Genomic DNA, 55,720 nt, shown 5'->3' on the forward strand with positions numbered 1-55,720 from the left:
GCGGTGGCGGACTGGCGGGCGATCTTCTGGGTGAACTTCGCCATCGGCGCGGCGCTGTTCGTGGGGACGGCGGCCGGGCGCGGCCGGGGTCCCGACACCGGCGCCGACGCCGAGTCCGTCCGCCGCGCCGGGCGGTTCGACGTCATCGGCCTGGTGCTCGGGCTGGGCGCGCTGGCCTGCGCCGGCGTCGCCGTCACCCGCCCGTCGTCGCTGGAGCAGAGCGTCCGGTGGGGCGAGCTGCTGGTGCCGCGCTCCGACGGCCGGGACTGGACGACGCCGCTGGCGCTGGCCGCGTTCGTGCTGCTCGTGGGGTTCGTCGCGCGGGAGCTGACGGCGCGCCGGCCGCTGCTGCCGCTGCGCCGCGCCCCCGCCGTCCTGCGGGCGGCCGACCTCCCCGGCGCGCTGCTGCTCGGCGTCGCGCTCGGCGGGATCGTACTGACGTTCGCCGTCGCCGACCCCGCGGTCGAGCTGATGGCGCCGTCCGGGCCGTGGCTGCTGGCCGGGTCGGCGGTCGCGCTGGCGGCGTTCGCCTGGCGGCAGCGCCGGGCCGCCGCGCCGCTCGTCCCGCCGTCCGCCGTCCGGGCCCGGCCCGCGTGGGGCGCGCTGGTCGTGAGCCTGTTCGTCGGCGCGGCGCTGGTCTCCGTCGTCGTCGACGTCCCGATCCTGGCCCGCACCGTCCTCGACGGCGCCGACCAGCTGGACGCGGCGCTGGTGCTGCTGCGGTTCCTGGTGGCGCTGCCGATCGGCGCGCTGGCCGGCGGCTGGCTGCTGCGCCGGTACGGCCCGGCGCTGCTGGCCGGGTCCGGGATGGCGCTGGGCACGGCCGGGCTGGCCGTGATGGCGACGTGGGGCGTCGGTTCGCTGGACGGCGTGCTGGACGACGCGGTGCTGGTGGTGGCCGGGCTCGGGTTCGGGCTGGCCATCGCGCCGGTGAACGCGGCGCTGCTGGCGGCGACCCCGCGCGAGACGCACGGCGTGGCGAGCGCGCTGCTCGTCGTCGCGCGGATGATCGGCATGCTGGCCGGGCTGTCCGCGCTGACCGCGATCGGGCTGCGGCGGCTGTACTCCGTCCAGGCGGGCATCGAGTCACCGGCCGTCCTGTGCCCCGACTCCCCCACCGACTGCGACCCGTACGACGACGCCGTCCGGCACGCGATCGTCGAGCAGTTGCAGGCGACGTTCACCGGCGCGGCCGTGTGCGCGGCGGCGGCCGCGCTGGGTGCCATGCTGCTGCTACGCCACCGGGCCCGTACCGTGGAGTCGTGACCCTCTGCTCGGACCTCGGCCGTGAGCTGGCCGAGCCGCTGGCCGGAACGGCGCCCGTCGCGTCCTGGTGGCTGGTCGTCGAGCAGCCCGGGCCGTGGGGCGCGAAGGCGCTGACGCAGTCGCACCTCGACCCCGCGGTGGGTGCGGCGCTGGACGCGGCGGCCGGCGCCCACGGCGGGCGGGTCGCGCTGGTCCGGCGGCCGCGGCGGCACCCCGACACCCGCTATCCCGCCGCGCACCGCGTCTGGCTGGCCGGGACGACGCCGGGCGCGACGTTCCTGCTCGGCGGCTGGCTGCCCGACCCGTCCGTCCTGCTCTCCCTGGACTTCGCGGCGCTGGGGTCGGGTGCGCCCGCCGGCCTGCCCGGCTTCCGGCCGGAAGCGGAACCGCTGCTGCTGGTCTGCACGAACGGCCGCCGCGACCTGTGCTGCGCGGTCAAGGGCCGGGCGCTGGTCGCCGGCCTGCGCGACGACGTGCTCGGCCGGGTCTGGGAGACGACGCACCTCGGCGGGCACCGCTTCGCGCCGACGGCGGTGCTGCTGCCGCACGGCGTCGCGTACGGGCGGCTGGACGACAAGCAGGCGCTGCTGCTCGTCGAGTCCGCGCGCGACGGCCGGTTCCTCCCTGACGGCTACCGCGGGCGGAGCACGTTCTCCCGGCCCGGCCAGGCCGCCGAGGCCGCCGTCCGCCGTCAGCTCGGCGACACCGGCCTGGACGACCTGCTCGTCCCGGCGGTGACGCCGGTCGGCGACGGCGCCTGGCACACCGTCGTCGCGCACGGGGACGGGCGGAGCTGGACGGTCGCCGTCCGGGCCGAGGAGCAGCAGCCGCCCCGCCCGGAGTCGTGCGGCAAGCCGCCCGGCACCCCCATCGCGTACCGTGCCGATGTCCCCGTCCCGCAGTGAGAGGAGCCCGATGCAGTCCGAGGAGTTCGCCGACGTCCTGGCCGGCAACGACGACTACGCGGCCCGGTTCGCCCTGGCCGGCCTCGAGCCGGTCGCCGCGCGCGGGCTGGCCGTCGTCACGTGCATGGACTCCCGCATCGAGCCGCTGGACATGCTCGGGCTGAAGCCCGGCGACGCCAAGATCATGCGCAACGCCGGCGCCCGCGTCACGACGGACGTGCTGCGCACCCTCGCGCTGGCGACGCACCTGCTGGGCGTCACGCGGATCATGGTGGTGGCGCACACGAGGTGCAAGATGGCCAGCGCGACGGCCGGCGAGGTGGTCGCGGCCATCGAGCAGTCGTCCGGCATCGACGTCCGCAGCCTCGACTTCCACCTGATCGCCGACCAGAAGGCGACCCTCGGCGAGGACGTGCAGCGCATCCGGTCCTGGCCCTTCCTCCCGCCGCACGTCCCCGTCGGCGGCTTCCTCTACGACGTCGACACCGGGCGCCTCACGCAGCACGCCTAGTCGCCGGTCGGCGCGGCGTCGTCCTCTACCCTCGAACCGTGCCGCACACCTTCCGCGCCCCAGCCGCCACCGACGAGGCCGCCCTGCTGCGGCTGAACAACGACCACGCGCTCGAGCTGTCCGAGCTGACCGCCGACGAGTTCCGCGAGCTGCTGAAGGTGGCCTGGCGGGTCCGCGTCACCGGCGACCTCGACGCCATGGTCGTCGCGTTCGACCAGGACACCGTCCGGTCCAGCCAGAACTTCGACTGGTTCAAGGCCCGCCATCCGCGCTTCGCCTACATCGACCGGGTCGTGGTGGCACCGGCCGCCCGCGGCCAGGGGCTGGCCAGGGCGCTCTACGAGGACGTCATCGCGGCGGCCCGCGCCGAGGGCCAGTCGCTGCTGTGCGCCGAGGTCAACCTCGACCCGCCGAACCCGGCCTCCGACGCGCTGCACACGTCCATGGGGTTCACGCCGGTCGGCTCCGCCGCGCTGGTCGACCGGGACAAGTCGGTGCGCTACTACTCCCGTCCGCTCTGATCCCCCGAGCCCGACTCCGCCTCCAGCGCCGGCGTCAGCTCGTCGACGAGCAGGGTGTCGCGACGGACGGCGCCGCGCCGGTAGGCGGCCCGGCCGACCATGTGCGCCGCCACCGGGGCGGTCATCAGCTGGAACATCGCGACGGCCAGCAGCATGCCGACCTCGCTCCAGTCGCGCAGCCGCAGCCCGACGCCGACGAGGATCAGCAGCAGGCCGAGCACCTGCGGCTTCGTGCCGGCGTGCATGCGGCTGAGCAGGTCCGGGAACCGGATCAGGCCGATCGCGGCGACCAGCGAGAGCACGCACCCCGCCAGCAGACAGACCGCGGACACGACGTCGAACCAGGTCACGAGCCCTCCCCCTTGTCGTCGTGGGCGGCGAAGCGGGCGACGCTGACCGAGCCGACGAAGCCGACCAGCGACAGCACGACCAGGATCGGCAGCGTGGTGGCGTGCCGGTTCAGCGCCGCCTCCAGGCCGAGGCCGGCCACGACGATCGCGATCAGCACGTCCATCGCGACCACCCGGTTGAGCATGGTCGGGCCGACGGCCATCCGCGTCAGCACCAGGACGGCGGCGACGCTCAGCATGGCGGCACACACCCAGATCACGACGGTCATCGGCTCGCCTCCACGTCGGCCCGGTACGCGGCCAGTTCCTCGTCGGACGCCAGCGCCAGCATGACCCGCTCCTCCTGCCGCAGCGCCCGCCGCCGCGCCACCTCGACGTCGTCCGCGTCACGCACGCCGAGGACGTGCAGGAACAGCGTCGACGTCGACCGGCGGGCCTCGACCACCAGGCTGCCGGGGACGAGCGACAGCAGCTCGGCGGTGAGCGTCAGGTAGAGGTCGGAGTGGCTGCGCAGGTCGACCTCGATGACGGCGTTCAGCGGCTGCTTCCCGGGCCGCAGCGCCTGCGCCACGACCTGCGCGCTGGCCACGAACAGCTCGACCACGAACCAGCCGATCAGCACGACCAGCCCGCGCACCCGCAGCTTCCCGCCGAACACGATCGGCGGCAGCGGGAACACCAGGGTGACGATGACGGCGACGACCAGCCCGGACAGCACGTTCGTCACCGTCAGGCCGCCCCACAGCAGCACCCAGACGGCGGTCAGCCCGATCAGCATCGGCCACTGCACGCCGGTGCGCCGCGACGGCACGTCGCCGGGCAGGTCGTCGGACGCTTCGCTGGTCACGGTGCACCTCCCGGCAGTACGGCCTCGATGTACGGGGTGCGTTCACGCAGGTCGGCGGCGGCGCGGTCGGTGAGGCCGAACAGCGGCCCGGCGAACACCGTCAGCGCGACGCCGACGACGAGCAGGACGGCGGCCGGCCCGGCCATCCCGGCCCGCATGGCGACCTTGGCCACCTTGCCGGAGACCCGCCGCGTGTCGGTCCGCACCGGCTTGCCGTGCAGGTCCGTCGTCGCCCCGCTGGCGACGGCCTCCGCCTCCTCGTCCGTCTCCGGCAACGGCGGCTGCCAGAACGCCCGGTTCCACGCCTTCGCCATGGCGTACAGCGTCAGCAGGCTGGTGACGACGCTGCCGGCAACCAGCGCGTACGCCAGCCAGCTGCCGTTGTCGACGCCGGCCTGCATGAGCCCCAGCTTGCCGAGGAACCCGGAGAACGGCGGGATGCCGGCCAGGTTCATCGCCGGGACGAAGAACAGCAGCGCCAGCACCGGCGACAGCCGCGCCAGCCCGCCGAGCCGTTCCAGCGACGTGCTGCCGCCGCGCCGCTCGATCAGCCCGGCGACGAGGAACAGGTTGGTCTGGATGACGATGTGGTGCACGACGTAGTAGATGGCGCCGGACAGGCCGTCGTCGCTGGCCAGGGCCACTCCGAAGACCATGTAGCCGATATGGCTGACCAGCGTGAACGACAGCATCCGTTTGAGGTCGTCCTGCGCGACGGCGCCGAGGATGCCGATCACCATGGTCAGCAGCGCCGCCCACAGCAGCAGGTCCGACAGCGGGCTATCGGGGAACAGCAACGTCTGCGTCCGGATGATCGCGTAGACGCCGACCTTCGTCAGCAGCCCGGCGAACACCGCGGTGACGGGCGCCGGCGCGGTCGGGTAGCTGTCCGGCAGCCACGCCGACAGCGGGAACACCGCCGCCTTGATGGCGAACGCCGTCAGCAGCATCAGCTGCAGCATCAACGCCACCCCGGACGGCAACTCGTCCAGCCGCACGGCCAGCTGGGCCAGGCTGACGGTGCCGGTGGCGGCGTACACGAGCGCCAGCGCCGTCAGGAACACGATCGACGAGGCGAGGCTGACGACGACGTAGGTGCTGCCGGCCCGGATCCGGTCGGCCGTGCCGCCCAGCGTGAGCAGCACGTACGACGCGGCCAGCAGGATCTCGAAGCCGACGTACAGGTTGAACAGGTCGCCGGACAGGAACGCGTTGGACACGCCCGCGACCAGGATCAGGAAGGTCGGATGGTAGATCGACAGGGGCGTGTCGGGCCCGTACTCCACCAGGCCCTGGCTCAGCGAGTACAGCATGACGCACAGCGCCACGACCACCGACACCAGCAGCATCAGCGCGGACAGCCGGTCGGCGACCAGCGAGATCCCGATCGGGGCGGGCCAGCCGCCCACGTGCATGACCTGCGGGCCGTCGGCGTCGGCGCGGGCCAGCAGGACGGCCGCGATGCCCACTACGAGGGTGAGGACGACGACGCTGACCACGCGCTGCGCCCGGGCCGAACGGCCCAGCGCGAGCGCCAGCCCGGCGCCGAACAGCGGCAGCACGACGGGCAGCGGAACCAGTGCGGAGGCGTCCATCAGCGCTCCCCCTCCGGTCCGACGCCGGCCGGCTCGCCCTCGGCGGACGGGTCATCGGCGCCTTCCTCGTCCATCGTGCCGCCGGCGCTGTCGTCGTAACTGGACGACACCTCGTCACGATCGGCGCGGCGGCGGATCGAGGCGTCCTCGACGTCGTCCTGGACCTCGTCGTTGCCGTTGAGCTGCCAGGCCCGGTAGGCCATGGCCAGCAGGAACGCCGTCACCCCGAGGGTGATGACGATGGCGGTGAGCACCAGCGCCTGAGGCAACGGGTCGCTCATGTCGTCGACGTCGTTGAGGCCGACGATCGGGGCTCGCCCGGCCGGCCCGGACGCCACCAGGAACAGCGTGTTGACGCCGTTGCCGATGAGGATGACGCCGACCAGCACGCGGGTCAGGCTGCGCTCGAGCAGCAGGTACACGCCGGCGGCGAACAGCACGCCGACCACGACGATCAGGACCAGGTTCGGGCTCATCGCACCCCCTCCGCGGACTCGATGGACTCGCCGGCGTCGGCGTCGTCGCCGGCCTGCTTGTCGATGCCGCCGCCGAGGCTGCGCAGTACGTCGAGCATCAGCCCGACGACGACGAGGTAGACGCCGATGTCGAAGAACAGCGACGTCACGAAGTGCACCTCACCCACCAGCGGCAGCGAGAAGTCGACGATGGCGCTCTGCAGCACGTCGCCGCCGAAGGCCAGCGGCACCAGCCCGCTGCCGGTGGCGATGAACAGCCCGATGCCCAGCACCAGGCCGGCGTCGACCGGCGCGGCCTCGTTCAGCTCGTGCCGGCCGCCGGCGAGGTAGCGCACCATCAGCGCCAGCCCGGCCACCAGGCCGCCGGCGAACCCGCCGCCGGGCGAGTTGTGCCCGACGAACAGCAGGTAGATGGAGAACACGATGACGACGTGGAAGGCCAGCCGGGTGACCACCTCGAACAGGATCGAGCGGCCCTCGGGCGCCACGGTGCGCCCGGCCCGCAGCCACAGGTTGCGGTGCGGACGGCGATCGGTCGGGGGCGTCGGCGCGCTGGCGATCGCGTCGTCGGGGCGCCACCGCCCGGTGCGGCCGGTGATGAGGAAGATCAGGCTGGCCACACCGGTCGCGGCGACGACAAGGACGGAGATCTCGCCCATCGTGTCCCACGCCCGGATGTCGACCAGCGTGACGTTGACGATGTTGTAGCCGCCGCCGTACGACACGGCCGGCTCGGCGAACCCCTCGGACACCGGCTCGGCCGTCCGCGCGCCGGACGCGGCCAGCGCCAGCCCGGCCATCACCACGCCGACGGCGACGCCGAGCCCGACCCGCCACCAGCGCGACTTCGTCAGCGGCCGGTCGGAGAAGTACGGCGGCAGCCGGCGCAGCACCAGCACGAAGATCACCAGCGTGACGGTCTCGACCAGCACCTGGGTGAGCGCGAGGTCGGGCGCGCCGTGCAGGATGAACAGCATCGCCATGCCATAGCCGGTGCCGCCGGCCAGCAGCACCGCCTTCAGCCGGCGCCGCGACCGCGCGGCGATGATCGCCGACGTGATCATGATCGCGCCCACGACGGCCTGCCCGACGCTGTCCCACGCCCGCACGCCGGGGACGTCCGCCCACAGCTGCTGCGCCATCAGCACGCCGCCCGGCACCACGACCACCACCAGGAAGATGACGGCGAGGTAGCTGGGCAGCGAACCGCGCTGGGTGGCGCCGGTGACCTCGACGGCGAGCCGGTCGACGCCGCGCATGATCGTCCGGTACGACGCCTCGGCGTCGGTGCGCGGCGCCAGCGCCGCCTCGACCCGGTCGACCCGGTCGCGCCAGCGGAACAACAGGATGCCCACCAGCACCGACGCGATCGACAGCAGCAGCGCGGCGTTGACGCCGTGCCACAGCGCCAGTTCCGGCTCGTGCGCGCCCTCCGGGAACAGCGCGGCGTACGGCTCCAGCAGCTCGGTCTCGGCCGGGCCGAAGAAGCCCAGCGCCAGCCCGCCGAACGCGAGGACGACCGGCGCGGCGGAGAACGCCGCGGTCGGGAACCGGCAGGCGGACGACTCGATCGGCGCGACGCCCGGCTTCACGGCGAACGCACCCCAGACGAACCTGATGCTGTAGGCCGCGGTCAGTGCCGAGCCGACGGCCAGCCCGGCGACCAGCGCCCAGCCGGCGAACGTCCCGATGCCGGTGCCGTCGCCGGTCTCGGCGATGTCGAGGGCGGCGGCGTACGCGGTCTCCTTCGCGACGAACCCGGCCAGCGGCGGGATGGCCGCCATCGACGCGGCCGCCAGGATCGACGTCACCAGGAGCAGCGGCAGCCGGCGGCCCAGCCCGGACAGCTCGCGCAGGTCACGGGTGCCGGTGGCGCGGTCGACCAGGCCGACGACCAGGAACAGGGTCGCCTTGAACAGCGCGTGCGCCACCAGCATCGCGACGCCGCCCATCGCCGCCGACCGGGTTCCGGCGCCGACCAGCACGATCAGGAAGCCGAGCTGGCTCACCGTCCCGTACGCCAGCAGCAGCTTGAGGTCGGTCTGCCGCAGCGCCCGCAACCCGCCCAGCAGCATCGTCAGCACGCCCAGGGTCAGCAGCAGCGGCCGCCACGGCATCAGCCCGGCGAACGCCGGCGCGAACAGCGCGACCAGGTACACGCCGGCCTTCACCATCGCGGCCGCGTGCAGGTAGGCGCTGACGGGGGTGGGTGCGGCCATGGCGCCGGGCAGCCAGAAGTGGAACGGGATCAGCGCCGACTTCGACACCGCCCCGATCAGCACCAGCACGACGGCGACGGTGACGGCGTCGCCGCCGGGCGGGTTCGCCAGCACCTCCGAGATCTGGTAACTCCCGGCCGCCTGCCCGATGACGATGACGCCGACCAGCATCGCCAGCCCGCCGAACGTCGTCACCATGAGCGCCTGCATGGCCGCGCGCCGGTTCGCCTTACGCTCCGGGTTGTGCCCGATGAGCAGGTACGACAGGACCGTCGTCAGCTCCCAGAACACGTACAGCACCAGCAGGTCATCGGCCAGCACCAGGCCGAGCATGGCCGCCGCGAACGCCGTCAGCAGCCCCGCGAACCGCGGCAGGCCGGCGTCGTCACGGCGGAAGTAGGACGCGCAGTACGCCAGCACCAGCGCACCCACGCCGGTGACCAGCAGCGTCATCACCCAGGTGAGGGTGGTGAGCCGGAACGACAGCTCCAGCCCCAGCGACTCGACCCAGCGCACCCGCTGCTCGACGGCGCCGCCGTGCCGGACCTCGCCGGTCATCGCGACGGCCCAGACGAACCCGGCGGCGGGTACGGCGGCCAGCACCAGCAGCGCCTTGCGGCGCAGCCAGGCCACCAGGGCAGGCGCCAGCGCCGCGGCGACGAAATGCGCGGCGATCAGGGCCAGCATCATGAGCGGCTCTCACGGTCGGACACGGGAAACCCTTCGATGGTGCCGCCTGCGGAGCGTCGCAGGGGCACATTCGCACGGACGGGACGGTCAGGCGGCGACGGGTTCGGGAGGGGCGCGGCCGTCTGCCGTGCCGGCGGGGGCCGGCGCGGCGGGCCGCGCGGTGGTGTCGCGGACCGTGTCCGCCGTGGTGGGCGCCTGGCCGGCGGGTGCGTCGTCGAGGACGACGACGGCGGAGTCGGGGCCGGCGTGGTCGCCGGTGGGTGCGTGGCCGTCGTCGACGGTCTGCCGGGTGGCGTCGTCGAGCAACTGCTGATCGCCGTCGATGCGCGGCAGCGAGTTGGGGGTGATCTCGGCGGCCGGGTGGATGGCCGGGCCGATGCCGCGGACGGTGTCGGTGCCCGCGCTGACCATGGCCGCCGCCAGCACGACGAGACCGGCGGCGAGGAGGGCGGCGACGACATCCCGGAGCACGGTTCGGGAGGCGGTGACCATGTGTCCCACCTCCCCCTGGCTGCTCGTTCGTGCCCACCTTACCGGTGCGGAGGCCCGCCTCCGGACCGCGCGAAGCACTGGATGCGCCCGTCACCAGGGCGGCTGGACACTATTCCGATCAGAAGGGTGAGGAATCTCCCAGCGGTCAGGCGTCGATGCGGGCGCGGTCGAGCTCGGCGGCGCCGGCGATGATGAACTCCTTGCGCGGCGCGACGTCGTTGCCCATCAGCAACTCGAACACCCGCTCGGACTGCTCGGCGTCCTTGGCGTTGATGCGCCGCAGCCGGCGGTGCCGGGGGTCCATCGTCGTCTCGGCCAGCTGCTCGGGGTCCATCTCGCCGAGACCCTTGTAGCGCTGCGGGGTCTCCTTGACCCGGACGCCCTTGCGGGCGAGCTCGCGCAGGGTGCGGTCGAGGTCGGCGTCGGTGTACGTGTAGACGTACTTCTCCTGGCCCTTCTTCGGGTTGGACAGCTCGATGCGGTGCAGCGGCGGCATGGCGGCGAACAGCCGGCCGGCCTCGACGAACGGGCGCATGTACCGGTAGAAGAGCGTGATGAGCAGGGTGCGGATGTGCGCGCCGTCGACGTCGGCGTCGGTCATCAGGATGACCCGGCCGTAGCGGGACTGGTCGAGGTCGAACGAGCGGCCACTGCCGGCGCCGAGCACCTGGATGATGGCGGCGCACTCGGCGTTCTTCAGCATGTCGGCGACGGACGCCTTCTGCACGTTGAGGATCTTGCCGCGGATGGGCAGCAGCGCCTGGTACTCGGCGTCGCGGGCCGACCGGCCGGTGCCCAGCGCGGAGTCGCCCTCGACGATGAACAGCTCGGACCGCTCCAGGCTGTTGGACCGGCAGTCGACCAGCTTCGTCGGCAGCGAGCTGGTCTCGAGTGCGTTCTTGCGACGGACCGTCTCCTTGTGCAGCCGGGCCGCCACCCGGGCCTTCGCCGCCGCGACGACCTTCTCCAGCAGCGCCGCGGCCTGCGCCTTGTCGCCACGCTTGGTGGACGTCAGCAGGGCCTTCAGCTCGCGCTCGACGACGGTGGAGACGATGGAGCGCACCGCCGCGGTGCCGAGCACCTCCTTGGTCTGGCCCTCGAACTGCGGTTCGTCGAGGCGGACGGTGACCACCGAGGTGAGCCCCTCGAGGACGTCGTCCTTGTCGATCTTGTCGTTGCCGGCCTTGAGCCGGCGCGCGTTGACCTTGATCTGGTCGCGCAGCGCCTTCAGCAGGCCCTGCTCGAAACCGGTGACGTGGGAGCCGCCCTTCGGCGTGGCCACGACGTTGACGAACGAACGGCCGACGGTGTCGTAGCCGGTGTCCCAGCGCAGCGCGACGTCGACCTCGCAGACCCGCTCGGTGTCCTTGCTGACCAGCTGGCCGTCGTCGTCGAGGACGGGGACGGTCTCGCGGAAGGTCTGCTCGCCGGTGAGCCGGAGCACGTCGGTGACCGCCGCGCCCGGGCTGAGGAACTCGACGAACTCGCTGATGCCGCCGTCGTGCCGGAACGTCTCCTCGACGACGTCGTCGGCCCGCTCGTCGCGGACCACCAGCTGCAGCCCCGGCACCAGGTACGACGTCTGGCGGGCGCGGGAGATGAGGTCGTCCCACGAGTAGGTGGCGTCGGCCAGGAAGATCTGGCGGTCGGCGTAGAAGCGGACCCGGGTGCCGGTGACCCGCTTGGCGACCCGGCCGGTGATGCGCAGCTCGGAGTGGTCGGTGAACGGCGCGAACGACCCCTTGGGGCCGTCGCCGTCCCACACCCCGGGCTCGCCGCGCCGGAACGACATGGCGTGCGTGCGGCCGCTGCGGTCGACCTCGACGTCGACCCGCACCGACAGGGCGTTCACGACGCTGGCGCCGACGCCGTGCAGGCCGCCGGTGGCCGCGTAGGAGCCGCCGCCGAACTTCCCGCCGGCGTGCAGCTTGGTGTAGACGACCTCGACGCCGGACAGGCCCGACTTCGCATGGGTGTCGACCGGGATGCCGCGGCCGTTGTCGCTGACCGAGGCCGAGCCGTCGGCGTGCAGGACGACCTCGACGCGGTCGCAGAACCCGCCGAGCGCTTCGTCGACGGCGTTGTCGATGATCTCCCAGAGGCAGTGCATGAGGCCGCGGGAGTCGGTCGAGCCGATGTACATGCCGGGCCGCTTGCGCACGGCCTCCAGCCCTTCGAGCACCGAGAGGTGGCGGGCGGTGTAGTCGCCACCTGCGGTCGGGGCCTCGGCGCGCTGGACGGTCACGTGTCGGTTCCTCCTTGCGGTGAGCACATGCGCTGCCAGCGTATGCCCTGCCACCGACGGAACCCGCGCAGGCGCGCTGGCGGGACCTCGTCCGAACGTGTTGACGACTCGATCAGGTGACCAGTGTCACAGCCGCGTCGATTACGCGCAGAGCGAACCATCGACCGCTCGAGATGCGGGAACGTCTGGGGGTGGTTACATGTTGGTACGGATGCACGACACCACCGGTTCCATTCGGTGGACCAACGATCAGGAAGGCAGGCGACGTGACTACTACGGCTCTCGCTACCAGCCCTCTCAAGGCCACTGACCGCTGCGACAGCTGCGGCGCCCAGGCGTACATCCGCGTCGTCCTCAAGGAGGGTGACCTCCTCTTCTGCGGTCACCACGGCCGCCGGCACGAGGCGAAGCTCCGCCCCGTCGCGCTCGAATGGCACGACGAGACCGACCGCCTCACGCCGCAGCCCACCCCCGTCACCGACTGACTTTCTCACTTTGCAGGCCCGGCGGCCGCCTCGTTCGCGAGGCGGCCGAGCATTATCCGCCAGCCGTCGGTGGTCTCGCCGCGCAGCGTCGCCGGCAGACCATCGTGGCGGAGGTCCACGATGGTGCCGGTCCCGTCCGGCCGGAGCCTGATCTCCACCCGCGAGCCGCCGGGCGCGACGTCGGGCACGCCGGGCGCCGGCTCCCAGCCGAACGTGAACACCAGCCGCTCGTACGGCGCCAGCTCCACGAACTCGCCGCGCATCACCGGGTCCGGCCCGCCGTCCATCGCGACGCGCAGCAGGCCGCCGGGGCGTGGATCCGCCTCGGCGCTGCCCCACCAGCGCTGGAGAAGTTCCGAGTCGGTGAAGAAGGCCCAGACCCGCTCCGGCGGCGCGTCGATGCGGATGCTCTGCTCGATCACTCGTTCTCCACTCATCGTCGGGGACTGGCGTCAGCCTCGCGGTCGGCTTCGACCACACCCTTGAGCCGGCGCAGCTGCGCCGACCACATGCGTTCGATGAACCCCGCCGCGTCGTCCAGGCCCTCGGGACGCAGCGCGTAGAGCCGGCGGTTGCCGTCGCGGCGCACGTCCACCAGACCGGCGTCGGCGAGCACCCGCAGATGCTGCGACACCGCCGGCCGGCTCATCGCCGGGAACCGCGTCGCGATGTCGCCGGCGCTGCGCTCGCCGTCGCGGACCAACTCCATGATCGCCCGCCGGGTGGGGTCGGCGACCGCCCGCAGTGCGTCGTCCACGTCCCCTCCCCGTTAGGCTGTGTAAGAAGTTGCTTACACAGCCTAGCTTGGGAGAGACCATGAAGGAACTGGACGCGCTGGTCGGCGCCTGGCGGTCGAGCGGCGAGACCGTCGGCGACCCCGTGCTGCGGATCGAGGGCAGCGACGTGTACGAGTGGCTGCCCGGCGGGCACTTCCTGCTGCACCACGTCGACGTCACCCTCGACGGGCGGCGGTACCAGGCGCTGGAGGTGTTCGAGGGCGACGTCGCGCGCTCCTACGACAGCGACGGCGCCACCGGCACGATGACCGTCGGGCTGGAGTCGCCCGGGGTGGTGCTGCTGGCCGGGCCCGACACGCGGGCGCGGCTCGTCGTCGGCGCGGACCGGATGGACGCGCGCTGGGAGCGCCTGGACGACGGTCAGTGGCGGCACTGGATGGACATGCGGTTCACGCGGGACTCTTCGCCGCGCTCCCCCGCAGCAGCCACGCCATGAGGACGCCGGCCAGGGCGCCGAACAGGTGGCCCTGCCACGAGATGCCGGGCTGGCCGGGCAGCACGCCGACCACGATGCCGCCGTACATCAGCACCACGATGACCGCGACGACCACGGCAAGCGCCCGGCGACTAAACACGCCCCACGCCACCAGGAACGCGGCGTAGCCGTAGACCAGCCCGCTGGCGCCGATGTGCACGCTGTTCGGCGACGCCGCCAGCCAGGTGGCGAACCCGCCGACCAGTGCGACGCCGATCGTCACCGGCCAGAACCGGCCCGTCGTCATGGCGATGAGGCAGCCCAGCACCAGGAACGCGCCGGTGTTGGCGATCAGGTGGCCGAACCCGCCGTGCAGGAACGGCGCCGTGACGATGCCGACCAGACCCTCGGCGTCGTGCGGGCGGATGCCGTACTGGTCGAGGTCGACGCCCGGCAGCGAGTCGACGATCTCCTCGGCCCACATGAGCAGCACGAGGACGAAGACCGGCAGGGTGGCCGCGAGGGCCGGCGGCACGGATCGACGCGGCGTCAGCTGGCCCGAGGACGACATGCCGCCAAGTGTATGCGGGGGTCTAGAACGGCAGGGCGGCTCGCACCCGCGCGGCCGCGCCGTGCCCGTCGTGCCAGGTGCAACCGAGGCCGACTGCGGCGACCCGCAGCTCGACACCGCCCTGGCAGAGCACGACGGCGAGCTCTACACCGAGGTCGACGAGACCAACGACGGGTCGAACGCGTTGTTCGCGGGGTTCGGCGCCCGCCGGATCAGCGGCAACATCGAGATCGTCCACCGCCGGTCGGCCTAGCTTGGCACGCCTGGCCACGCTCTTGGCAAGGCTGACCGTCACTCCAGTGCCCGATTCGTCCCGATCTCCCGCATGGCCAGGCGTGCCAAGGTGCCCGCACCCACGCCCTCGTGCTCAGAACGGCAGTGCGGCGCGGACCCGCGCGGCCGCGCCGTGCCCGTCGTGCCAGGTGCAACCGAGGCCGATGGCGGCCACCCGTCCGGTGCCGAGGACGCGGCGCACCGCCTGGCCCACGTCGCTGGCCGACGGCCCGCCGGGGGCGGGGAACAGCAGGCCCGGCAGCAGGTCACCGTCGACGACGTCGAGGTCGAGGTGCAGGTAGACGGGGCCGGGCGGCACAGCGTCCGCGTCGAGCTCGGCGGTGAAGACCTGCCGGACCTCCGACGCGGTCAGGTAGTCGCGCTCCGGCGGGTCGAGGTCGCGCCCGTCGACCAGGACGATGCGGTCCTCGGGCACCGGCGTCATCCCGAGCCCGTCGGCGAGCAGCTCCGGCCGGTAGCCGGCCAGCATGCGCAGCGGCATCCCGCCCAGATATCCCGACGCCGTCGTCTCCAGCGTCTGCACGTCGCCGTGCGCGTCGAACCACACGACCGACGGCGGCGCACCGGTCGCCCGCTGCACGCCCGCGACGATCGCCTGCGAGACCATGCAGTCGCCGGACATCACCAGCGGCGCCTCGTCGTCGCGCACCGCTCCCGCCACGAGCTCGGCGACCTCCCCGTACAGCCCGGCCAGCCGCGCCCAGACGTCGTCACCGGCCAGTTCCCGCGTCACCGTCACGTCCGGCTCATACGGCACGTCGAGGCCCGGCCGGTGCTCGTCGAGGTGGTACGGCACGAGAATGCGCGTCATCGGCCGATTGTGTCACCAGCACACGAGAACGGCCCCGGCCCGGGGGTCCGGGCGGGGCCGTCGATGCGTGGAGGATCAGTCCAGGTAGTCGCGCAGTACCTGGGACCGGGACGGGTGGCGCAGCTTGGACATGGTCTTCGACTCGATCTGGCGGATCCGCTCACGGGTGACCCCGTAGACCTTGCCGATCTCGTCGAGGGTCTTCGGCTGGCCGTCCGTCAGGCCGAAGCGCATGGACACGACGCCGGCCTCGCGCTCGGACAGGGTGTCGAGGACCGCGTGCAGCTGCTCCTGCAGCAGCGTGAACGAGACCGCCTCGGCCGGGACGATGGCCTCGGAGTCCTCGATGAGGTCGCCGAACTCGCTGTCGCCGTCCTCGCCGAGCGGGGTGTGCAGCGAGATGGGCTCGCGGCCGTACTTCTGGACCTCGACGACCTTCTCGGGCGTCATGTCCAGCTCGGTGGCCAGCTCCTCCGGGGTGGGCTCGCGGCCGAGGTCCTGCAGCATCTGCCGCTGCACCCGGGCCAGCTTGTTGATGACCTCGACCATGTGCACCGGGATGCGGATGGTGCGGGCCTGGTCGGCCATGGCGCGGGTGATGGCCTGCCGGATCCACCAGGTGGCGTAGGTGGAGAACTTGAAGCCCTTGGTGTAGTCGAACTTCTCGACGGCGCGGATGAGGCCGAGGTTGCCCTCCTGGATGAGGTCCAGGAACAGCATGCCGCGGCCGGTGTAGCGCTTCGCCAGCGAGACGACGAGGCGGAGGTTGGCCTCGAGCAGGTGGTTCTTGGCGCGACGGCCGTCTTCGGCGATCCACTCCAGCTCGTTGCGGAGCTTCGCCGGCATGGTGTCGCCCTGCTCGGCGAGCTTCTCCTCGGCGAACAGGCCGGCCTCGATGCGCTTGGCGAGCTCGACCTCCTCGCCCGCGTTCAGCAGCGGGACCTTGCCGATCTGCTTGAGGTAGTCCTTGACCGGGTCGGCGGTGGCGCCGGCGACGGCGACCTGCTGCTCCGGCTCGTCGGTGTCGTCGTCCTCGGAGAGGATGAAGCCCTCGTCCTCGATCTTGGCTTCCTCGGCGGCCAGCTCACCGGCGTCGGGCTCACCCTCCGTACCGGTGCCGCCCTCCTTCGCCGGCGTGTCGGCCGTCTTCGCGGCCTTCTTGCGGCCACGGCCCTTCGGCGCCGCCGCGGCGGGCTCCTCAGCAAGGCCGGCCTCAGCCGTGTCGTGGACGTCGGCTTTCGCCTTCTTCACCGCCGTTTTCACAGATCCCTCGCCTTTCCTGGCCGCCGGCTCGGACGTCTTGGCTGCCGCGGTCGCCACCGCTGTGGGACGGGTGGACGTTGCCGCGGCAACACGCTTGCGCGGACTCCGCGAGTCCGCCGCCGCTACCTCGACGGTAATACCGGTCGACTTCAAATGCTCGACAACGAACCGGCTCTCTTTCATCGCCAGGTTGGCCGTACCGCACGCGACCCGGACGTCCTCGGCGGTGACCGAGCCCGACTTCCGTCCCTGGGTGACGAGCGCCTGGACCGACGGCAGCTCCAGGATCCGGGCGTTCTTGGTGCTGGGCGAGCTCGACGACACGTACGACCTCTCGATGTCTTGGTTTAGGGGCAGCGCAGTACGCGAGGTGGCGATGGCAACACATCATTGTGGCACAGGGCACGGGTCCCCTTCATCCCGAAAGGCCGCCGTCCACGCCGATGTCTCACCGCCCGGCCCACCGTAGCGCGAGAATCGTCTGATCGTCGGCGGCGCCGTCGATCTGCATGCACCGGACGACCGCGTCGAGCAGTTCCTCGAGCGGCACCCCGCGCTGTTCTTCGAGGCAGCGCAGCAGCTGGGCGAAACCCTCCTCCAGCGAGCGCAGCCGGCTCTCGATCAGCCCGTCGGTGAACGCGATCAGCACGTCGCCGGGCCACAGCCGCACCGACTGCGTCGACCGCGGCTCGGTGACGCCGATCGGGGTGGTGCCGGCGCCGGCGTCGACCAGTTCGACGGCGCCCACCTCGGGGATGCGGATCAGCGGCAGGTGCCCGGCGTCGCCGACGCGGACGGTCCCGTTGATGGGGTCGACCAGCGCATACACGACGGTGACCATCTCGACGGCGTCGTCGCGCTCCACCAGGCGGTCGAGTCCGCCGAGCACCGCCGCGGGGTCGGGGTCGGTGAGCGCCAGCGCCCGCAGCGCCGCCCGCATCTCGCCCATCGCGCTGGCCGCCGTGACGCCGTGCCCCATGACGTCGCCGACCACCAGGCCCAGCTCGCCGTCGGGCATCACCAGGGCGTCGTACCAGTCGCCGCCGACGGAGTGCTCGCCCACGTCGGTGCGGCTGCGCGCGGCCAGCTCCACCCCGGCCACCGTCGGCAGCCGCCGCGGCAGCAGCCCCTGGCTGAGCGACGCGGCCGCCGTCCGCTCCCGCTCGAACAGCCGGGCCCGGGCGAACGCGAGCGAGCACTGCTGGGCGACGGCGCGCAGGAACCGGCACTGGTCGGAGTCGAACGCCTGCTCGGTGGCGAAGGAGAACCGGACGGCGCCGACGCAGCCGTCCTCGCCGGCCAGCGGCAGCACCGCCCAGGCGCGTTCGTCGGTGTGGTCGAGGAACTCGCCGAAGACGGGGTCGCCGGGCGCGGCGGCGCGGGCGCGGTCACGGCTGCCGAGGAACATCGGCCAGCCGCTGCGCAGCACCTCGTCGGTGGGCGTGACGGCCTGGTGCGGCCAGGCGGGAACGGCGTCACCCTCGGCGAGTCCGGTGGTGACGGGGTACGGGCGGGCGTTGCCGCCGATCAGCGTGACGGCGGTGCGCAGCGCCTGCACGTTGCGCCGGCCGATGGCGGCGGCGCCGTCGGCGACCTCGCGCACCGTCACCGCCCGCGACAGCACGTCGGACACCTCCAGCAGCCGCGCGTTGCGGGCCCGGCTGCGGCGCAGCGACGAGATGGCGCGCTGGTGCGAGGTGTCGTCGACGACGAACATGGCCACCTCGCGGCCGCGGCCCTCGTCGACCAGGTACCAGGACGAGTGCAAGTGGTAGGTGTCGGTGCGCCCGGAGACGGCGGGCTCCTCGGTCTCGACGGACTCGCCGGTGCGCAGGACCCGCTCGATCATCTCGTCGGTGTGCGCGGCCAGCTCCGGCGGCAGCACGTCGACCGGCATCCGCCCGAGGTGGTCGGCGATGCCCTTGCCGGAGCGTTCCGCGAGGGCGGCGTTGATGGCGAGGAAGCGGTGCTCCTCGTCGAAGACCGCGAACCCCACGGGTGCGTCGACGCCGGCCAGCGCCCCGAGCAGGCGCTGGGCGTCAGCCGGTCGCATCGCTGCTAGGGGGTGTCGGACGGATATTGGTGGATGCGGGCGGCGTCCAGGCGTCGTCCAGCAAGGCGGAGGAGGAGGTCGATGCGGAGCCATCGGCCGACGACGACAACGCAGCTGGTCGGCGCCTGGGCGTCGATCCGTGCCGCCGAAGATCCGTCCGACACCCCCTAGGCCTTCGCCGCACGCTTGATCTCCCGCTTCGTGGCCCGGACCTGCAGCAGCGTCTCGGCATCGACGACGTCGGCCACCGACCGGGTGGCGCCCTCGGCGCCGTAGTCGCCGGCCGCCTCGCGCCAGCCGTCGGGCCGGACGCCGATCTGCTTGCCCAGCAGCGCGACCATGATCTTGGCCTTCTGCTCGCCGAACCCGGGCAGCGCCTTGAGCCGCTTCAGCAGCTCTTTGCCGGTGGCGGCGTCGGCCCAGATGTTCGTGGCGTCGTTGCCGTAGTGCTCGGCGACGTACGCGGCGACCTTCTGAACCCGTCCGGCCATCGACCCCGGAAAGCGGTGCACGGCGGGCGTGCGGGAGAAGATCTCGGCGAACGCTTCGGGGTCGTGCGCGGCGATGGCCGCGGGGTCGAGGTGGTCGGCGCCCATGCGCTCGGCGATGACGGCCGGGCCCGAGAACGCCTTCTCCATGGGCACCTGCTGGTCCAGCAGCATGCCGGTGAGGAGCGCGAACGGATCTCGGGCCAACAGCGCGTCGGCGTCGGGGGTGCCGGCCAGGTACAGGGTGGTCACGGTTGTCCTTATCAGTCCTCGTCCTCGGCCTTGACGGCCAGGACCGGGCATGGTGCATCCAAGAGGATACGCTGAGCGTTGCTTCCCAAGATCAACTTGCCGACCGGGCTGCGGCGGCGCAGGCCGATGACGATGAAGTCGGCCGCGTTCTCCTCCGCCACGGCGATGAGGTCCTCGGCCACGTCCATGCCGCGCACCAGCTGGCGCACCTCCGCCTCGATGCCGGCGTCCTTCAGCTGCTGGCTGACGGTGGCCAGCTCGGCGTCGGCGCGGATGGCGTCGTCGTCGTCGAAGTCGCGGCCGCCCCGGGCGGAGTTGACGACGATCAGCCGCGCACCGCGCAGCCGCGCCTCCTCGGCAGCCCGGCGCAGTGCCGCCCGGCCCTCGGACTTGGGGACGTAGCCCACGACGATCGCGGTCATCGGAACCTTCTCTCACTCCGGCGTGAACTCCGGTCGCGGCGCAACCGTACCGCAGCCATCGGCGTCGAACGTCGGTGCCGCGTGCGACGATCGGGGCATGCGCGTCCTCCATCTCGACCTGGACGCATTCTTCGCCTCGGTCGAGCAGCGCGACAAGCCGTCCCTTCGCGGCAAACCGGTCATCGTCGGCGGGCTGGGGCCGCGCGGAGTCGTGTCGACGGCGTCCTACGAGGCGCGCGTGTTCGGCGTCCGGTCGGCGATGTCGATGAGCGAGGCGCGCTCGCGCTGCCCGAACGCCGCCTACCTGTCCGGCCGGTTCGGCGTGTACCGGGCGGTCAGCACGGTCGTCATGGCCCGGCTGCGGGCGTTGTCGCCGGTGGTCGAGCCGCTGTCGCTGGACGAGGCGTTCGTCGACCTCGCCGGGAGCGCCGGCGGGGTGCCGTCGACGGCGGATGAGGCGCGGGCGCTGGCCCGCTCGCTGCGATCGACGATCGTCGATGACACCGGCGTGACGGCCTCCGTCGGCGTGGCGGCGTCCAAGCTGATGGCGAAGATCGCCTCCGAGCAGGCCAAACCCAACGGCCTGGTGGTCATCGAGCCGGGCACCGAGCTGGACGTGCTGCACCCGCTGCCGATCCGCGCCCTCCCCGGCGTCGGCCCGGCGACGGCGGCCCGGCTGGCCCGCTTCGGCGTCAAGACCGTCGGCGAGCTCGCCCGCATCACCGAGCCCGACCTCGTCGACCTCCTCGGCGACGCGCACGGCCGCTCCCTCCACCGCCTGTCGCTGGCCCGCGACGACCGGCCGGTCAGCGCCGACCGCGAGTCGAAGTCCGTCAGCGTCGAGGACACCTTCGACCGCGACCTCACCGACCCCGCCCTGCTCGCCGCCATCGTCGCCCGGCTGGCCGGTCGGGTGGCGGAGCGGCTGGCCAAGGCCGGGCTGTCGGGGCGGACGATCACGCTGAAGACGCGGCTGCACGACTTCACCACGCTGTCCCGGTCGGCCACCCTGCCCGCCCCGACCGACGACGTGCGCATGCTGTCGTGGGTGGCGACCCAGCTGCTGTCCGACCTCGACACCGCCGGCGGCGTCCGCCTCCTCGGCGTCGGCGTGTCGGGCCTGTCCGACTGGGTCCAGGACGACCTCTTCGTCTCCGACGCCGCGCCCGCTGTCGTCGCGGCCGACCCGGCCGACCCGGTGGACCAGGTCGAGGAGGTCCTGCACGAACGCCGCGGCTGGTCCCCCGGCATGGACGTCGTGCACGCGGCGCACGGCGCCGGCTGGGTGTGGGGGTCCGGACGCGGCCGGGTCACGGTCCGTTTCGAGACGGCGGCCACCCCGCCCGGCCCCGTCCGCACCTTCGCGGCGGACGATCCCGACCTGGCGCCCGCTCCCCCGCCGCCGCCGGGCGACGTGCTGGTTCCATGATCATCCAGGATCCGACCACGTATAGGGGGTCGGATCCTGGATCATCACGGAAGCCGGGCGGAGCGACGGTTCGCGGCGCGACGTTGTCGGTGCCCGCCCATAGGGTGGGCCCCACCCGGGCCGGGAGGGTCATGCCTACCACGACTCGCACGGCTCGACGCGGCGACGGCATGGAGCGGGAGGAGTCCGCTCCGACCGTGCGCGGCCGCCGATGGTTGGCGGATGACTGGCGCCCTGGGCCCACCAAACCGCCAACCACGAGCGGCCAGCGTCCCGGCCAACCAACAACAGCCTCAGATCCACCCATGACGCCGGGCGACGTGGACGGCCTCGTGCCGGTTCGCGGCGCCGAGCTTCGACGCGGCGGAGGAGAGGTAGTTCCGCACGGTCCCGGGGGTCAGCGCCGCCCGCCGAGCGATCTCCTCGACCGGCGCGCCCTCGGCCGCCAGTTCCAGCACGTCGGACTCTCGCGCCGTCAGCGGGCTGTCGCCGGCGCTGATGGCCTCGGCGGCCAGTTCCGGGTCGACGTAGCGGCCGCCGTCGTGGACGGTCCGGACGACCTGGGCCAGCACCGACGCCGACACGGTCTTGGGGAGGAAGCCGCCCACTCCCCCGGCGAGCGCCCGCTTGAGGTACCCGGGCCGGCCGTGGCTGGTGACGATCATCGTGCGGCACCCCGGCACGGCCACGTGCAGTTCGGCCGCCAGCGCGATGCCGTCGCGGTCGGGCAGCTGCAGGTCCAGCACGGCGACGTCGGGGGTGAAGGTGCGGGCCATGGCCAGGGCCTCGTCGGCGGTGGCGGCCTCGGCGACGACCTCGATGCCGTCCTCCAGCGACAGCAGCGCCCGCAGCGCGGACCGGATCAGGTTCTCGTCGTCGGCGAGCAGGACACGGATCACGACGCCACCTCCGACGGCACCCGGGCGGAGAGCCGGAACCGGTCGCCGTCGAGCCGGTCGGCCGTCAGCGAGCCGCCCAGCTCGGACAGCCGCTCCACCAGCCCGGACAGCCCGGACCCGGCGCCTCCCGCCGGTGAACGCGCGCCGTCGTTCTCCATGGTCAGCGTGACGCTCCCGGCGGACCGCGCGACGGTGATGAGGCAGGTCGACGCGGAGCTGTGCCGCAGCACGTTGGTGGTGCCCTCGCGGGCCACCCAGCCGAGCACCGCCTGCACGTCGGGCGGCAGCGGCGACACCTCGCCGACGACGCGGGTGGCGACGCCGGCCGAGCGCAGGACGGAGCGGGCGCCGGCCAGTTCGGTGGTGAGGTCGACCTCGCGGTAGCCGCGCACCACCTCGCGGACCTCGCGCAGCGACTCCTGGGCGATGTCGCGCACCGCCATCATCTCGTCGCCCGCGTCGTCGCGGCCGCGGCGCGACAGGGCGGCGGCCAGCTCGCTCTTGACGGCGATGACGGACAGGTTGCGGCCCAGGATGTCGTGCAGGTCGCGGGCGAACCGCAGCCGTTCCTCGGCGACGGCGAGGTCGGCCTGCACCTGCCGGGACCGGTCCAGCTCCCACACGATGCCGAGCATCCACACCGACGCCCGGAACGCCGACCAGCCGCCGAGGTAGGCGAACACGGCGGCCAGCCCGGTGCCGAGGGCGCTGGGCCGCGGCCAGTCGCTGACGTACGCGACGCCGGCGATCACGGCGCCGAACAGCAGCGCGAGCAGGGTCAGCCGCGGGCTGTCCAGTCGCGGCGTCAGCACCCCGACGGTGAAGCCGGACACCATGATGACGGCGAACTGCGTCGCGACGGCGCCGCTGACGACACCGGGCTCCGGCGGCGCCATCCAGCCGAACGCCGCCACCGCCGCGCCCGCCACGCACACCGTCGCCGCGAGCAGCGCCACCGTCCACCGGTACGGCCAGACGCCGCGGCCCAGGTACCAGGCCAGCCCGCCGCGCAGGACGACGACGCCGATGCCGGCGTGCGCGGCGGCGAGGGCGACGAAGACGCCGATCGCGGCGGCCGAGCCGAGGTCCTCGCTGGACGACGCGATCAGCAGCGCCACCAGCGGCTCGGCCGCCAGCATGGAGTACAGGGTGCCGCGGGTGTAGAGGTCGAAGCGCTGCGGCGCGCTCCGCTCCTCCCACCACCGGCTCACCATCGACACGGGCATCAGCTTGTCACGCGCGGCCTCAGCCTCGCGGCTCCCAGCGGAACCAGCGCCGCAGCGCCCACACGCCGATCGCGATCCAGGCCACGAGGATCGCGGCCGGGACGGCGGCCTCGGACCAGCTGGCGCCGAACCCGACGGTGTCGCCGTCGCGGGTCTGCCCGGTCAGGCCGAGCTGGACGAGGTCGACGACAGGGGTCAGCGGGATGAACCGGACGACCTCATTGACGCGCTCGGGCACGGACTCGGCCGGCATGACGACGCCGGAGAAGATCAGGCTGCCCATGCAGAGGAACAGCACCGGCAACGTGCTGACCTGCGCCATCTCGACGTTGCGGGTGATCGCGGTGGACGCGGCGGCGAGCAGCACGAACATCACCACGCCGGCGGCGACGGCCAGCAGCGCGAGCGGCACGTTCGGCGGCGTGTCCAGGCCGAACGCGACGGCCGAGACGGCCGCGGTCAGCACGACCTGCGCCACCGCCACGACGATCGACGGCAGCGCGGTGCCGGCCAGGATCTCGCCGTCGCGCAGTTCGCCGACCCGCAGCCGCTTGAGCACCAGCTCCTCGCGCCGGGCCACGTACGCCGACACCAGGTTGTAGTAGACGACGTACAGCAGCGCGAACCCGGTCAGCATCGTCACGACGACGGCGCCGAGCGGCAGGTCGGTCTCCTCGCCGAAGCCGATCGAGCTGAGCACCGCCACCGTGAGCACCGGCAGCGCCAGCGCCGTGAACATCGCCGTGCGGTTGCGCACCAGCAGCCGCAGCTCCGCCGCCGCCAGCGCGCGCACCCGGCGTGCCGACCCGGCCGTCAGGACGGCGCTCATGCCGCCACCTCCGCTCGCTCGGTCTCCACGCCGTCCGACGACGCCACCGCCAGGAACGCCTGTTCCAGCGACGCCGGCCGGGCGGACAGGTCGCGCAGTTCGACGTCGTGGTCGCGGGCCCACACCAGCAGCCCGGTCAGCGTCGCCTGCATGGTGCCGGTGTGCAGCTCGACCCGCCGCCCGTCATCGACGGCGAACGTGCCGGGCAGCTCGGGCAACCGGTCCCGCGGCACGGACGGCGGCAGCGTGAACGACACCGTCGCCGGCTGCGACGCGACGACCTCGGCGACCGTGCCGGTGCGGACGATGCGGCCCTGGTGCATGATCGCCAGCCGGTCGGCCAGCTCCTCGGCCTCGTCGAGGTAGTGGGTCGTGAGCAGCACCGTGACGCCGTCGTCGAGCAGCGTCCGCACCAGCCGCCAGGTGTTGCGCCGGCTCTCCGGGTCCAGCCCGGTGGTCGGCTCGTCCAGGAACAGCACCTCCGGGCGGGCCAGGACGGCCAGCGCGAGGTCGAGCCGGCGCCGCTCGCCGCCGGAGAGCTGCTTGACGGCGACGCCGGCGCGATGCGCGAGGTCGACCAGCTCCAGCGCCTCGGCGACCGGACGGGGCCGGGTCAGCGTCCCCGCCCACATCGTCGCCGTCTCCGCCGCCGTGAGGTCGGCCGGGAAGCCGCCCTGCTGCAGCATGACGCCGATGCGCGGCCGGACGGCGGCGCGGTCGGCGTAGGGGTCGCGGCCGAGCACGCGGACCCGGCCGCCGGCGGGCCGGGCCAGTCCCTCGACCACCTCGAGGGTGGACGTCTTGCCGGCGCCGTTCGTGCCGAGCAGCGCGAACAGCTCGCCCCGCGCGACGGAGAACGTCACGCCGCGCACCGCCTCGTAGTCGCCGTAGCTGCGGCGCACCCCGGAGACCTCGATGACCTCAGCCATGTCGCCCTCCTCGGGCCGCCTGGAATGGTTCGATGTTCGCCATGACCCCATCGTGGCCGGGGCACGCGGCCAGATCCGGTGGGCGATGTCACCGGCCTCGATGACCGATGCGGGGCCGGCCCATGACGAATGTCACCACTCCCCGGAGGATGCCCGTGGCGCGCCCGCCCCGCCGTACCCGCCTCGTCGCCGCGCTCGCCAGCGTCGTCGCCGTGGCCGCCGCCTCGACCGCCGCCGCCGCACCGGACCGGCCGCCCGCGCCCACGCCGCGCAGCCTCGCCGCCGGCCCCTACGTCGTCGTGCTGACGGGAGCGCCCGCGGCCAGCTACGAGGGCGGGGTGCGCGGCCTCGACGCGACGGCTCCGGGCGACGGCGAACGACTGCGGGCCGGCGACCGCGCGGTCCGCGCGTACCGCGAGCACCTGGACGAGCGGCAGCGCGAGGTCGCGGGCGAGGTCGGCGCCGAGCCGCACTACCAGTACACCGTCGCGGTGAACGGGTTCGCGGCCGAGCTGACCGCGGAGCAGGCCGCCGAGCTGACCGCCGACCCGCGGGTGCTCGCCGTCGTGCCGGACGTCCCGCGCGCCGCCGACACCGTCGCGTCGCCGGAGTTCCTCGGCCTGACCGGCGACGACGGCGTGTGGTCGTCGCTCGGCGGGGCGGCCGAGGCGGGCCGGGGCGTCGTCGTCGGGGTCATCGACACCGGCATCTGGCCCGAGAGCGCGTCGTTCGCCGGCCCGGAGCTGGCGGACGGGCCGACCGGCGAGACCGGCGTCGCCTACCGGACGTCGGACACCGGCACCGCGGTGCTCAAGGCGAACGGCGACACGTTCACCGGCGAGTGCGAGACCGGCGAGGACTGGACCGCCGACCTGTGCAACGGCAAGCTCGTGTCGGCCCGCTACTACGACGACGGCTTCGTCGCGAACGTGCCGCCGGAGCACCGCGACCCGGACGAGCACCTGTCCACCCGTGACGGCGACGGCCACGGCAGCCACACCGCGAGCACGGCGGCCGGGAACCACGGCGTGCCGATGGCGGTGAACGGCCGCGAGTTCGGCGCCGGGTCGGGCATGGCGCCGGGCGCGTCGATCGCGGCGTACAAGGTGTGCTGGCAGGACGATGACGAGAACACCGGCGGCTGCTACCCGTCCGACTCCGTCGCCGCCATCGATCAGGCCATCCTCGACGGCGTCGACGTCATCAACTACTCCATCTCCGGCGCCACCGACACGCTGGTCGACCCGGTCGAGCTGGCGTTCCTGTCCGCGGCGTCGGCGAACGTGTTCGTGTCGGCGTCGGCCGGAAACTCCGGACCGGGCGAGTCGACCGTCGCGCACAACAGCCCGTGGGTCACCACCGTCGCGGCCAGCACGCACCAGAACTACGAAGGCACCGTCGAGCTGGGCGACGGCCGGCGTTTCCGCGGCTCGATGATCAGCGACACCGGCCTGCCGGAGCAGACCCCACTGGTCGACGCCCGCGAGATCCCTGCCGCGGGCGTCGAGCCGGACGAGGCGGCGCTGTGCGGGCCGTCGTCGCTGGACGACGCGGCCGCCGCGGGCGCCGTCGTCATCTGCGACCGCGGCGTCTACGACCGCGTCGCGAAGTCGGCGGAGGTCCAGCGGGCCGGCGGCGTCGCCGTCGTGCTGGGCAACCTGGACCCGGCCGAGACGCTGAACGCCGACTTCCACCTGCTGCCGACGACGCACGTCGGGGCCGACGACGCCGCGGCGATCCGGGAGTACGCGGCCGGCGACGGCGCCACGGCGGCGCTGCTGCCCGGCGACCAGACCGACCTGCCGCCGACGCCGACGCCGGTGCTGGCCGGGTTCTCGTCCCGCGGTCCGGCCCTGGCCAACGGCGGCGACCTGCTCAAGCCGGACCTCTCCGCGCCGGGCGTCGACGTGCTCGCGGCGGTCGCGCCCGGCCCGCACGACGGCAACGACTTCGACTTCCTCTCCGGCACGTCGATGGCGGCGCCGCACGTCGCGGGGCTGGCCGCGCTGATCCGGGCCGAGCAGCCGGACTGGTCGGCCGCCGCGGTGAAGTCGGCGATGATGACGACGGCGTACGACCTCGTCGCCCCCTCCGGCCAGCCGGACCGCGACCGCTTCCACGCCGGCGCCGGGCACGTCGACCCGGCCCGGTTCCTGGCGCCCGGCCTGGTGTACGAGTCGGGCACCGCCGACTGGCTGGCGTTCCTGGAGGGCACCGGCGAGGACACCGGCGTCCCGGGCGTCGAGCCGATCGACCCGTCCGACCTCAACCAGCCGTCCATCGCCGTCGGCGCGCTGGCCGGGCGGCAGACCGTCACCCGCACCGTCACCGCCGTCACGCCGGGGCTGTACCGCGCGAGCGTCGACGTGCCCGGCTTCACCGCGCGAGTCACCCCGTCGGTCCTGTACTTCGGCCGGCCCGGGCAGAGCAAGACGTTCGAGGTCACCCTCACCCGCACCCGGGCGGCGCTGGACGAGTACGCGCACGGCACGCTGACCTGGAGCGGCGCCGGCACGACGGTGCGCAGCCCGATTGTGGCCCGCCCGGTCGCCGTCGCCGCGCCGGCCGAAGTCGCCGCGACCGCCGCCGACGGCTCGGCCACCTACGCGGTGACCACGTCCACCACCGGCGACGTCGACCTCACGCTGCGCGGCCTGGTGCCGGGCACCGTGACGGACGGGTCGCTCACGCCCGGCGAGGCGCCCGACCCGGCCGGCAACGGGTCGTCGCAGGTGGTGGAGTTCGAGGTGCCCGACGGCACGTCGCTGGCCCGCTTCGACCTCGTCGCGGCCCAGGAGTCGGCCGACTACGACCTCTACCTCTACGGTCCCGACGGCGCCGAGCTGCCGGTGAACGGCGCGACCGGCGCGGCCAGCGAGCGCGTCGACCTCACCTCGCCCGGGCCGGGGACGTACACCGCGCTGGTGCACCTGTTCTCCAGCCCGGACGGCGGCCCGGTCGACTTCTCGCTGCGCACCTTCGCCGTCGGGGCGGATGCGACCGGCACCGCGACCGTCGCGCCCGACCCGCTGCCCGCCCGGGCCGGCGACCCCGCCGAGGTGACGGTGACCTGGACCGGCCTCGACCCGGACCTCCCCTACCTCGGCCTGGTCGGCTACGCCGCCACCTCCAGCACGACGGTGATCGCCATCGACTAGAAGCGGATCGCGTCGATCACCTTCACGCGGACGGCGACGGTGGCGGGGACGATCCCGGCCAGGGCCCCGACCACCGTCGCCGCGACCAGGCCCTCGACCGCGGCCCGGACCGGGAACTCCGGCACGTCGGTGACGCTGCCGCCGATCAGCTCGTCGATCGGCACGTTCTTGACGATCGCGACCGCCAGCACCACCCCGGCGAGGCCGGCGACCGCCGTCGCGAACACGCTCTCCATCATCACCGAGAAGAACACCCGGCCGGAGGTCGCGCCGAAGCTGCGCCGGACACCGATCTCGCGGACCCGGTACCGGACCGTCACCAGCGCGATGTTCAGCAGCCCCAGCGCGCCCATGCCCAGCGCGATGACGCTGACGCCGCGGACGACCCACTGCAGCTGGCCGTCGATGACGTCGAAGTCGGTCGGGTCCAGCCGGTAGACCTCGATCTGCAGGTCCTGGCCGAGTAGGCCGGCGAGGTCGGCGCGGACCACCTCGGTGAACTCCTCCGCGTTCTCCGGCGGCACCCACAGCTCCAGCAGCGGCGCGCTGTCGTACATCCCTTGGATGCCCCACTGCTGCTGGTGCGCCTGGAGCAGGTACACCGACGGCATCTCGTCGCTGTACGCGTTCGGCGTCACCCCGATGACGGTGGCCCGGACCGGCCGCTCGCCGGCCAGCACCACCGTCGGGTTGGTGCGCAGGTCCGGCTCGCCCAGCCGCTGGTGGAACGCCTCGTTGACGACGATCGCGGGGGCGAACCGGCGCTCGTCGGCGGCGCTGAACCAGCGGCCGTGCGCCGGCTCGATGCGATGCATCTCGCCGTACGGCCGGTCGACGTAGCTCGCCCACACCGGCTCGGCGCCCTCGGTGAACTGAACCCGCAGCTCCGTGGTGCTCAGCAGCGACGAGTACTCGACCGCATGCCGCTCGACGACCTCGGCGTAGGCGCTGGTCAGCGTGTCCGCCGCCGGTTGCGTCCCGTCCATCGACCAAGCGTTGACCTGCAGCGTCGCGGCCCGGCCGCTGGTCCGCTCGGAATGTTCGGCGTTGGCCTGCCGGGCCATGTCGCCCAGGGCGGTGATCACCGTCATGGCGGCGACGGCGATCAGCACGCCGATCAGCGACACGATGACCCGGACCTTGTGGATGCGGACCTCGTCCCACGCCTCGACGAACGCCGCGACCAGTCCCGTCACGACGCGACCACCTGACGGGCCGGCGCCAGCGTGGCCGGGTCCAGCGGGCCGAGCAGGCCGGCGTCGAGGCGGTAGTGCCGGTGCGCCCGCGCGGCGACCATCGTGTCGTGCGTGATGGTGACCAGGGTGGCGCCGGACTCCCCCGCGATGGCGTCGAGCAGGTCCATGATCTCGGTGCCGGTCTGCACATCCAGCGCGCCGGTCGGCTCGTCGCAGAGGATCACCCGGGGCGAGCGGATCAGGCTGCGCGCGATGGCGACCCGCTGCTGCTCGCCGCCGGACAGCTTCTCCGGCATGGTGTCGGCCCGGTCGCCCAGGCCGACCCGCTCCAGCATGTCCGCGGCCAGCCGGTTCCGGCGCCAGAAGTCGCGGCCGCCGGAGTACAGCAGCGGCGCGGCGACGTTCTGCAGCGCCGTGCGGCCGGGCAGCAGGTTGAACTGCTGGAACACGAAGCCGAAGCCGGCGCCGCGGAGCCGGGCGCGCTGCCGCTGCGACAGCCCGCGGGTCGGCCGGCCCTCCAGCACGTACTCGCCGTCGGACGGGGTGTCGAGCAGGCCCATGAGGTTGAGCAGCGTCGACTTCCCCGACCCGGAGCGGCCGACGATCGACACGTGCTCGCCGGCCTCGATGGTCAGCGTGACGCCGCGCAGGATCTCCAGGCGGTCGCCGTCGGGCAGGAACACCGTCCGGCCGACGCCGTCCAGTTCGATGAGGCTCATCCGGCGTCGCCGACCATGCCGGGCTCGAGCATCTCCTCGTCCTCGGAACTGCCGCCGGGGACGAACTCGAGGACGGACTCGCCCTCGGCCAGGCCCTCGCGGATCTCGACCAGCTCGCCGTCGGTGAGGCCCAGCGTCACCGGCGTCTCCACCGGCTCGCCGTCCGGGCCGGCCTTCCACACGTTGCCCGCCTCGAACGAACCCTCGACCGCGGTGACCGGCACCACCACCACGTTCTCGGCCCGGCCCGCCTCGATCACCATCGTCGCGGCCAGCCCGTCGAACACCGTCACGTCGGGCGGGACCGTGCAGGAGATCGCGGTGCTGGAGCCGCCGCCGCTCTGGTCCGGCGCGATCGGGTCATCCGGCGCCGCGCCGGCCTCGTCGCCGCCGCCGCTCTCGCTGCCGCCGTCACCTCCGCCGCCCGCGGACCGGCCCGTGCGCAGGTCGGTGCAGGCGAACGGGGCGGGGCCGCCGCGGGCCTGCACCTCGGCCGACGTCGGGCCGCTGACCAGCCGGTACTGCTGCTCCGCGGACAGCGAGCCGGACACCGTGAAGCCCCCGGTCGAGATGGTGCCGACGGCGTCGCCGACCGCGACCGTCTCGCCCTTCAGCACGTCGAACTCGCCGACGGTGCCGGCGGCGGGCGCCTCGATGGTGCGGAACCGGCGGACCGGCTCGCCCGGCACCTCGACCTCGTTGCCCTCGTCGTCGGTCTCGGTGGTGGGCTCGCCCTCCTCCTCGAAGACCACTTCGAGCAGCGGGTCGCCCTCCTCGACGATGTCGCCGGGGTCGGCCAGGAACGTCGTCACCTCGCCGGCGTCGGTCGCGCGGACCGGCGTCGGCGCGTCGGCCGTGATGGTGCCCTCGACCTCGACGGTGTTGACCACGGTCCCGATGCTGGCCGGGACCTCGGGCTGGACGATCTGGACCGACGGCGTCGCCGGGTCGTCGTCGGCGGTGGACTCGTCGCCGCCGAAGGCGAGGCGGACCGCGGCCACCGCGATGACGGCCAGCAGCAGGATCTTGATCGTCGGCAGGACGATGCGGCGCGTGACGCCCACGAACGTGCTCCCCCTCGGGCTTCGGGTCTCTGTGGAGGGACAGCATGTATACCGAGTATGTGCATTGTCAATACCCCGGTCTACGATGGGCAGCATGACGACTGAGCCCGACCGTAGCCGCGTCCGCTTCCCCGACCTCAGCTCGCGCGCGTACGAGCACCCGGCCGACCGGGGCGCGCTGGTCGCCATGCGGTCGCTGCGCGGGTTCGACACCGTGCTGCGCAAGATGTCGGGCCTGTTCAACGAGCGCAGCCTGCGGCTGCACTACCTGTCCAGCGCCGTCCGGGTCGGCGAGACCCAGTTCCGCGCCGTCTACCAGGACGTCGTCGACGCCGCCCACATCCTCGACGTCGAGCGGCCCGAACTGTACGTCATCCAGGACCCGAACCCGCGGGCGATGGCCATCGGCACCGACCGGCCGTTCATCGTCGTCACCACCGGGCTGTTCGACCTCCTCGACGCCGAGGAGCGGCGCTTCGCCGTCGGCCACGAGGTCGGGCACATCCTGTCCGGGCACGCCGTCTACCGCACGCTGCTGCTCATGCTGACGCGGCTGGCGCTGCGGGTCGCGTGGATCCCGCTCGGCTACGTCGGGCTGCGCGCCATCGTGTTCGCGCTCGAAGAGTGGCAGCGCAAGTCCGAACTGTCCGCCGACCGCGCCGGCCTGCTGGCGTCGCAGGACCCCGACGCCGCGAAGCGCTCGCTGATGAAGATGGCCGGCGGCTCGCGGCTGGCCGAGATGGACATCGACGCGTTCCTGCAGCAGGCGCGCGAGTACGACGCCGGCGAAGACGCCCGCGACGGCGTCATCAAGCTGATGAGCCTGATGGGCCGCACGCACCCGCAGGCCGTCGTCCGGCTGGCCGAGCTGGACCGCTGGGCGGCCTCCGGCGAGTACAGCCGCATCCTGGCCGGCGACTACCCGCGCCGCTCCGGCGACCGCGACGCCTCCATCAACCAGGAGGTGCGCAACGCGGCGAAGTCGTACCAGGAGTCGTGGAGCCGCACGTCCGACCCGCTGATCAGCTCGCTGCGCGACATCGTCAACGGTGTGGGCGACGCCGGCGGCAAGCTGTTCGACAACATCACCAACCGCATGCGCCGCCCGTCGGACGGCGGCGAGTAGCCGCTACCGGTCGTCGTCCTCGCCGTCGCCGTCATCACCGGAGTCGTCGAGGTCGGCGAGGAACTGCTCGAGCTCGGCGCCGATCTCGTCGGCGCTGGGCACGGCCCGCTGCTCGGCGATGAGGCTGCCACGGGCGTCGCCGCCGGCGAACGCGTCGTACTGGTTCTCCAGCGCGTGGACGACCTTGGCGACCTGGTCGTTGCCCTCGACCTGCTCGCGGACCAACTCGTCGGTGCGGCGGGCGGCCTCGGCCAGTTCGCCGGACGGCAGCAGCAGGCCGGTGCTGGCGCTCAGCGCCCGCAGCAGCGTCAGCGACGACTGCGGGTACTCGGACTCGGCGAGGTAGTGCGGGACGCGGGCGACCAGCCCGATGGCGTCGTGGCCGGTCTGGCCGAGCCGGTACTCCAGCAGCGACGAGATGTTGCCCGGCACCCGCAGTTCGACGTCCACCAACGCGGAGTCGTCGAGCAGTCCCGGCCGGTTGGCGTGGGTGAGGACGCTCAGCGGACGGGTGTGCGGCACCGGGTTCGGGATGCCGTGCACGCCGATGGCCAACTTCACGCCCAGCCGTTCCACGAGGTCGGTGACGGCGGCCACGAACGCCTCCCACCGCACGTCCGGCTCAGGGCCCGACAGCAGCAGGAACGGCGCGCCGACGTCGTCGCGGACCAGCCGCAGCGTCAGCTCCGGCGCGTCGTACTCCTGGAACGCACCGTCGGCGAAGCGCATCTCCGGCCGCCGCGCCCGGTAATCGATCAGCGCGTCGACGTCGAACCGCGCTACGACCTCGGTGTCGAGGGTCGCGAGCAGATGGTCGACGAGCCCGCCGCCGGCCCGGCCCGCGTCCACGAAACCGTCGAACCAGTAGACCAGAACAGGCGACTCCAGCTCGGACGGCTCATCGACGAGCTCATACAGCTCGCTGCGGCTCGACATGGCGGCTCTCCCGACATCGGACAGACAGGACAACTGTCTTAACACTGCGGGCGCCCCAGGACTTCCCGGCTCACGACGGCGGCGCGGGCGGCGCGGGTGTGCCGGCGGCTCAGGCAGCGCCGCGCGGCCAACGCCTCAGGCAGCGCCGGGCGGCCGGCGGCTCAGGCGGCCCCGGGAACCGCGCGCTCAGGCAGCGCCGGACACCAGGGCGACCACCGGGCCGTCGAGCGGTTCCTGGTAGGGCAGCCCGAGCAGCACGCAGACCAGCCCGAGGAAGGAGTCGGCCTCGCGGAGGAGGTCGTCGGCTTCGCGGGGGGTGACCGCGCCGGGCAGGCCGGCCTGGGCGGCGGCCCGCTTGCCGGCGTTGGCGCCGAAGAAGGCGGCCCACTCGGCCAGCTCGGGCGCCACCCCGGGCAGCAGGTCCCACACGTTGCGCGGACCGTGCCCGCGCCGCCCGCGGCCCCGCCCGCTCTCGGCCGGCCGGGCCTTCGCCGCCAGCACGGCCGCCGCCGCCCGCAACGCGGCCAGGTGAGCCGCGGCGAACCGGTCGCCCGCGTGACCGGCCGACGCGGCCTCGGCGAGGCACAGGCGCGCGTGCTCGATGAGATCGAGCGCCGCGTGACCCATGGGCGGCCGGGCGCGCCGGGCCGGCAGGCCGTGGCCGCCCGCCACCCTGCTGTACTCCTGAATCTCCACAGTCATGGCCGCCTCCGCATCATGTTCGAACGACTGTTCGACCTACTGAGAAATGTACACCCCACCACCGACAAGGTCTCGGGCACGAACCGGGAGAGGGTAGGGTCGACCCCTGTGACCAGCAGTGACAAGGTTCTCAACCACCCGAATGTGCAGCGCGTCCGCGAGGCTCTCGCGGCGGCGGGCACGAGTCCCGAGATCGTCGCGCTCGGCGACTCCGCGCCGACGGCGGCCGCGGCGGCGCAGCAGCTCGGCTGCGAGGTCGGCGCCATCGCCAACTCGCTGATCTTCGACTGCGACGGCGCTCCCCTGCTCGTCCTCACCAGCGGCGCCCACCGCGCGGACGTCGCGGCCCTGGCCCGGGCGGCCGGCGCCACGAAGGTCGGTCGCGCCACCCCGGAATTCGTGCGCACCCACACCGGCCAGCCCATCGGCGGCGTCGCCCCGGTCGGGCACCCGGCGCCGGTGCGCACGCTGGTCGACGTCTGGCTGCAGAAGTACGACCGCGTCTGGGCCGCGGCCGGCCACCCGCACTCCGTCTTCCCGACGACGTTCGACGAGCTGGTCCGGGTCACCGGCGGCACCCCCGTCGACGTCACCGGCTGAGGCGTGGCGCGCGTCGTCGTCGTGGGGGCGGGCCTGGCCGGGCTCTGCTCCGCGCTCGCGCTCGCCGACTTCGGCCACGAGGTGACGGTGCTGGAGTCCGGCCCGGCGCCCGGCGGCCAGCTCGCGTTCGGACCGCAGCCGTTCACGCTGCCGGCGGTCCTGCGTGACCTGTTCCGCAAGACCGGCCGTCCGCTGGAGCGCGAGCTGGACGTCGTCCCGGTCGACCCCGCGGCGCGGTGGGTGTTCGCCGACGGCGCCGAGGTCGCGGTCCCGAACGCGAGCCCGTCCGGCACCCGGCGCGCCCTCGACGACGCGTTCGGCGCCGGGGCGGGCGCGCAGTGGGACGCCGTCGTCGCGCACGGGGACCGCGCCTGGCGCGAGCTGCGGCCGCTGGTCCTCGGCCACGCCGGCGCCAAGGTGTCCCGGCAGGCGCAGACGCTGCGCGACGTCGCGACATCGCTGCGCGAGCCACACCTGCGGGCCGCCCTGGTGTCGTACGCGACCCGCTACGGCGCCGACCCCGCGACGGCACCGGCCGCGCTGACCGTGCTGCCCTACCTGGAGCAGACGTTCGGCGTGTGGACGGCCGAGCTGCCGCGGCTGGTCGACGTGCTCGCCGGGCGGGCGGCCGAGCGCGGCGCGCGGTTCCGCTACGGCGCGACGGTGTCCGGCCCGGCGCTCGCGGGCAAGCGGGTCGACGGCATTCAACTGGCGGACGGGACGATCGGCGCCGACGCGGTCGTGTGGACGGCACCGCCGGGCGGCCTCGACGGCGAGCGCCGCGGCCTGTTCGGACGCCGCCGGGACGACGCGGCACCCACCACCGCAGTCCGGGCCGACCCCACCCGGGCGCCGGAGATCCGCTTCCCCGCCACCGGCGGCCCCGCGACCAGCTGGTACGACGCCGCCGGCGGCCACGTCCACGGCGCCGCCACCGGCCGCGTCACCGCGATCTTCCGCCGTCCCGCCAACGTCACCCGGATCCGCGGCCTCTACCTCGCCGGCGCGGGCGCCCACCCGGGCCCGGGCATCGCGCTGGTCGCGCAGTCGGCGGCGATCGTCACCGACCACATCGGACGCGCTTAGGACAGGGCGCCGACGCCGAGGTTCTGGTAGATCTCCCGCGTCGCCGTGGACTTGTTCAGCGTGATGAAGTGCAGGCCGGGGACGCCCTCGGTGAGCAGCCGCTCGCACAGCTCGGTCGCCACCTCGACGCCGATCGCCCGGACCGCCTCGGGGTCGTCCTCGACGGCCAGCAGCCGCTGCGCCAGCGGCTCCGGGAAGTCGGCCGCCGTCAGCTGGGCGAAGCGCTGGATCTGCCGCACGTTCGTCACCGGCATGATGCCCGGGATGATCGGCGCCGTTCCCCCGGACGCCGCCACGCGGTCGCGCAGCCGCAGGTAGTCGTCGGCGTGGAAGAACATCTGGGTGATGGCGTAGTCGGCGCCGGCCTGGAACTTGCGGGCCAGGAACCGGGCGTCGGTCTCGAGGTCGGGCGAACGCGGGTGCTTGTCGGGGAACGCCGCGACGCCGACGCAGAAGTCGCCGTGCGTGCGGATCAGCCGCACCAGATCTTCCGCGTACGCGAAGCCCTCCGGGTGCTGCACCCACTCGCCCTGCGGGTTGCCGGGCGGGTCGCCGCGCAGCGCGAGGAAGTTGCGCACGCCCGCGTCGGCGTACTGGCCGATGACGTTGCGTAGCTCGGCCACCGAGTGGGCGACGGCGGCGAGGTGCCCGACGACGGTGAGGGTGGTGTCGCGGGCGATGCCCTCGGTGAGCCGCACGGTGCCCTCACGGGTGGTGCCGCCCGCCCCGTACGTGACCGAGACGAACGTCGGCTGCAGCCGCTCGAGGTCGCGCATGGTCTGCCAGAAGGCGACCTCCGCGGCCTCCGACTTCGGGGCGAAGAACTCGAACGAGAACGATCTCCCGCCGGCGGCCAGCAGCTCCCGGATGGTGCGCGCACCCCCGGGCATCGTCGACGGAAGTCCCAATGCCATCGCCTCAGACTACCGGTGCGTCCGCCTTTCGGACAGATCGTCTCAGTGGTCGAACGATTGGCGATCTTCCTCGCAAGGTTTTAGGTTAGCTATACCTATGTTTGCCGCGACCGCCACCGAGCCTCTCGACGCCGCCGCGCGCCGGCTCGAGCGGCTGCATCCGTCCTTCGGGTTCGTCACGTCGGCCGGCGGCGACGGCTGGACGACGCTCGCCGACGCCGCGGCCGGCCCCGGAGTCGTCGCCGCCTGGCTGGACCGCCTCGACGACGACGCCGGCGGCCATCGCAACGTGGCCGCGTCGTACCTGGTGCTCCGCCTGACCGGCCGGATCACGACGGCGCTGCTGGCGAGCTACCTGGTCGACGGCCGCAGCCTCCCGCTGGAGCCGTCCACCACGCACGTGCACGTCGACGGCGCGCAGTTCGACCGGCTGGCGCTCACCGGCGGCGACGTCGACGACGACGTCAGCGCCGCCGAGGTGGCCCGGCGGCTGCACACGCTCCTCGCGCCCGTCATCGAGACGGCCGCCGGGCTGGCCCCGTACGGCGTGCGGACGATGTGGAGCTCCGTCGCCGACCGCCTCGGCGGCCCCGCCGTCCTCGCGGCCAACGCCGCCGGCCTCGACCCGGACGAGACCTGGCGGCGCACCCACGCCGTCGTCGACGAACTGGTCGCACTGGGCGCACCGGTGCGCCGCCGGCCCCGGCTGCTGCGGGTGCCGTGGTCCGGCGGCGTCGCGGCCGGCAGCGTCAAGGGCACCTGCTGCCTCAAGTACGTCGTCGACGACCTGCGCCCGCGAGACGCCCGGCAGCAGCCCGCGGCGTTCTGCGGCGGCTGCCCCTACGTCGACGACGAGGTCCGGGTCGCCAGGCGCCGGGCCGCCCTCGAACGCCGTCCGTCCTGAGCCCCCGGAGACCCCATGCGCCGCCGTCCCGCCGCCCTGACCCTGGCCGCCCTGCTCGCGCTCACCGCGTGCGGCGGCGATGACGACACCCCCGCCGCCGACGAGTCCGGCGAGCAGGCCACGCACACCGTCGTCCACGCCCAGGGCGAGACCGAGGTGCCCGACGACCCGCAGCGCATCGCCGTCCTGTGGCGCCCGACGCTGTCCGCGCTGGTCGACCTCGGGTTCGAGCCGATCGCCGCGGCGGCCGAGACGGGTGACGGCGCCGACCTCGCCACCTTCCTCCCGGACGACTTCCCCGTCGAGGACCTGGAGATCGTCGGCGCCACGAACGAGCCGGACATCGAGGCGCTGGCCGTCGCCGACCCCGACCTCATCGTCAGCGTCGACATCGCCGCGCTCGCCGAGGCCTACGACGACCTCTCTCAGATCGCCCCGACCGTGTCGCTGGCCTGGGACGGCACCGGCAGCTGGCGCTCGCACGTCGCCGAGCTGGCCGAGGCGCTCGGCGTGCCGGAGCGGGCCGAGGAGGTCGTCGCCGAGTACGACGCGCACGTCGAGGAGGTCCGCGCCGCGGTGGGCGACCCGGGCGCGGCCGAGGTGTCGCTGGTCCGGGTGCAGGCGGCGGACGTGCTGCGGCTGGAGACGCCGGCGTCGTTCCCCGGCCAGGTGCTCGACGACGTCGGCTTCGCCCGCCCGGCCGGCCAGCTGGAGCCCGACCCGGACCGCGACTTCATCGAGATCAGCCTGGAGCTGATCCCCGAGGTCGACGGCGACGTCGTCTTCGTCATGGCCAACGGCGAGAACACCGGCGCACGGGAGACGATCACGTCGTCGGCGCTGTGGCAGAACCTCCCGGCGGCGCAGGCAGGCAAGGTCGTCGACGCCGACTACGACGTGTGGGGCAGCTCGACCTACCGTGGCGCGCACGCGATCCTCGACGACCTCGAAGCGGCCCTGGGCTCGGCTACCCCCTAGCCTGGCGGGGTGGTGACCCCAGCGCCCCTCGCGGGCCCCGACGAGCCGGTCGGCCTCCTGCGGCCGCGCATCCAGCAGGCCCTCGACGCGTTCCTGGACCAGCAGCGCGACCTGCTCGGCGCCGCCAGCCCGCAGACGTTGCCGCTGGTCGACGCCGCGGCCGCGTTCCTGTCCGGCGGGAAGCGGCTGCGCCCGACGTTCGCCTACTGGGGCTGGCGGGCGGCCGGCGGCGACCCGGCCGACGATGCGCTGGTGACGATCGGGGCGGCGCTTGAGCTGTTCCAGGCGTCGGCGCTGGTCCACGACGACCTCATCGACGCGTCCGACACCCGCCGCGGGCTGCCGTCCGTCCACCGCCGGTTCGCGACGCTGCACCGCGACTCCGGCTGGCAGGGCGACGCCGACGGGTTCGGCGCGGCGGCGGCGATCCTGCTCGGCGACATGCTGCTGGCGTGGAGCGCCGAGGTGTTCGACCGCGCCGGCGTCGACGGCGACCGGCTGCGGGCCGCGCGGGCGGTGTTCGACCGCATGCGCACCGAGGTCGGCGGCGGGCAGTACCTGGACATGCTCGAGCAGGTCAGCGGCGGCGCGCTGCCGGGTGGCCAGGCCGACCGGGCCCGCACCGTAATCCGGTACAAGTCGGCCCGCTACTCCGTCGAGCACCCGCTGGTCATCGGCGGCGCGCTGGCCGAGGCGCCGGAGCCGCTGCTGGCGTCGTACCGGCGGTTCGGCGCGGCCCTGGGCGAGGCATTCCAGCTCCGCGACGACGTCCTCGGCGTCTTCGGCGACTCCGCCCAGACCGGCAAGCCCACCGGCGACGACCTGCGCGAGGGCAAGCGAACGCTGCTCATCGCCTACGCGCTGGAGCGGGCGTCGGCGGAGCAGGCGGCGCTCGTCGACGCCCGGCTCGGCGACCCCGCGCTGGACCTCGACGGCGTGACGGCGCTACGTGACGTGCTGGTCGGCACCGGCGCGCTGGCCCGGGTCGAGGCGCTGGTCGACGACCTGGTGGCGGACGCCCGCGGCGCGCTCGACGCGGCGGACGTCACCGACGACGGCCGGAAGGCGCTGTCGCAGCTGATCGAGCTGACGACCGCCCGGACGCACTGACGTCAGCGGCGGCGGCGCCGGTCCCGCGCGAGCGCCGGACCCCCGTCGGCGCGCTGGAGGTCTGCCGTCGGATACGACCGCAGAGCCCCATCGCGCGATGGAGGTCTGCCGTCAGATGTGAGCGCAGACCTCCAGCGGCCCGAGCCGGTCCCCCCGGTCCCCCCGGGGCGCCGCCGACCAGCGCCGCCGTCCGGCCGTCAGCCGCGGGTCGCCGCCTGGACGGCGTCAAGCCACTCGTCGACCGTCTGCATGTCGTAGCCCTCACGCAGTCGCACAGTGGTGAACTCGGTGCCCCTGACCTCCGCGGCGGTCAGGGTCGTGGCCAGCGTCGCCCGGACATGGTCGACGAACGCGTCCACCTCGCCGAGGTCGTAGCCCTCGCGCAGCCGCACCGTCCGGAACCGATCCCCCGCCGGCCGGTCGGCGACCTTCAGCAGCTCGTACCGATCGGCCAGCGACTCATGCCAGTCCGCCGTGGTCGGCTCCGCAGCCGGCGTTCCCACCGCCGGCGCCGCCCGGCCGGCCTCGGCGGCCACCTCGTCGAGGTACTCGTCGACGGCCCGCATGTCGTACCCGGCCCGCAGCCGCACGGTCGTGAACTGGACCTGCCGGACCTCATCGGCGGTCAGCGTCGCGCCGAGGGTGCCGCGAACCCGGTCGAGGAACGCGTCGACCTCGCCGATGTCGTAGCCCTCGGCCAGCCGCACGACGGTGAACCGCTCGCCCGCCGGCCGGTCCGTCACTTGCAGCACGGCCGGCCGACGCGGCGTTGCGCCCGGTGGCGTCGTACGCTCCCGGATCCAGGCGTCGACCTCCTGCGGGTCGTAGCCGCGCAGCACGACGGTGAACCCCGGATGGGCCGGGACGGCCTCACCGCCGGCCAGCGCCGCCTCGACGAGCGCGCAGTACGCGTCGACCTGGGCGCGGTCGTAGCCGCGCATCGCGACGGTGAACCGCGGCGCCGCCATCAGAGCTCGCCGCGGTTCATCCGGATCAGCCGGTCGACGACGTCCTCGGTCTCGCGCAGGCCGTCGTGCTGGTGGCCGTTGGTCTCCCAGACGCGCAGGCCGCGCACGCGCGCCGCGGTGTCGCGGGAGAAGCCGGCGTCGACGTACATGTCCTCGGTGTAGAGGGCGGCCGCGACCGGCACCTCGTTGGCCGCCAGCCGGTCGACGTCGAACAGCGGGCCCCACGACCGCTCGGCCAGCAGCTGCGCCGTCTCGCGCAACGGCACCAGCGCGGGGTCGTGGTCGAACATCCAGGGGTAGATCATCTCGCCGGTGAGCAGCAACGGGTCGGCGTCGGGCGCGAACCGCGGCAGGCCGCCGAGCACCCGCTGCGCCGACCACCGCGTCGGCTCGCCGTGCGAGTAGCAGGCCTCGTGCAGGACGGCGTACAGCGGCTGGGTCGCGAACGACAGCGTCCGCCACGCCTCGGCGAGGAAGGTGTCGGACAGCACGCCGTCGGCGGCGAACGCCTCCTCCAGCAGGAACGCCAGGCCGGGGATCGCCGTCTTCGCGCCCAGCCCGTGGCCGAGCGCCTGCAGCCGCTCGACGGTGAGCCGCGAGCCGTCGGGCAGCACGACGTCATTCGCGCGGACGAACGCCGCCACGGCCTCCAGCTGGGCGCGGGCCTGCGGGAATGCGGCGTGGAATTGCGCGTTCTTCCGCTCGACGGTGCGGTAGGTGGCGGCGTAGACGTCGTCGGGGCCGGCCGTCAGCGGGGCGAGGCCGCCGGTGACCATGACGGACTCGAGGTGCTCGGGCGCGAACGACAGGTAGGTCAGCGAGCAGAACCCGCCGAAGGACTGGCCCAGCACGTGCCAGCGCCCGTCGTCGCCGACCAGGGCGCGACGGATCAGCTCGGCATCGGCGACGATGGAGTCGGCCCGGAAGTGCGAGAGGTACTCCGCCTGCGCGGCGGCGTCACCGCGAGCAGCCAGCGTCGCCGCCGTCGCGGGCGTCGACCGGCCGGTGCCCCGCTGGTCCAGCAGCAGCACCCGGAAGTCCTGGACCGCCCGGCCCACCCACCCCGACGCGCCGGGCGGACGGGTCGCCTTCCCACCCGGCCCACCCTGCAGGAACAGCAGCCACGGCAGCTCCCGATCGGGCGCCGACGCCGACACGACCTCCCGCGCGTACAGCCGGATCGTCTCGTCGCCGAACCCGCCGGCATGCGACAGCGGGGCGTCGAACCAGTGGTCCCGGAAGACCAGCCCGCCGAGCCGCACCGACCCGTCGCGGCCGGCCGGGATCACGCGCCCACCGCGTGCACACCGCCGTCGACATGGATGACCTCGCCGGTCGTCTTCGGGAACCAGTCGGACAGCAGCGCGACGACGCCACGGGCGCCGGGCTCGGGGTCGGACAGGTCCCAGCCGAGCGGCGCGCGGTCGTTCCAGACGCCCTCGAAGTCGGAGAAGCCCGGGATGGACCGCGCCGCCATCGTCTTCACCGGCCCGGCCGAGATGAGGTTGACCCGGATGTTCTGCCCGCCCAGGTACTTGGCGAGGTACCGCGCCGTCGCCTCGAGGCCGGCCTTCGCCACGCCCATCCAGTCGTAGCCGGGCCAGGCCACCTGGGCGTCGAAGTCCATGCCGACGACGGAGCCGCCGTCGGGCATCAACGGCAGCGTGGCCATGGTCAGCGACTTCAGCGAGTACGTCGACGCGTGCACGGCGGTGGAGACGTCCTCGAACGGGGTCTCCAGGAAGTTGCCGCCGAGCGCGGTCTGCGGCGCGAACCCCACCGAGTGCACGACGCCGTCGAGGCCGTCGACGTGCTCGCCGACCCGGGCGGCCAGCGAGTCGAGCTGCTCGGTGCTCGTGACGTCCAGCTCGATGACGGGCACGGGCTCGGGCAGCCGCTTGGCGATGCGCTCGACCAGGCTCATCCGGCCGAAGCCGGTCAGGACGACGGTGGCGCCCTCCTGCTGCGCGAGCTTGGCCACGTGGAACGCGAACGACGCCTCCGTCAGGACCCCGGTGACCAGGATCCGCTTGCCGTCCAGAATGCCCATCAGTGCCCCATCCCCAATCCGCCGTCCACCGGGATGACGGCTCCCGTCACGTATGCCGCGTCGTCGCTGGCCACCCAGCGCACCACCCGCGCGATCTCGTCGGCGCTGCCGTAGCGGCCGAGCGGGACGCCGTCGAGGATCTCCTTGCGGCGGGCGTCGGTGAGCTCGGCGGTCATGTCGGACTCGACGAAGCCGGGCGCGACGACGTTGGCGGTGATGTTGCGGCTGCCCAGCTCGCGCGCCATGGACCGGGCCAGCCCGACCAGGCCGGCCTTGCTGGCGGCGTAGTTCATCTGCCCGGGCGAGCCGAGCAGGCCCACGACGCTGGAGATGAACACGACGCGGCCCTTGCGGGCCCGCAGCATGCCCTTGGCGGCGCGCTTGGCCACCCGGAACGCGCCGGTGAGGTTGGTGTCGACGACGTCGGTGAAGTCGGACTCGCTCATCCGCAGCAACAGGGTGTCGCGGGTGATGCCGGCGTTGGCGACCAGCACCTCCACCGGCCCCTGTGCGGCCTCGACCTCGGTGAACGCGGCGTCGACCGACTCGCTGTCGGTGACGTCGCAGCGCACCCCGGTCAGCCCTTCGGGTGGCTCGCCGCTGCGGTAGGTGATGGTGACGTCGTCACCGGCCTGCGCGAACGAGCGCGCGATGGCGAGGCCAATGCCGCGGTTGCCACCGGTCACCAGTACGGACCGACCCACGTCGGGCTCTCCTCACTCTGGGTTACACGTCCGCGCCGACGCTACCGTCAGGCGTCCTCGAGCCGGAAGCCGACCTTCATGCCGACCTGGAAGTGCTGCACCTCGCCGTCGACGATCTGGCCGCGGATCTCGGTGACCTCGAACCAGTCGAGGTGGCGCAGGGTCTGCGCGGCCCGGCCGATGCCGTTGCGCACGGCGGACTCCACGCCGTCCGTCGACGTCCCCACGATCTCGGTCACTCGGTACGTGCGATTCATGACGTTCCCCTCTTTCCGGTCGCCGGGACGATTGGGCGGCCCGGCAGCGCTGATCGCTCGATTCTGGCCTACCGTGGAGGGGTGAGCGGAAACGGCGCGCGACGCAGCGACCCTGTTCCCTCGGTCACGACGGCCGCGGCGCCACGCAGCGACGACCTCGCCAGCCGGCAGCGCCGCTACCTCGTCATGATGGGCATTCGTGTCGCATGTCTGCCGCTGGCAGTGATCAGCCAGGGGTGGCTGCGCATCGTCTTCATCCTGGGTGCCGTGGTGCTGCCGTACATCGCCGTCGTCATCGCCAACGCGACCCGCCAGCCACGCCACAGCGCGCTCTCACCAGTGGTCCCGCCGCCACGCCTGGAACTTCCGGCTGCCACGGTTGCCAAAGATCGAATCGAACATTGACAGGGCCTTCCGAAGTGGTTGTGGAACGTGCAATACTCCCCAGGCGCACGTTCCGTATTCCCCCGTCGGTGCGTTGCGTACCGGCGACGTCGGGCGGCTTCCCCCGTGGCTGCCCGGCGTCGTCCTCACTTTCCGGCTGATTTGCCGGGAAACTCCTGGTAAAGCGGCAAATTTGCGGTTCTCAGCCACCGATCGCGGACATCGGCCGCGACGGCTGCAGGAACCCCGGGTCATCGATGCCGTGACCGGCCGCCTTGCCGGCCATCGCGATCTCCCAGCGGCGGGCCAGTTCGGCGTCGTCGGCGCCGGTGCGCATGGCGCCACGCAGGTCCGACTCGTCCCGCGCGAACAGGCAGTTGCGCACCTGCCCCTCGGCGGTGAGCCGGGTGCGGTCGCAGCTGCCGCAGAACGGCCGGGTGACCGACGCGATGACGCCGACCCGCGCCGGGCCGCCGCCGACCAGCCAGGTCTCGGCCGGGGCGCTGCCGCGCTCGACGTCGCCCAGCGGGGTGAGCGTGAAGACCGACTGCAGTGACGCCAGGATCTCCTCGGCCGTCACCATGGTGGCGCGGTCCCAGCCGTGCTGGGCGTCGAGCGGCATCTGCTCGATGAAGCGCAGCTCGTAGCCGTGTTCGAGCGCCCACGTGAGCAGCTCGGGCGCCTCGTCGTCGTTGAGGCCGCGCATGAGGACGGCGTTGATCTTGACCGGCTCGAGCCCGGCGTCGCGGGCCGCGGTCAGCCCGGCCAGGACGTCGTCGAGCCGGCGCCGGTGCGTCAGCGCCTCGAACCGGTCGGCGCGCAGGGTGTCCAGCGATCCGTTGACGCGGTCGAGCCCGGCGTCGGCGAGCGCGCCGGCCACCTTCGCCAGCCCGACGGCGTTCGTCGTCAGCGACAGCTCCGGGCGCGGCTCCAGCCGGGCGCACGCGGCGACGATGTCGACCAGCCCGCGGCGCAGCAGCGGCTCGCCGCCGGTGAACCGGACCTCGCGCACGCCCAGCCGCTCGACGGCGATGCGGACCAGCCGCACCACCTCGTCGTCGGTGAGGATGTCCTGCTTCGGCAGCCAGGCCAGCCCCTCCTCCGGCATGCAATAGGTGCACCGCAGGTTGCAGCGATCGGTCAGCGACACCCGCAGGTCGGTGGCCACGCGTCCATATCGGTCGACCAGCATCTCTCCAGCCTAAGCCCCCGAAGGACGGGTAGGCAGGGTGTCGGCGTACGGTCATGGGGTGTACAAGTTCCTGGCGTCGCGGCGCTGGCTGGTGCGCACGCTCGCCGGAGTGCTCCTGGTGCTGTTGTGCGTCCGGCTCGGGCTCTGGCAGCTCGACCGCAACGAGCAGCGGCAGGACCGCAACGCCGTCATCGAGGCCAACGTCGACGGCGACGCGGTGCCGGCCGCCGAGCTCGTCCCGCCCGGTCAGGCCCTGGCCGCGGGCGACGAGTGGAGCACCGTCCAGGTCACCGGCCGCTGGGACGTCGACAACGAGCTGCGGCTGCGGCTGCGCCCCGTCGACGGCACCCGCGGCGTGCACGCGCTGACCCCGCTGGTCGGCGACGACGGCACAGCGCTGCTGGTCGACCGCGGGTTCGTGGCCGCCGACGGCCGCGACGACGACGACATCGAGCTGCCGCCCCCGCCGGACGGCGAGGTCACCGTCACCGCGCGGGTCCGGCACAGCGAGACCGGCCACGACGTCGACCCGTCGAGGGGGTCTGTGCGGTTCGTCGACGTCGAGGCGATCGGCGCCGGGCTGTCCTACCCGTTCTACGGCGGTTGGGGCGAGCTGATCACCCAGGACCCGGAGCCGGCGACGTCGCTGCAGCTGATCGACCCGCCCGCCACGGAGTCCGGGCCGCACCTGTCGTACGCGATCCAGTGGTTCCTGTTCGCCGTCGTCGGGGTCGGCGGGTTCGTGCTGCTGATCCGGGCCGAGGCGCGCGGCCGCGACGAGACGTCCGGCGACAGCGACACCCCGGCGCCGACGCAGTCCGTCGGGTAGACATGGGGACATGACGGGGCTGATCGAGGACCACGGCATCATCGGTGACCTCCACACCGCCGCCCTGGTCGACCGCGACGGCACCATCGACTGGCTCTGCCTGCCCCGGTTCGACTCCGCCGCCTGCTTCGCGTCGCTGCTCGGCACCGGGAAGAACGGCTTCTGGCGGCTCGCCCCGATGGGCGCCGGCCAGGCGGACCGCCGCTGGTACCGGGGCGACACGCTGATCCTGGAGCACGTCTGGGACACCCCCGGCGGCAGCGTCAAGGTCATCGACTTCATGCCCGAGAGCACCGGCGAGCACGACGTCGTCCGCATCGTCGAAGGACTGTCCGGCCGGGTGACGATGCACAGCGAGCTGCGGCTGCGCTTCGACTACGGCCGCTCGGTGCCATGGATGCACCGTGCCGACGGCCTCGTCGTCGGCGTGGCCGGGCCCGACTCCGTCGCGCTGCACACCGAGGTCCCCACGTACGGGCGGTCGCTGACGACGCACTCCGACTTCACCGTCGGCGCGGGCGAGCGGGTGAGCTTCGTGCTGGCGTGGGGCCCGTCGCACCACCCGCACAGCCGGCCGGTCGACGCGCTGCGCGCGCTGGATGAGACCGAGCGGTTCTGGACGGAGTGGTCGGGCCGGTGCAAGTACGACGGCCCGTACCGCGACGCCGTCGTACGCTCGCTGATCACGCTCAAGGCGCTGACGTACCAGCCGACCGGCGGCATCGTCGCCGCTCCCACGACGTCGCTGCCCGAGAGCATCGGCGGCGTGCGCAACTGGGACTACCGGTACTGCTGGCTGCGCGACTCCGCGTTCACGCTGGACGCGCTGATCCGCAGCGGGTACGTCGACGAGGCGCGGGCCTGGCGCGACTGGCTGATCCGGGCCATCGGCGGGAACCCGTCGGACCTGCAGATCATGTACGGCCTCAGCGGCGAGCGGCGGCTGCCGGAGTACGAGATCGACTGGCTGGCCGGCTACGAGGGGTCCCGCCCGGTGCGGGTCGGCAACGCCGCCGCGGAGCAGCTGCAGATCGACGTCTACGGCGAGGTCATCGACACGCTGGCCCGGGCCCGTCAGCACGGGCTGCCGCTGGAGCGGCACGTGTGGGCGCTGCAGGAGAAGCTGCTGGAGCACCTGGAGGGCGCCTGGTCAGGGCCCGACGAGGGGATCTGGGAGATCCGCGGCGAGCGCCGGCACTTCGTCCACTCCAAGGTCATGGCGTGGGTGGCCGCCGACCGCGCCGTCGCCACCCTGGAGGACGACGGCGCCCCCGGCCACCCGGACCGGTGGCGGGCGCTGCGGGCGACGATCATGAAGGACGTCGTCGCGCACGGCTACGACCCGGACCGCAACACGTTCACCCAGTCCTACGACCACCCGGCGCTCGACGCCGCGCTGCTGCAGATCCCGATCGTCGGCTTCCTGCCGCCCGACGACCCCCGCGTCGCCGGCACCGTCGACGCCGTCGCGAAGGAGCTGTCCACCGACAGCGGGCTGGTGCTGCGCTACCGCACCGAGCACGAGATCGACGGCCTGCCCGGCGACGAGGGCGCGTTCCTGGCCTGCTCGTTCTGGCTGGTCGAGGCGCTGCACCTGACCGGCCGGACGGAGCGGGCCCGCGACCTGTTCGAGCACCTGCTGAGCCTGCGCAACGACCTCGGGCTGCTGGCCGAGGAGTACGACCCGCGCAGCGGGCGCATGGTCGGCAACTTCCCGCAGGCGCTCAGCCACATCCCGCTCGTGACGGCCGCCTACCTGCTCTCCGACGTCGAGGGTCCGGCCACCGGCCACGCCTGACGATACGTAGGGTGTGTGCCCATGGATCTCGGGCTGAAGGATCGCGTCTACATCGTCACCGGCGGCACCCGCGGGCTCGGCCGGGCCGGGGCCGAGGCCCTGGTCGCCGACGGCGCCCGGCTGGTGGTGACGTCCCGCTCGCAGGAGGCGGTCGACGCCGCGGTGGACGACCTCGGCTCCGGCTCCGTCGTGGGCGTGGCCGCCGACAACGCCGACCCGGGCACGCCGGAGCGGCTGGCCGACCTCGCTCTCGACCGCTTCGGCCGGCTCGACGGCGCGCTGGTCAGCGTCGGCGGGCCTCCGGCGGGCAAGGTCACCGACCTCACCGACGACCAGTGGCGGGCCGCCTTCGACAGCGTCTTCCTCGGCGCCGTCCGGCTGGCTCGGGTGGTCGCGGCCCGGCTGTCCGGCGGCGGCGCGCTGGCGTTCGTGCTGTCCAGCTCGGTGAAGGCGCCGATCGCCGGCCTCGCCGCGTCGAACGGGCTGCGGCCGGGGCTGGCCATGGTGATCAAGCAGCTGGCCGACGAGCTGGGACCGGACGGCGTGCGCACGGTCGGCCTGCTGCCCGGCAGCATCGAGACCGACCGGCTGCGCGAGCTGGCCACGATGTCCGGCCGCGACCCCGAAGAGGTCAAGGCGGCCGCGTCGAAGGTCATCCCGCTGCGCCGCTACGGCCGCCCCGAGGAGTTCGGCCGGGTCGCCGCGTTCGTCCTCTCCCCCGCCGCGTCCTACCTCACCGGCTCCATGATCGCCGTCGACGGAGGATCGATCCGGTCGCTGTGAGCCGCGCACAGCCAGGTTCTCGGCGATGGTTGGCGCTTTACTGGTGCCATAGCACCACCGATCCGCCAACCATCCGCTCCGCCGAGCGGGCTCAGGCGGTGGGCGCCGAGACGCCCTCCTGCAGGGCGAACTGGGTGCGGTAGAGCTCGGCATACGCTCCGCCGGCGGCCAGCAGTTGCTCGTGGGTGCCGCGCTCGATGATGCGGCCGTCGTCGACGACGAGGATGGTGTCGGCGTTGCGGATGGTCGACAGCCGGTGCGCGATGACCAGCGAGGTGCGCCCCGCCAGCGCGGTCTCGAGCGCCCGCTGGACGGCCAGCTCGGACTCGGAGTCGAGGTGCGCGGTGGCTTCGTCGAGCACCACCACGCGGGGCGCCTTGAGCAGCAGCCGGGCGATGGCCAGCCGCTGCTTCTCGCCGCCGGACAGCCGGTAGCCGCGGTCGCCGACGACGGTGTCGAGGCCCTCGGACAGCGACCGGACCAGCCCCGCGATCTGGGCCGCCTCGAGCGCCGCCCACAGGTCGTCGTCGGTGGCGCCGGGCCGCGCGTAGGCGAGGTTGTAGCGGATGGTGTCGTGGAACAGGTGCGCGTCCTGGGTGACGACGCCGACGGCCTCGTGCAGTGACTCGAGCTCGACGCCGCGCAGGTCGCGGCCGCCGACCCGGACCACGCCCGTCGTCGGGTCGTACAACCGCGACACCAGGTGCGTGATGGTCGACTTGCCGGCGCCGGACGGGCCGACCAGCGCGACCAGCTCTCCCGGCGCGACGTCGAACGAGACGCCCTCGAGCACCGGCTCCGGCGTCGCCGTGGTGGGCCGGGCCACCGCCTCCAGCGAGGCCAGCGACACCTCGTCGCCCGGGTAGGTGAAGTGGACGTCCTCGAACCGCACCGACAACTGCTCGTCGCCGCCGGGCAGCGGCCGGGCGCCGGTCGCGTCGCGGACCATCGGCGGGAGGTCCAGCACCTCGAACACCCGCTCGAAGCTGACCAGCGCCGTCATGATGTCGACCTGGACGTTCGAGAGCGCGGTCAGCGGACCGTAGAGGCGGGTCAGCAGCGCCGCCAGCGCCACCAGGGTGCCGACCTCCAGCGTGCCGCTGACCGCCAGCCAGCCGCCGACGCCGTAGACCACCGCGGTGGCCAGCGAGGCGAGGAAGGTCAGGCCGAGGAAGAAGTAGCGCGCGTAGAGCGCCTGGACGACGCCGATGTCGCGGACCCGGCCGGCGGCCTGCCCGAAGTCGGCGTTCTCGTCGTGGTAGCGGCCGAAGATCTTCACCAGCAGCGCGCCGGAGACGTTGAACCGCTCCGTCATGGTCTGGCTCATCGCGGCGTTGAGCTGCATGGACTCGCGGCTGATGTCGGCCAGCTTGCGGCCGATGAAGCGGGCCGGCAGCAGGAACAGCGGCACCAGGACCAGGACGATGAGGGTGATCTGCCACGACAGCAGGATCATGGCGCCGAGCGCCAGCACCAGCGTGACGACGTTGCTGACGATCTGCGAGAGCGTGCCGGTGAACGCCTGCTGGGCGCCGATGACGTCGCTGTTGAGCCGCGACACCAGCGAACCGGTCTGGGTGCGGGTGAAGAACGCGACCGACTGGCGCTGGACGTGGTCGAAGACCTGGCGGCGCAGGTCGAAGATGAGCCCCTCGCCGACCCGGGCGGACATCCACCGGCCGAGCAGCCCCAGGACGACGTCGACGACGGCCAGCCCGGCCACCGCGAGGGCGGCCCACACGACGACCGACCGGTCGCCGGCGCTGACACCGTCGTCGATGAGGACCTGCAGCAGCAACGGCACGGCGACCGCGGACGCCGCGGCGGCGACGGTGGTGGCGAGGAAGACGGCGATCTGACGGCGGTACGGCCGGCCGTACCCCGCGATGCGCTTGACCGTGCCCTTCGCCAGCCGCTTGTGCGTGACCGACTGATCGCCGGAGAACGATCTCGAGGCGCGCCAGGCGTGACCCATCCCCATCGACACCGGCGCCGACCTCCCTCACGTCCGCTACGACCATCATGCGACCTGGCGCCGACAACGCCGACCGGACGGGGGTTCTTCCCCCGTTCGCTCTGAGCGTGCCGAAACCGGCGGATCGTCACGCACGGTGATCGGCTCGGCAGCCGCGGGCAAGGATGCATTCGTCACGCATTGTGACGGAACCGGTCCGTACCGCAGGCTCCGGCGAAGCGCGCGGGAGCGTTTCCGGGCATGCCAAAGCGCCAGGCGGCCCTTCTTCGCAAAGAACGCGAACAGGCACCGATACTGCCTTCACGTCACTCTGCGTGAAAGCAGACCCTTTACTCGGGCAATGGCGCGAACCAAGATCAACAGTGCGGAGTGCGACCGTTTAGGCTGTCCGATATGTCGGACTTCCCGATCGGCTCCAAGAAGGCCCCTCGGTTTCGAGTACGACGACTCGAGAATCCGCCGAACGATTCACCGGTCGGGCTGACTCGGTGATTCGCCGCCGCTCGCCCGTACAGGCGATGCGCGCCGGGGACCGCGCGATGGGTGACGAAGCGTTTGTCGGGGTGATCGAGCTGCTGGAGGCCACCCTCCTCCGGCATCTCGACCAACTGGGGCTGTTCAGGCCTGTTTCTTCGCCTTGCCTCGTGTGGCCCCTCCACGGCCTCGTAGGTTGACACCGGACTCCGACAGAACCCGGTGGACGAACCCGTAGGAACGCCCGGTTTCGGTGGCGAGCTCGCGGATGCTCCGACCACCTTCGTACTTCTTCTTCAGGTCAGAGGCGAGCTTGTCACGCTGCCCCCCACTGATCCGCGCGCCTTTTACCAACTTCTCGGCCACGCGTCCTCCCGTTTCGTTGTCCTGCATGACAGAGGACAATGATCCGCTCCATTCCGCTTTTTCGCCACTCGAAGACGCGATCGTCCTCCAGGGAACGAAAAAACGCAGGCTGGATCGACCTCTCCTATGCGAGTGAGACGAGCTCCGCATAGTCAGGGTTCCACAGATCTTCGACTCCGTCGGGAAGCAGCACGACCCGTTCCGGGCTCAGTGCCTCGACGGCGCCCTCGTCGTGCGTCACCAGGACGATCGCGCCGGCGAACGAGCGCAGCGCGGCCAGCACCTCCTCGCGGGAGGCGGGGTCGAGGTTGTTCGTCGGCTCGTCCAGGAGCAGCACGTTCGCGCTCGACACGACCAGCGACGCCAACGCCAGGCGGGTCTTCTCGCCGCCGGACAGCACGGCGGCCGGCTTGTCGACGGCGTCACCGGAGAACAGGAACGAGCCGAGCACGCGGCGCGCCTCCAGCTCCGGGAGGTCCGGCGCGGCCGTGCGCATGTTCTCGAGCACCGTCCGCGACGTGTCCAGCGTCTCGTGCTCCTGGGCGTAGTAGCCCAGCCGCAGGCCGTGCCCGGGCTCCACGGCGCCGGTGTCGGCCGGCTCGAGCCCGGCCAGCAGCCGCAGCAGCGTCGTCTTGCCCGCGCCGTTGAGGCCCAGGATGACGACCCGGCTGCCGCGATCGATGGCGAGGTCGACGTCGGTGAAGATCTCGAGCGACCCGTACGACTTCGACAGCCCGCTGGCCATCAGCGGCGTCTTGCCGCACGGCGCGGGGTCGGGGAAGCGCAGCTTGGCCACCTTGTCCGAGCGGCGCTGCTCCTCCAGGCCGGACAGCAGCCGCTGCGCCCGGCGGTCCATGTTCTGCGCCGCGGTGGCCTTGGTGGCCTTGTAGCGCATGCGGTCGGCCTGCGCCTTGAGCGCGGCGGCCTTCTTCTCGGCGTTGGCCCGCTCGCGGTGCCGGCGGCGCTCGTCGGTCTCGCGCTGGGCGAGGTAGGCCATCCAGCCGATGTTGTAGACGTCGAGCGCGGCGCGGTTGGCGTCGAGGTGGAAGACCCGGTTGACGGTCTTGTCGAGCAGCGCGACGTCGTGGCTGATGACCACCAGGCCGCCCTTGTAGGCCCGCAGGAAGTCGCGCAGCCAGACGATGGAGTCGGCGTCCAGGTGGTTCGTCGGCTCGTCCAGGAGCAGCGTCTCGGCGTCGGAGAACAGGATGCGGGCCAGCTCGACCCGGCGCCGCTGGCCGCCGGAGAGCGTGCGCAGCGGCTGCGCGAGCACGCGGTCGGGCAGCCCGAGGCTGGCGGCGATGCTGGCCGCCTCGCTCTCGACGGCGTAACCGCCGGCCGCCAGGAACTCGGCCTCGAGCCGGGCGTAGCGGCGCATGCCGCGCTCGTGCTCGGCGGCGTCGCTGGAGGCCATCTGCTTCTCGGCCTTGCGCATGCTGGCGACGACGGCGTCGAGCCCGCGCGCGCTGAGGATGCGGTCGCGGGCGACGACCTCGGGGTCGCCGACGCGGGGGTCCTGCGGCAGGTAGCCGATGGGCCCGGTGCGGGTGACGGAGCCGGCCGCCGGCTGGCCCTCGTCGGCCAGGATGCGGGTGAGCGTGGTCTTGCCGGCGCCGTTGCGGCCGACCAGACCGACCTTGTCGCCGGGACCGATGCGGAAGCTGGCGTCCTCGAGCAGGATCTGCGCGCCTGCACGCACTTCGAGCTGATGAGCGGTGATCATGTCAGGGTGAACTCTCCGTGGCCTCGGAATGGGTGGGCGATCGGTCCAGCACGATCAGTCCGCCACGGGCATCATGGTGTGCAGTCTACGCGGGAGATGAATCGGCCATGAAGTTCAACCGGCGAGCACGCCTGGATCCTTCCCAGGTGTCCGACCAGCGTGGCCGGCGCCCGGCCGGTCGCACGGCGGCGGCAGGTGGGGGCATCGGGGTGGTCATCCTCACGTTGCTCGCGCTGCTGACCGGCACGAACCCGGCCGACCTCCTCGGCGGCTCCGAGTCGCCCGCGGTGGAGGCGGCGCCGGGCTCGGAGGGCGAACTGGAGCGCGAGTGCCAGGTGGTCTCCGACATCGACGAGAACCCCGACTGCCGGTTCGTGCTGTACGTCAACTCGACGCAGGCGTTCTGGGAGGACTACTTCGCCGCGGCCGGCGAGCGGTACACGCCGGCCACCACGACGTTCTTCACCTCCTCGGTCACCACCCGGTGCGGCACCGCGTCGTCGCAGGTGGGGCCGTTCTACTGCCCCGGCGACCAGAAGGTCTACCTCGACCTCGGCTTCTTCGACCAGTTGCGCACCACGTACGGCGGGCCGAGCGGCCAGTTCGCCGAGGCGTACGTGCTGGCCCACGAGTACGGTCACCACGTGCAGAACCTCACCGGCCAGATGCAGCGGGTGCGCACCCAGTCCGGGCCCACGTCCGACGCCGTCCGGCTGGAACTGCAGGCCGACTGCTACGCCGGCATGTGGGCGCGCGCCGCCACCACCGCCGACGACGAGACCGGCCAGCCGCTGATCACCGAGCTGACGAACCAGGACATCGCCGACGCGCTGGCCGCCGCCCAGACCGTCGGCGACGACTACATCCAGGAGCGGTTCCAGGGCACCGTCACGCCGGAGTCGTGGACGCACGGCTCCAGCGACCAGCGGCAGCGCTGGTTCACCACCGGCTTCGAGACCGGCGACATCGCGGCCTGCGACACCTTCGGCGCTTCCTCGCTGTGATGTCCCGGTGATCCAGGTCGACGCCGTCACGCATCGGTACGGCGACCGGGTGGTGCTGCGCGACGTCACCGTCACCCTGACGGAGCAGCGGGTCGGCGTCATCGGGGCGAACGGGTCCGGCAAGTCGACGTTCGCGCGGCTGCTCAACGGCCTGGTGCTGCCGACGTCGGGGTCGGTGACGGTGGACGGGCTGTCGACGCGGGGCCGGTCGGGTGCGCAGGTGCGGCGGTCGGTCGGGTTCGTCTTCACCGACCCCGACGCGCAGATCCTGATGCCGACGGTGGCCGAGGACGTCGCGTTCGGGCTGCGTGACCTCCCGGCGGCCGCGGTGGCGGGGCGGGTGGCGGAGGCGCTGGAATCGTTCGGGCTGGCCGGGCACGCCGACCACCCGGCGCACCTGCTGTCGGGCGGGCAGAAGCAGCTGCTGGCGCTCTGCTCGGTGCTGGTGACGGAGCCGAAGGTGCTCGTGTGCGACGAGCCGACGACGCTGCTCGACCTGCGCAACACCCGCCGCGTGCTGACGCTGCTGAGCGAACTGCCGCAGCGGGTGATCCTCGTCACGCACGATCTCGACGCCGCGCTGGCCATGGACCGTGTCCTGGTGTTCGACGACGGCCGTCTGGTGTTCGACGGGCTGCCAGGTACGGCGGTCGAGTTCTACAAGGAGTTGGTGTCTGCGGGCTGACCGTTCGCCGGGGGTGCACAGTGGGCCGTCCTCCTGCTGCCCATTCTCTTAGCCGCGACCGCGCGCCTCAAGCGGACCATAGGGGCGCTTCGCGCCATCGAGGATCCGCTTGACCCGCCCGACCGCGGCCAAGAACGGGCAACTATCAGGAGGACGGGGAAAGACCGGGCACAACCCGGACGAGCCCAGTCTGCCGTGCGCCCGTGGTGGCCCGGCCGCGCCGTCATGTACGAGTTGCTACCGCTGGAGCAGCAGTAACCCGCACATCACAAGGCCGAGCCAGGGGCACGTCCTGGTCTCACGTCACGTCCTGGTCCCACGTTGCGCGGATCGCCCGATCCGGGCCGGAAAGCGTGACGGCAGACCAGGACGCAACACCAGACCAGGACGCCAGTCACGCGCCCGACCGCCGGATTCCCCCGTCCCAACAACGCGGGCTTAGCCGAAGTCGACGGGGTCGACGCGGACCCGCACCGATCCGCCGGTGCGCCGGGCGGAGCGGATGCCGGCCGCCGACCGCAGCGCCGCCGCCAGCGCCGTCCCCACCGCACGGGGCACCCGGATCATCGCCCGCGCGCCGTCGTCGACCGGGACCGGGCCGATCACCTCGGCGCCGTCGGGGAGGTCGAGGTGCATGAGCAGGTCGTCGACGTCGGCGGGTGCGCCGGTGAGCTCGGCGACGCGGGCGGCCGGCGGCAGGTGCAGCGCGGCCCGTTCGGCCAGCTCGCGCCCGGCGAACCCGGCCGGGTCCCAGC

Annotated in this window: 57 protein-coding genes (2 of these 57 running past the window's edge); 21 read left to right on the forward strand and 36 right to left on the reverse strand. The window is 73.1% G+C overall.

Features of this window, described 5'->3' with window-relative positions:
- The 4 genes in view from ACW62_RS01695 to ACW62_RS01710 are tightly spaced (at most 38 nt apart) and all read left to right on the forward strand, a layout consistent with a single transcriptional unit that may run on beyond the window.
- A protein-coding gene (locus ACW62_RS01695) for an MFS transporter (protein ID WP_053202337.1) crosses the window boundary here: on the forward strand, positions 1-1,266 show its 3' portion. 486 nt of this gene lie to the left of the window's left edge; only the last 1,266 of its 1,752 coding nucleotides appear in the window; the start codon falls outside the window, past its left edge; the stop codon is at positions 1,264-1,266.
- Positions 1,263-2,171, forward strand: coding sequence for a sucrase ferredoxin (locus ACW62_RS01700; protein WP_053202338.1), 909 nt, complete (start codon positions 1,263-1,265; stop codon positions 2,169-2,171). The genes ACW62_RS01695 and ACW62_RS01700 overlap by 4 nt, the downstream gene beginning before the upstream one ends.
- A gap of 10 nt (positions 2,172-2,181) precedes the next feature.
- Positions 2,182-2,682 (forward strand): beta-class carbonic anhydrase, encoded by a 501-nt coding sequence (locus ACW62_RS01705; RefSeq protein ID WP_205629074.1) that lies wholly within the window; start codon positions 2,182-2,184, stop codon positions 2,680-2,682.
- Positions 2,683-2,720: 38 nt separating this feature from the next.
- Positions 2,721-3,203, forward strand: a complete 483-nt coding sequence (locus tag ACW62_RS01710) for a GNAT family N-acetyltransferase (RefSeq protein ID WP_053202339.1) — start codon at positions 2,721-2,723, stop codon at positions 3,201-3,203.
- On the opposite strand, the gene mnhG is transcribed toward ACW62_RS01710, so the two are convergent.
- From mnhG to ACW62_RS01750, 8 genes are all read right to left on the reverse strand, one after another.
- A complete protein-coding gene (mnhG, locus tag ACW62_RS01715; RefSeq protein WP_053202340.1) occupies positions 3,185-3,553 on the reverse strand; it encodes a monovalent cation/H(+) antiporter subunit G in 369 nt (122 codons plus the stop codon). The two genes, ACW62_RS01710 and mnhG, sit on opposite strands and share 19 nt — an antisense overlap.
- On the reverse strand, positions 3,550-3,822 hold the full coding sequence (locus ACW62_RS01720) for an MrpF/PhaF family protein (protein ID WP_046769471.1): 273 nt from the start codon (positions 3,820-3,822) through the stop codon (positions 3,550-3,552). Before ACW62_RS01720 ends, mnhG begins: the two co-directional genes overlap by 4 nt.
- Positions 3,819-4,400: a Na+/H+ antiporter subunit E gene (locus ACW62_RS01725; RefSeq protein WP_205629075.1), complete on the reverse strand. Its 582-nt coding sequence runs from the start codon at positions 4,398-4,400 to the stop codon at positions 3,819-3,821. The genes ACW62_RS01720 and ACW62_RS01725 overlap by 4 nt, the downstream gene beginning before the upstream one ends.
- Complete coding sequence (locus tag ACW62_RS01730) at positions 4,397-5,995, reverse strand: Na+/H+ antiporter subunit D (RefSeq protein WP_053202341.1); 1,599 nt, start codon at positions 5,993-5,995, stop codon at positions 4,397-4,399. The genes ACW62_RS01725 and ACW62_RS01730 overlap by 4 nt, the downstream gene beginning before the upstream one ends.
- A complete protein-coding gene (locus ACW62_RS01735) occupies positions 5,995-6,471 on the reverse strand; it encodes a Na(+)/H(+) antiporter subunit C (RefSeq protein ID WP_053202342.1) in 477 nt (158 codons plus the stop codon). The genes ACW62_RS01730 and ACW62_RS01735 overlap by 1 nt, the downstream gene beginning before the upstream one ends.
- A complete protein-coding gene (locus ACW62_RS01740; protein WP_053202577.1) occupies positions 6,468-9,377 on the reverse strand; it encodes a Na+/H+ antiporter subunit A in 2,910 nt (969 codons plus the stop codon). The genes ACW62_RS01735 and ACW62_RS01740 overlap by 4 nt, the downstream gene beginning before the upstream one ends.
- A gap of 90 nt (positions 9,378-9,467) precedes the next feature.
- The gene (locus ACW62_RS01745; RefSeq protein ID WP_053202343.1) at positions 9,468-9,872 is read right to left on the reverse strand and encodes a hypothetical protein; all 405 of its coding nucleotides are present in this window, start codon (positions 9,870-9,872) and stop codon (positions 9,468-9,470) included.
- 145 nt (positions 9,873-10,017) lie between these two features.
- The gene (locus tag ACW62_RS01750) at positions 10,018-12,117 is read right to left on the reverse strand and encodes a DNA gyrase/topoisomerase IV subunit B (protein ID WP_053202344.1); all 2,100 of its coding nucleotides are present in this window, start codon (positions 12,115-12,117) and stop codon (positions 10,018-10,020) included.
- Between the two features lie 266 nt (positions 12,118-12,383).
- On the opposite strand from ACW62_RS01750, the gene ACW62_RS01755 reads away from it, so the two are divergent.
- On the forward strand, positions 12,384-12,602 hold the full coding sequence (locus ACW62_RS01755) for a DUF7455 domain-containing protein (RefSeq protein ID WP_053202345.1): 219 nt from the start codon (positions 12,384-12,386) through the stop codon (positions 12,600-12,602).
- Positions 12,603-12,607: 5 nt separating this feature from the next.
- On the opposite strand, the gene ACW62_RS01760 is transcribed toward ACW62_RS01755, so the two are convergent.
- Positions 12,608-13,024 (reverse strand): SRPBCC family protein, encoded by a 417-nt coding sequence (locus ACW62_RS01760; protein WP_053202346.1) that lies wholly within the window; start codon positions 13,022-13,024, stop codon positions 12,608-12,610.
- Positions 13,025-13,035: 11 nt separating this feature from the next.
- A complete protein-coding gene (locus tag ACW62_RS01765; protein WP_053202347.1) occupies positions 13,036-13,359 on the reverse strand; it encodes an ArsR/SmtB family transcription factor in 324 nt (107 codons plus the stop codon).
- 59 nt (positions 13,360-13,418) lie between these two features.
- Here ACW62_RS01765 and ACW62_RS01770 point away from each other — a divergent pair, with 59 nt between their 5' ends.
- Positions 13,419-13,835: a hypothetical protein gene (locus ACW62_RS01770; RefSeq protein WP_053202348.1), complete on the forward strand. Its 417-nt coding sequence runs from the start codon at positions 13,419-13,421 to the stop codon at positions 13,833-13,835.
- Here the strand turns inward: ACW62_RS01770 and ACW62_RS01775 are convergent.
- Positions 13,789-14,385, reverse strand: a complete 597-nt coding sequence (locus tag ACW62_RS01775) for a rhomboid family intramembrane serine protease (protein ID WP_053202349.1) — start codon at positions 14,383-14,385, stop codon at positions 13,789-13,791. The genes ACW62_RS01770 and ACW62_RS01775 overlap by 47 nt on opposite strands.
- 70 nt (positions 14,386-14,455) lie before the next feature.
- Between ACW62_RS01775 and ACW62_RS01780 the strand changes: the two genes are divergently transcribed.
- Entirely contained in the window at positions 14,456-14,638 is a 183-nt protein-coding gene (locus tag ACW62_RS01780; protein ID WP_053202350.1) for a hypothetical protein, read from the forward strand.
- Positions 14,639-14,752: 114 nt separating this feature from the next.
- Here the strand turns inward: ACW62_RS01780 and ACW62_RS01785 are convergent, their stop codons facing one another.
- The 5 genes from ACW62_RS01785 to ACW62_RS01805 all read right to left on the reverse strand — a co-directional run bounded on the left by ACW62_RS01785 (position 14,753) and on the right by ACW62_RS01805 (position 19,968).
- Positions 14,753-15,490, reverse strand: a complete 738-nt coding sequence (locus ACW62_RS01785) for an arginase family protein (protein ID WP_083459022.1) — start codon at positions 15,488-15,490, stop codon at positions 14,753-14,755.
- Positions 15,491-15,565: 75 nt separating this feature from the next.
- Positions 15,566-17,077: an RNA polymerase sigma factor gene (locus ACW62_RS01790; RefSeq protein ID WP_053202352.1), complete on the reverse strand. Its 1,512-nt coding sequence runs from the start codon at positions 17,075-17,077 to the stop codon at positions 15,566-15,568.
- Between the two features lie 124 nt (positions 17,078-17,201).
- Positions 17,202-18,806 (reverse strand): SpoIIE family protein phosphatase, encoded by a 1,605-nt coding sequence (locus ACW62_RS01795; RefSeq protein ID WP_053202353.1) that lies wholly within the window; start codon positions 18,804-18,806, stop codon positions 17,202-17,204.
- A gap of 167 nt (positions 18,807-18,973) precedes the next feature.
- Positions 18,974-19,597, reverse strand: coding sequence for an HhH-GPD-type base excision DNA repair protein (locus tag ACW62_RS01800; RefSeq protein ID WP_053202354.1), 624 nt, complete (start codon positions 19,595-19,597; stop codon positions 18,974-18,976).
- The gene (locus tag ACW62_RS01805) at positions 19,558-19,968 is read right to left on the reverse strand and encodes a universal stress protein (RefSeq protein WP_053202355.1); all 411 of its coding nucleotides are present in this window, start codon (positions 19,966-19,968) and stop codon (positions 19,558-19,560) included. The genes ACW62_RS01800 and ACW62_RS01805 overlap by 40 nt, the downstream gene beginning before the upstream one ends.
- Before the next feature lie 97 nt (positions 19,969-20,065).
- Here ACW62_RS01805 and ACW62_RS01810 point away from each other — a divergent pair, with 97 nt between their 5' ends.
- On the forward strand, positions 20,066-21,397 hold the full coding sequence (locus tag ACW62_RS01810) for a DNA polymerase IV (RefSeq protein WP_053202356.1): 1,332 nt from the start codon (positions 20,066-20,068) through the stop codon (positions 21,395-21,397).
- 293 nt (positions 21,398-21,690) lie between these two features.
- Here the strand turns inward: ACW62_RS01810 and ACW62_RS01815 are convergent, their stop codons facing one another.
- The 4 genes from ACW62_RS01815 to ACW62_RS01830 are packed head-to-tail and all read right to left on the reverse strand — an operon-like array spanning position 21,691 to position 25,280.
- Entirely contained in the window at positions 21,691-22,296 is a 606-nt protein-coding gene (locus ACW62_RS01815; RefSeq protein WP_053202357.1) for a response regulator transcription factor, read from the reverse strand.
- The gene (locus ACW62_RS01820) at positions 22,293-23,510 is read right to left on the reverse strand and encodes a sensor histidine kinase (protein ID WP_240477216.1); all 1,218 of its coding nucleotides are present in this window, start codon (positions 23,508-23,510) and stop codon (positions 22,293-22,295) included. Before ACW62_RS01820 ends, ACW62_RS01815 begins: the two co-directional genes overlap by 4 nt.
- 31 nt (positions 23,511-23,541) lie before the next feature.
- The gene (locus ACW62_RS01825; RefSeq protein WP_053202359.1) at positions 23,542-24,351 is read right to left on the reverse strand and encodes an ABC transporter permease; all 810 of its coding nucleotides are present in this window, start codon (positions 24,349-24,351) and stop codon (positions 23,542-23,544) included.
- Positions 24,348-25,280 carry an ABC transporter ATP-binding protein gene (locus ACW62_RS01830; RefSeq protein WP_053202360.1) on the reverse strand — a complete coding sequence of 311 codons (933 nt, stop codon included), beginning with the start codon at positions 25,278-25,280 and terminating at the stop codon, positions 24,348-24,350. The genes ACW62_RS01825 and ACW62_RS01830 overlap by 4 nt, the downstream gene beginning before the upstream one ends.
- Before the next feature lie 155 nt (positions 25,281-25,435).
- Here ACW62_RS01830 and ACW62_RS36105 point away from each other — a divergent pair, with 155 nt between their 5' ends.
- Entirely contained in the window at positions 25,436-28,438 is a 3,003-nt protein-coding gene (locus ACW62_RS36105; protein WP_053202361.1) for a S8 family serine peptidase, read from the forward strand.
- On the opposite strand, the gene ACW62_RS01840 is transcribed toward ACW62_RS36105, so the two are convergent.
- The 3 genes from ACW62_RS01840 to ACW62_RS01850 are packed head-to-tail and all read right to left on the reverse strand — an operon-like array spanning position 28,435 to position 31,417.
- Complete coding sequence (locus tag ACW62_RS01840) at positions 28,435-29,634, reverse strand: ABC transporter permease (protein ID WP_053202362.1); 1,200 nt, start codon at positions 29,632-29,634, stop codon at positions 28,435-28,437. The genes ACW62_RS36105 and ACW62_RS01840 overlap by 4 nt on opposite strands.
- Positions 29,631-30,353 (reverse strand): ABC transporter ATP-binding protein, encoded by a 723-nt coding sequence (locus ACW62_RS01845; protein ID WP_053202363.1) that lies wholly within the window; start codon positions 30,351-30,353, stop codon positions 29,631-29,633. The genes ACW62_RS01840 and ACW62_RS01845 overlap by 4 nt, the downstream gene beginning before the upstream one ends.
- Positions 30,350-31,417 carry a permuted SH3 domain-containing protein gene (locus ACW62_RS01850; RefSeq protein ID WP_053202364.1) on the reverse strand — a complete coding sequence of 356 codons (1,068 nt, stop codon included), beginning with the start codon at positions 31,415-31,417 and terminating at the stop codon, positions 30,350-30,352. The genes ACW62_RS01845 and ACW62_RS01850 overlap by 4 nt, the downstream gene beginning before the upstream one ends.
- Positions 31,418-31,511: 94 nt before the next feature.
- Between ACW62_RS01850 and ACW62_RS01855 the strand changes: the two genes are divergently transcribed.
- Positions 31,512-32,543: a M48 family metallopeptidase gene (locus ACW62_RS01855; protein WP_053202578.1), complete on the forward strand. Its 1,032-nt coding sequence runs from the start codon at positions 31,512-31,514 to the stop codon at positions 32,541-32,543.
- 3 nt (positions 32,544-32,546) lie between these two features.
- Here ACW62_RS01855 and ACW62_RS01860 read toward each other — a convergent pair whose 3' ends face one another.
- Together ACW62_RS01860 and ACW62_RS01865 are read right to left on the reverse strand one after the other, a co-directional pair.
- On the reverse strand, positions 32,547-33,479 hold the full coding sequence (locus ACW62_RS01860) for a proteasome assembly chaperone family protein (RefSeq protein ID WP_053202365.1): 933 nt from the start codon (positions 33,477-33,479) through the stop codon (positions 32,547-32,549).
- Between the two features lie 186 nt (positions 33,480-33,665).
- The gene (locus ACW62_RS01865) at positions 33,666-34,181 is read right to left on the reverse strand and encodes an SAV_6107 family HEPN domain-containing protein (RefSeq protein ID WP_053202366.1); all 516 of its coding nucleotides are present in this window, start codon (positions 34,179-34,181) and stop codon (positions 33,666-33,668) included.
- 108 nt (positions 34,182-34,289) lie between these two features.
- Between ACW62_RS01865 and ACW62_RS01870 the strand changes: the two genes are divergently transcribed.
- Positions 34,290-34,781: a YbaK/EbsC family protein gene (locus ACW62_RS01870; RefSeq protein ID WP_053202367.1), complete on the forward strand. Its 492-nt coding sequence runs from the start codon at positions 34,290-34,292 to the stop codon at positions 34,779-34,781.
- A gap of 3 nt (positions 34,782-34,784) precedes the next feature.
- Positions 34,785-35,867 carry a phytoene desaturase family protein gene (locus ACW62_RS01875; RefSeq protein ID WP_053202368.1) on the forward strand — a complete coding sequence of 361 codons (1,083 nt, stop codon included), beginning with the start codon at positions 34,785-34,787 and terminating at the stop codon, positions 35,865-35,867.
- Here the strand turns inward: ACW62_RS01875 and metF are convergent.
- Entirely contained in the window at positions 35,864-36,781 is a 918-nt protein-coding gene (gene metF, locus ACW62_RS01880; RefSeq protein ID WP_053202369.1) for a methylenetetrahydrofolate reductase [NAD(P)H], read from the reverse strand. The genes ACW62_RS01875 and metF overlap by 4 nt on opposite strands.
- A 97-nt stretch (positions 36,782-36,878) precedes the next feature.
- Here metF and ACW62_RS01885 point away from each other — a divergent pair, with 97 nt between their 5' ends.
- Genes ACW62_RS01885 through ACW62_RS01895 form a run of 3 tightly spaced genes read left to right on the forward strand, consistent with a single transcriptional unit; the run spans position 36,879 to position 39,773 of the window.
- Complete coding sequence (locus ACW62_RS01885) at positions 36,879-37,685, forward strand: hypothetical protein (RefSeq protein ID WP_053202370.1); 807 nt, start codon at positions 36,879-36,881, stop codon at positions 37,683-37,685.
- A gap of 15 nt (positions 37,686-37,700) precedes the next feature.
- Complete coding sequence (locus tag ACW62_RS01890; protein WP_053202371.1) at positions 37,701-38,663, forward strand: ABC transporter substrate-binding protein; 963 nt, start codon at positions 37,701-37,703, stop codon at positions 38,661-38,663.
- Positions 38,664-38,675: 12 nt separating this feature from the next.
- Positions 38,676-39,773, forward strand: coding sequence for a polyprenyl synthetase family protein (locus ACW62_RS01895; RefSeq protein ID WP_053202372.1), 1,098 nt, complete (start codon positions 38,676-38,678; stop codon positions 39,771-39,773).
- A gap of 197 nt (positions 39,774-39,970) precedes the next feature.
- Here ACW62_RS01895 and ACW62_RS36110 read toward each other — a convergent pair whose 3' ends face one another.
- Genes ACW62_RS36110 through ACW62_RS01920 form a run of 5 tightly spaced genes read right to left on the reverse strand, consistent with a single transcriptional unit; the run spans position 39,971 to position 43,752 of the window.
- Positions 39,971-40,741 carry a DivIVA domain-containing protein gene (locus ACW62_RS36110; RefSeq protein WP_053202373.1) on the reverse strand — a complete coding sequence of 257 codons (771 nt, stop codon included), beginning with the start codon at positions 40,739-40,741 and terminating at the stop codon, positions 39,971-39,973.
- Complete coding sequence (locus tag ACW62_RS01905) at positions 40,741-42,030, reverse strand: alpha/beta fold hydrolase (protein ID WP_205629077.1); 1,290 nt, start codon at positions 42,028-42,030, stop codon at positions 40,741-40,743. The genes ACW62_RS36110 and ACW62_RS01905 overlap by 1 nt, the downstream gene beginning before the upstream one ends.
- Positions 42,027-42,794, reverse strand: a complete 768-nt coding sequence (gene fabI / locus ACW62_RS01910; protein WP_053202374.1) for an enoyl-ACP reductase FabI — start codon at positions 42,792-42,794, stop codon at positions 42,027-42,029. Before fabI ends, ACW62_RS01905 begins: the two co-directional genes overlap by 4 nt.
- Positions 42,791-43,495, reverse strand: coding sequence for a beta-ketoacyl-ACP reductase (locus tag ACW62_RS01915; RefSeq protein ID WP_053202375.1), 705 nt, complete (start codon positions 43,493-43,495; stop codon positions 42,791-42,793). The genes fabI and ACW62_RS01915 overlap by 4 nt, the downstream gene beginning before the upstream one ends.
- Positions 43,496-43,542: 47 nt before the next feature.
- Positions 43,543-43,752, reverse strand: a complete 210-nt coding sequence (locus tag ACW62_RS01920) for a dodecin (protein ID WP_053202376.1) — start codon at positions 43,750-43,752, stop codon at positions 43,543-43,545.
- An 81-nt stretch (positions 43,753-43,833) separates the two neighbouring features.
- Between ACW62_RS01920 and ACW62_RS01925 the strand changes: the two genes are divergently transcribed.
- A complete protein-coding gene (locus ACW62_RS01925) occupies positions 43,834-44,157 on the forward strand; it encodes a DUF3099 domain-containing protein (RefSeq protein ID WP_053202377.1) in 324 nt (107 codons plus the stop codon).
- Positions 44,158-44,338: 181 nt separating this feature from the next.
- On the opposite strand, the gene moaA is transcribed toward ACW62_RS01925, so the two are convergent.
- Entirely contained in the window at positions 44,339-45,328 is a 990-nt protein-coding gene (moaA, locus tag ACW62_RS01930; protein ID WP_053202378.1) for a GTP 3',8-cyclase MoaA, read from the reverse strand.
- 58 nt (positions 45,329-45,386) lie between these two features.
- Between moaA and ACW62_RS01935 the strand changes: the two genes are divergently transcribed.
- Genes ACW62_RS01935 through ACW62_RS01945 form a run of 3 tightly spaced genes read left to right on the forward strand, consistent with a single transcriptional unit; the run spans position 45,387 to position 48,738 of the window.
- A complete protein-coding gene (locus ACW62_RS01935; protein ID WP_169791963.1) occupies positions 45,387-46,157 on the forward strand; it encodes an SURF1 family cytochrome oxidase biogenesis protein in 771 nt (256 codons plus the stop codon).
- A 10-nt stretch (positions 46,158-46,167) separates the two neighbouring features.
- Positions 46,168-47,955 (forward strand): glycoside hydrolase family 15 protein, encoded by a 1,788-nt coding sequence (locus ACW62_RS01940; protein ID WP_053202379.1) that lies wholly within the window; start codon positions 46,168-46,170, stop codon positions 47,953-47,955.
- Positions 47,956-47,976: 21 nt separating this feature from the next.
- On the forward strand, positions 47,977-48,738 hold the full coding sequence (locus ACW62_RS01945; RefSeq protein WP_053202380.1) for an SDR family oxidoreductase: 762 nt from the start codon (positions 47,977-47,979) through the stop codon (positions 48,736-48,738).
- Between the two features lie 91 nt (positions 48,739-48,829).
- Here the strand turns inward: ACW62_RS01945 and ACW62_RS01950 are convergent, their stop codons facing one another.
- The 3 genes from ACW62_RS01950 to ACW62_RS01960 all read right to left on the reverse strand — a co-directional run bounded on the left by ACW62_RS01950 (position 48,830) and on the right by ACW62_RS01960 (position 53,276).
- On the reverse strand, positions 48,830-50,719 hold the full coding sequence (locus tag ACW62_RS01950; protein ID WP_053202381.1) for an ABC transporter ATP-binding protein: 1,890 nt from the start codon (positions 50,717-50,719) through the stop codon (positions 48,830-48,832).
- 612 nt (positions 50,720-51,331) lie between these two features.
- The gene (locus ACW62_RS32835) at positions 51,332-51,553 is read right to left on the reverse strand and encodes a helix-turn-helix domain-containing protein (RefSeq protein WP_074946318.1); all 222 of its coding nucleotides are present in this window, start codon (positions 51,551-51,553) and stop codon (positions 51,332-51,334) included.
- 124 nt (positions 51,554-51,677) lie between these two features.
- Positions 51,678-53,276: an ABC-F family ATP-binding cassette domain-containing protein gene (locus ACW62_RS01960; RefSeq protein ID WP_053202383.1), complete on the reverse strand. Its 1,599-nt coding sequence runs from the start codon at positions 53,274-53,276 to the stop codon at positions 51,678-51,680.
- A 107-nt stretch (positions 53,277-53,383) separates the two neighbouring features.
- Between ACW62_RS01960 and ypfJ the strand changes: the two genes are divergently transcribed.
- Positions 53,384-54,280: a KPN_02809 family neutral zinc metallopeptidase gene (gene ypfJ / locus ACW62_RS01965; RefSeq protein ID WP_053202384.1), complete on the forward strand. Its 897-nt coding sequence runs from the start codon at positions 53,384-53,386 to the stop codon at positions 54,278-54,280.
- A 7-nt stretch (positions 54,281-54,287) separates the two neighbouring features.
- Positions 54,288-54,965 carry an energy-coupling factor ABC transporter ATP-binding protein gene (locus ACW62_RS01970; protein ID WP_053202385.1) on the forward strand — a complete coding sequence of 226 codons (678 nt, stop codon included), beginning with the start codon at positions 54,288-54,290 and terminating at the stop codon, positions 54,963-54,965.
- A 438-nt stretch (positions 54,966-55,403) separates the two neighbouring features.
- Here ACW62_RS01970 and ACW62_RS01975 read toward each other — a convergent pair whose 3' ends face one another.
- On the reverse strand, positions 55,404-55,720 hold the 3' portion of the coding sequence (locus ACW62_RS01975; RefSeq protein WP_053202386.1) for a primosomal protein N'. It continues 1,708 nt past the right edge of the window; the window shows 317 of its 2,025 coding nt (coding positions 1,709-2,025); its start codon lies beyond the right edge, outside the window — the gene reads right to left on this strand; its stop codon occupies positions 55,404-55,406.

The organism is Jiangella muralis, from assembly GCF_001270745.1.
GTDB classification, from domain to species: Bacteria; Actinomycetota; Actinomycetes; order Jiangellales; family Jiangellaceae; genus Jiangella; species Jiangella muralis.

Coding starts and splice junctions, on each gene's coding strand:
- ACW62_RS01785 (WP_083459022.1), bottom strand. CDS start 15,490: ATGACGCGCATTCTCGTGCCGTACCACCTCGACGAGCACCGGCCGGGC.
- ACW62_RS01775 (WP_053202349.1), bottom strand. CDS start 14,385: ATGTCGTCCTCGGGCCAGCTGACGCCGCGTCGATCCGTGCCGCCGGCC.
- ACW62_RS01950 (WP_053202381.1), bottom strand. CDS start 50,719: ATGGGGATGGGTCACGCCTGGCGCGCCTCGAGATCGTTCTCCGGCGAT.
- ACW62_RS01845 (WP_053202363.1), bottom strand. CDS start 30,353: ATGAGCCTCATCGAACTGGACGGCGTCGGCCGGACGGTGTTCCTGCCC.
- ACW62_RS01770 (WP_053202348.1), top strand. CDS start 13,419: ATGAAGGAACTGGACGCGCTGGTCGGCGCCTGGCGGTCGAGCGGCGAG.
- ACW62_RS01805 (WP_053202355.1), bottom strand. CDS start 19,968: ATGACCGCGATCGTCGTGGGCTACGTCCCCAAGTCCGAGGGCCGGGCG.
- ACW62_RS01740 (WP_053202577.1), bottom strand. CDS start 9,377: ATGCTGGCCCTGATCGCCGCGCATTTCGTCGCCGCGGCGCTGGCGCCT.
- ACW62_RS01940 (WP_053202379.1), top strand. CDS start 46,168: ATGACGGGGCTGATCGAGGACCACGGCATCATCGGTGACCTCCACACC.
- ACW62_RS01945 (WP_053202380.1), top strand. CDS start 47,977: ATGGATCTCGGGCTGAAGGATCGCGTCTACATCGTCACCGGCGGCACC.
- ACW62_RS01730 (WP_053202341.1), bottom strand. CDS start 5,995: ATGGACGCCTCCGCACTGGTTCCGCTGCCCGTCGTGCTGCCGCTGTTC.
- ACW62_RS01735 (WP_053202342.1), bottom strand. CDS start 6,471: ATGAGCCCGAACCTGGTCCTGATCGTCGTGGTCGGCGTGCTGTTCGCC.
- ACW62_RS01745 (WP_053202343.1), bottom strand. CDS start 9,872: ATGGTCACCGCCTCCCGAACCGTGCTCCGGGATGTCGTCGCCGCCCTC.
- ACW62_RS01885 (WP_053202370.1), top strand. CDS start 36,879: ATGTTTGCCGCGACCGCCACCGAGCCTCTCGACGCCGCCGCGCGCCGG.
- ACW62_RS01705 (WP_205629074.1), top strand. CDS start 2,182: ATGCAGTCCGAGGAGTTCGCCGACGTCCTGGCCGGCAACGACGACTAC.
- ACW62_RS01890 (WP_053202371.1), top strand. CDS start 37,701: ATGCGCCGCCGTCCCGCCGCCCTGACCCTGGCCGCCCTGCTCGCGCTC.
- ACW62_RS01830 (WP_053202360.1), bottom strand. CDS start 25,280: ATGGCTGAGGTCATCGAGGTCTCCGGGGTGCGCCGCAGCTACGGCGAC.
- ACW62_RS01855 (WP_053202578.1), top strand. CDS start 31,512: ATGACGACTGAGCCCGACCGTAGCCGCGTCCGCTTCCCCGACCTCAGC.
- ACW62_RS01865 (WP_053202366.1), bottom strand. CDS start 34,181: ATGACTGTGGAGATTCAGGAGTACAGCAGGGTGGCGGGCGGCCACGGC.
- ACW62_RS01800 (WP_053202354.1), bottom strand. CDS start 19,597: ATGCCCGGTCCTGGCCGTCAAGGCCGAGGACGAGGACTGATAAGGACA.
- metF (WP_053202369.1), bottom strand. CDS start 36,781: ATGGCATTGGGACTTCCGTCGACGATGCCCGGGGGTGCGCGCACCATC.
- ACW62_RS01825 (WP_053202359.1), bottom strand. CDS start 24,351: ATGAGCGCCGTCCTGACGGCCGGGTCGGCACGCCGGGTGCGCGCGCTG.
- moaA (WP_053202378.1), bottom strand. CDS start 45,328: ATGCTGGTCGACCGATATGGACGCGTGGCCACCGACCTGCGGGTGTCG.
- ACW62_RS01820 (WP_240477216.1), bottom strand. CDS start 23,510: ATGGTGAGCCGGTGGTGGGAGGAGCGGAGCGCGCCGCAGCGCTTCGAC.
- ACW62_RS01860 (WP_053202365.1), bottom strand. CDS start 33,479: ATGTCGAGCCGCAGCGAGCTGTATGAGCTCGTCGATGAGCCGTCCGAG.
- ACW62_RS01810 (WP_053202356.1), top strand. CDS start 20,066: ATGCGCGTCCTCCATCTCGACCTGGACGCATTCTTCGCCTCGGTCGAG.
- ACW62_RS01960 (WP_053202383.1), bottom strand. CDS start 53,276: ATGATCACCGCTCATCAGCTCGAAGTGCGTGCAGGCGCGCAGATCCTG.
- ypfJ (WP_053202384.1), top strand. CDS start 53,384: ATGAAGTTCAACCGGCGAGCACGCCTGGATCCTTCCCAGGTGTCCGAC.
- ACW62_RS01720 (WP_046769471.1), bottom strand. CDS start 3,822: ATGACCGTCGTGATCTGGGTGTGTGCCGCCATGCTGAGCGTCGCCGCC.
- ACW62_RS01920 (WP_053202376.1), bottom strand. CDS start 43,752: ATGAATCGCACGTACCGAGTGACCGAGATCGTGGGGACGTCGACGGAC.
- ACW62_RS01795 (WP_053202353.1), bottom strand. CDS start 18,806: ATGCGACCGGCTGACGCCCAGCGCCTGCTCGGGGCGCTGGCCGGCGTC.
- ACW62_RS36110 (WP_053202373.1), bottom strand. CDS start 40,741: ATGGCGGCGCCGCGGTTCACCGTCGCGATGCGCGGCTACGACCGCGCC.